Consider the following 57,671-nt stretch of genomic DNA (forward strand, 5'->3'; position numbering starts at 1 on the left):
CATTCACCATCATATTTATCGAACCTCCACTTGATATGATTTAACTTCTTGCTGCTCGGTCACTGCAATACGTTCAGTGAGATTTGCAATAAGAGTGCTCGGGGAAATCATACCTTGTAGGCGATGATGATTATCAACAATGACTACAGGCGAATGACTGTCTGTAAATAGAGGAATCATTTCTTGTAAAGACATATCAGGATTGACGCAATGCGGCTGTGTCAATGCTTTTCCTTTTAAATCATGCTTATGAGCTTCAATAAGCTCCATCACTGTATAGATGCTCATCATACCTAATAAGCGGTCAGAACTATCAAGAACAAAAATCGTAGATAAATGATTGGTTCTCATTCTTCTTAATATAACTTGTGGTGATTCATACTCATAGGCAGCCGTTTCTACCGGAATAACAGCGTCTTTAGCAAGGCGGATTTTGCCGTAATTAACGTCTTGAACAAGCAGTTTTACATAATCGGTTGCGGGTTGACTTAAAATATCTTCAGCCGTTCCAAGCTGTACAATCTCTCCGTCTTTCATTACGGCAGCCCGGTGCCCTAAAGTTAATGCTTCATCTAGATCATGCGTTACAAAGATAACTGTTTTTTGTACTTCTCCTTGAATATCAAGAAATAGCTTTTGCATATCTCTTCGAATAAGAGGATCTAACGCCGAAAAAGGCTCATCCATCAGCAAAATCTCTTGTTCAGAAGCAAGGGCTCTCGCTAATCCAACCCGCTGCTGCATACCTCCTGATAATTCATAAATTCTTTTATAAGCTTGTCCATTTAACCCCACCATTTCAAGCGCCTCTTTCCCTCGCTTTTCCCTTTCGCTTGCTGATACGCCTTGAATTTCTAGACCGAACGTAATATTGTCAATTACGGTGCGGTTTGGAAGAAGGCCTACATTTTGGAATACCATTCCAATTTTATTTCTTCGTACTTGCTGAAGCTGTCTTTTTGGCATATGAGAAATATCTGTATTTTCTAGATATACCGTCCCTTCTGTTGGTTCTATAAGTCCGTTCAAACATCGAAGTAAAGTAGATTTACCGCTTCCTGATAATCCAATTAACACAAAGGTTTCTCCCTTTTTCACTTCGAAATGAGCATTGTAAATAGCAACGGTTGTCTTAGTAGCTTGTTCGACTTCATATTTACTTTGTCCAGACTCTCTCAGCTTAAGAGCCTGTTCTTTTTGACGGCCAAACACTTTTGAAACATCGGTAACGCGGATAATGGGTTCTGTTAGTTTAGAGCTTGTACTCAATTTATTTCCCCCTTATTTTTAAAGTAGATTGTTAGAGATGGTCTGGCACACCGAGATAATGTGCCAGACCGCTTCTATTTACTATTCGACCTTCATACCGATTGCTTCTAATACATAATTGTAAAAATGCGAAACGTGCTGTTCGATAGGTACTAAAATCCCTCCTTCTTTATAAGATTTTGAGCTCATATTTTCTTGACACCACTCACACGCTTCAAAATCTTGTAAATTAACGCGGTGAAATAATTCCACGGCATCTTTTGGGTCAAAATCAGGCTTAGCCATTTCTTCCGGGTCGAATAACCATTCGCAAATTACTTTGGACTTTTCTGCACTGATTGGAATAATACGATGAATAATAACGTGATCCGGTGTTAAGTTGATAAATACAAGCGGCAGAACGGTAATGCCAAAATACGTGCGGTCATCTTCAGGAAGCAACCCTTTTAACATAGGACGGCTTCCTTTCCCGCTAATTGAAAAACCTTCTAACTCATTGCCAAACTTAGCTCCACCGCCTACTGAATTTTGAGTGCCGACTCCCGAACGAAATTCAGGGAGCGTTGCCGTAAGCTCAGGGTGAATAGAGGAACAGTGATAACATTCTTGAAAGTTTTCTACAATAAGCTTCCAGTTTGCCTCGACTTCGTACTCTTCACGATGAGCGGATTTTAAATTTTGAATTTCATACCTAGCAAACGTATAAAGCTCTCCAAAACGATCAAAAATTTGTGCGTCTAGCTGATATTCAACAGATATCGGATTGTCTGATAAATTAACCCAAACCATGCCGTGCCACACTTCAATGTGAACGGATGTTAGTCCGTAACTTTCGTTATGCACGAGTTCTTCTCGACAGTGGCTTGTGTTAGGAACACCTACTAAATCACCATCTAAGCTATAGCTCCACGAATGATACGGACAGCGAATGACCCCTGCTTTACCGGATGCTTGGCTGCACAGCTTAGCTCCTCGATGCCGACATACGTTTAAAAATCCTCGCAGTATATGGTCTTTTCCTCTAGTAATTAAAATATTTTCGCCTTCAACTCTCGTTGTAATATATTGTCCTGGTTCTGCTATTTCGTATTCAAATGCAACTAAACTCCATGATTTAGAAAATATATGATCTTTTTCTAACTTAAAAATGTCCGAAGATGTATACAGCTCTCCTTTCAACGTGGGCTCAAGTCTCCCATTATCATTTACTAAACCATGTTCCATAACCATCTGCTATTCCTCCTTCGCTTCTTTAGAAACATTTAAATAGAACCATTCGCAAGAGCTGACGACGATTTATACTATTTTGTTCGCCGCAAATCGCTGCGGAGCAAACAAATCAATTGGGTGATTGGTTTTTCCCTCTGTCACTAAATCTGCTAAAATCTCTCCTACTACGCTTGCAAACTTAAAACCATGTCCGGAAAATCCCGCTGCAATTGCTACTTGAGGATATTCAGGATGCAGCGAAATGACAAAATGTTCATCTGGTGTATTGGTATACATGCACGTTTTCCCTTGTAAAAACCGACCGTTGAGCTGCGGAAGACCTTGAGCTAGATAGTGCCGCATCATGTTCACTTCATCTTCATATATATTTCGATCAATCGTTTCCGGCGTACACGCCGTTCCTTTTCGGAAAAACGCCACTTTTGCTCCTTCAGCCTTTAATCCAAAAGAAGGGAAACCATACAACTGTACATAATCATCTGCTTCCCAAATATAAATCGGCTGTTTTCCCACTGAAAAAACGTCTATTCCTTGTGTTGGTTCAAAAAACATTTGCACATGACGCTCTACTTGTAAGCTAACACCTAATTCCCGTAATAAATCGGGTGCCCAGGCGCCTGCAGAAATAATGATTTTTCCAGCTTCATATATTCCATTAGCTGTTACAACACGCACGCCTTCACCAGAAGGATGGGCTTCCCACGACACCACTTCTTCAAAAAAATGAAGCTCAGCTCCGTATTTTTCTGCTTGAAGAAGGTGAGTATATACGCTTGCTTCCGGCCTAACGAATCCAGCTTTTTCTTCATATAGAGCAACCGTAGCAGGTGAAGGTGTAAATACCGGAAACCGTTTGTAAATATCCTTTGCTTCTAGAATCTCATACGCAAGATTCCACTGTTTAGAGCTTTCGATGCTTCCAGAAACCGTCAAGCTATCAGGAGGTCCCATCATAAGTCCACCGGTAACCGTAAGAATTTCTTGACCGCTTTCTCTTTCAATTTCATTCCACAATTCGTAGGCGCGAAGCAACAATGGAACATAAGCAGGGTCTTCAAAATACGACTGCCGAATAATTCTAGAACCGCCGTGACTCGATCCTAGATCATGAGCAGGACCGTATTGTTCTAACCCCAATACCCGCTGCCCTTTTTTGGCGAGCTGATAAGCAGCCGTACTCCCCATAGCTCCTAATCCGATAATAATGACATCATAATGTGTTGACATCTGCATTTCTCCTGCCTTTCGATTGATCAATTAAACTACCGCTGGGGAGTGTGTCATCATTGCTGCTTTATAACGCTGACCAAAGTATTCAACTTCTAAAACCATTTCTTCATGTACAGCTTGAGATAATAAGGTGTGTACAATTCCTTTGCCTAAGCTGTATGAATAGCCAGCACTTGTCACAAATCCGAGGGCCGTTTCTCCATAAAAGACCGGTTCATATCCCATTACTATCGCTGAAGGATCATCTAATACGAGCGTCGCTAATACTGTTTCAGAATCTTTTCGCTGACGATCAAGCAATGCCTCTTTTCCAATAAAAACTGGTTTTGTTAAATCAACCATTTCATGAAGGTCGACTTCATATGGATGATGTTCGCTCCAAAAGTCTTTCCCGCTTTTTAACGAAAAAGATTCAATTCGAAGGTTTTCAAGAGCTCGGTCTCCCCCAGCAATCAGCTGATAAGGCTGTCCTTCTTCCATTAATAAATCCCATAAATTCAGACCTTGATCGGAAGTCGTAATTAATTCCCAGCTCTCCATTCCCCCGCAGGAATCACGCAGAGCAAGGACTGAAACATTTTCGATAAACAGCGTTTTCGCTTGCCCTTCAATCCAAGTGTTGCCAAGGTCTGAGCGTTGAACCATGGACTTCATTACTCCTGTAGCTTTAGGGCCAATTAATGCTAAACTGCATGTCCCTGACGTTACATCTTGAAAAACAACTTGATCGCTGTGTGGCACGTGTTTTTGAATCCAGCTTGCTTCTACAGCTCCCGTACAAACAATCAAGAAAGTGGATATATTTTTGCGAATAACCGTTATTTGATCTTTTATGCCGCCTCGCTCATGCAACATACACGTGCGTATGCTTTGACCTACTGCAATGTCTATATTTCCTGTCGTTAGCTTCTGTAAAAACTGGAGAGCTCCTTCTCCTTTAATTTCTAACCTTTTCTTTGCTGCCGTTGTATCGTAAAGAGCTGCGTGCTGACGAGTATGCAAATGTTCAGCTTCAATAATTGGTGACCAATGTTCAGCAGCCCATCCATTTCTTATTACCATCATCTTTTCATAAGTAGATATAAGCGGATAGTTAGCTTCATACCACTGGGGCTGCTCCCATCCTGCTTTTTCATTAAAATAAGCTTTCAGTTCTTGTTGACGCATATAAAATGGACTCACGCGCATGTTTCGCGATACTTTTCGCTGCATAAATGGATGGTGAATACTATAAACCTCTTCATACTCTTCAATAGACCGCTGTTTGTAATAAGCAGGGCTGCATGCATACGTATCGAAACGATTAATGTCGCATAGCTCTAAATCCACAGTCGGCGCACCATTCATCATCCATTCAGCCATTTGTTTTGCGACACCTGCAGAGTGCGTTACCCATATAGCTTCTGCTACCCAAAATCCCTGTACCGTTTGTGATTCACCAAGCAGCGGCATACCATCGGGCGTGAATGAAAAAATGCCGTTCATTCCTTTTTTTATTCCCGTTTGTTTTAATGCCGGAATTAACTCTATTGAATCTTCCCACGGTTTTTCAAAATCTTTTGGTGTAAAAGGTTTAACAGAAGGCATTTCTTTTGTTTCTCCGTATTTTGTAATATCACTGAGTTCGACTGGAAACGGCTCATGCTGATATGATCCAATCCCAAGCCCTTTTTCTACTTGACGAAAATAAATTGAATTATCTTGATCTCGAATAAGAGGAGTGGCGGCTTCTTCCGTTTCTCCGTTCAACTCAAGTAAATCATTTGTAAACACATATTGATGAGCCATTGGCTGAAGAGGGATCGTTACACCGACCATTTCTCCGATGCGAGGTCCCCAAAATCCAGCACAGCATACGATTACATCTGCTTCGAATTTCCCGACACTTGTGTACACTGCTTTTACTTGACCCTTTGTCACTTCAATATCCGTCACTTCTGTATGACCGTAAAACTCTACTCCGCACTCTTTAGAAAAACGAATCATTTTATCAACGGCATGCAAAGGTTTAGCAATACCGTCTGACGGAACATAGAGACCTCCGCAAATACGATCAGGACAAATCAACGAATTTTTTTCCGCGCATTCCTGCGGTGAAAGAAGAAAAGCTTCGATTCCCCATGAGCTGGCAACACCAGCCTTTCTCTTTAGATCTTCTAATCGCTCTGGTGTACGGGCAACTTCTAAACTGCCGACAGGATAAAACGAGCGCTGTTCATCTGTACTCAACTCTTTAAAGGTCTCGACTGTTTGAGAAGCTAGTGTTGTCAGGATTTTTGAAAAGCTAAGCTGAAATACAAGCCCCGGAGCGTGAGAGGTAGATCCTCCTGTTTCTAGCAAAGGGCCTTGCTCAATCACTGTTATGTTTCGTTGCCCCATTTTACTTAAATAGTAGGCAATGCTGCACCCGACAATTCCAGCTCCTATCACTACTATTTTCTTATGTTTCATCACTTCATATCTCCCTCCTTTTTTGGTTTGAAGGTGTTAAATATTGTCGATAGTTAATTATATTTTTAATTTTCTTAATTTTCAAAGTATTTTGTTAAAAAGTGTGACATAGATTTTTTTTGCACTTTCTTCCGCTAATGTTCGGATAACGCTTTCTTAACTTTAAAATCCCAGAAAAATCGCTGTTTTTTTCTCTCGAATAACGAATTTTAAAGAAACTATCTATCTGTCAAAATGACACTTATCAATGAATGGTTATACCAAAAATGACGGAAAGAAGATAGCTAAAATAACTTAGCTATCTTCTTTTTAAACCATTTACCGATTAATTAATTTTGAAGGCTTAAATACTTTTGCTTATTTTTAGACCAAAGTTGCTTGTTTGACTACTTTTTTCATTTCTTCTGCAACGTTTCTTTTGTCTTTTTCACTTGTAATCCCCCCGCCTACAATCACAAGATCCGGCTGTGACTGCACGACTTCAGGAAGTGTATTCAGTTTAATACCTCCTGCCACCGCTGTTTTTGCATTTTTCACAACTCGTTTAATCGTTTGAAGCTGCTCAAACGGAGTCTCTCCTTCAGCTTGAAGATCATACCCTGTGTGTACACAAATATAGTCAACACCGAGTGCATCGACTTCTTTTGCACGTTGTTCAAGGTTTTTTACATTAATCATATCGACAAGAATTTGTGTTCCTTGTTTTTTGGCCTCTTCTACAGCGCCTTTTATAGTCGAATCGTTAGTAGCGCCAAGTATGGTAATAATACTAGCACCCGCTTCAGAAGCTTTCATGACTTCATAAGCACCTGCATCCATAATTTTTAAATCAGCTAATACCTTTAAAGACGGAAATGCTTCCTTGATTTCTTTGACTGCTTTTAGCCCTTCGTTAATCACAACCGGAGTACCAATTTCTACAATATCGATATACTCTTGAACCTCCTGCACTACTTCTTTTGCCTCTGAAATATTTACAAGATCCAATGCTAATTGAAGTTCCATACCTGCTTCACTCCTTCATTAAATGGGGTTGCCTAGCATGAATTCATTGTAAAACCGTTACTTTCAAAAAAAAAGTAGGCACTTTTAAAACATATAGTCACTAAAAATATACTATGGATGCTTCGGTGTATCTTATCACTTGTATTTATTTTAGAAAATTCTGAATAATAAAGGCGTTTTTGTAACCTTCTCAAGAAAAGATTTTATCCCATATGTGTGGAGTTATTCATTTCAGGTTCTATAAAGGTTTCCATATAATTTTTTCCCCACTCGTCCATGCTTTCAAGAATGGGCATCAAGCTTCTCCCGTGCTCAGTCAAGGAATATTCAACTTTTGGAGGTACAACCGGATAGACTTTTCGGTGAACGATTTGATCTTCTTCTAATTCTCGCAGCTGACTTACTAACATTCGCTGAGTAATTCCCGGCATCATAGATTTTAACTCACCAAATCGCTTTGTTCCTTCTTTTCCTAGATGCCACATAATCAACATTTTCCACTTGCCTCCAATAATCGTCAACGTTAATTCCTTTTCACAGTTAAACGTTTTGCTAAAAAGTCTGCTCAATCCTTTTTCCTCCCTTTTTATGCGTAATAGTATAGTTTTAGACACTATATGAAAATAAAGTGTCTACTTATAAAGGAAAATTGTACCTGCTATACTGTAATCTGTAAAGATGGTAAAAGACTATATTCACTGCAATAGACCGTTAAAATAAAGGAGGAGATCAATTGGACAGCGTAGCTCGTTCACGTGATAATTGTCTCAAGTCTCATTTACCACAAGCGTTAGAAGTGGATTCCATGACCTTTATCTTATTTGGAGCAACAGGAGATTTAGCTAAAAGAAAAATTTTTCCTGCGTTATATAATTTATTTTTAGATAAAAAGCTGCCTTCTTCCTTTTCTATTGTTGGTACGGGTAGAAGCAACTGGTCTAATGATGCCTTTCAAATATATGTAGGAGAATCCGTAAAGACTTTTTCAAGGCGCTTTAGCCAAGGTGAATCCAAGATAAAAGAATTTCTTAAGACAGTTCGCTATCATAAAATGGATGTTACCAACAGTGATGGATATGACCAGTTGCTGCATGCTATTCAAGAAGGTGAAGCAGAATTAAATATTCCTGAAAATCGTCTTTTCTATTTATCAGTGGCTCCTGAATTTGTAGACGTTATTGCTTCAAATATAAATAGCGGCGGATTAGGATCTACAAAAGGCTGGAAACGTCTTATTATCGAAAAGCCTTTCGGACACGATTTACAATCTGCTCAAGTGTTAAATCAAAAGCTTACTGAAACGTTCAATGAAGAAGAGATTTATCGTATCGACCACTATCTGGGAAAACCAATGATTCAAAATTTGGAGGCTCTAGCAGCTGCAAACCCTATTTTACAAGCACTATGGAATCATCACTACGTTGCAAATGTCCAAATTACAGCTAGTGAAACAGTTGGTGTAGAAGAAAGAGCGCCTTACTATGATCAGTCCGGTGCAATTAGGGATATGTTCCAAAACCATATGCTTCAAATGCTTATGATGACTGCCATGCAGCTGCCAAAGACACTTAACATCGCAAAGACTCGCCAACAAAAGATAAAAATTATGAAAAGCCTTCGCCCTCTACAAAAAGAGGTTATCCATTCGAACGTCATAAGAGGTCAATACGAAGCGGGAAAAATCCAAAATCGTTCCGTTATAGGATATAAAGAAGAGCCCGGCATCAATGCTGCTTCCGTCAATGACACATTTATAGCAGTCCGGGTATGGATTGATCATGAGCTTTGGAAAGGAGTGCCTTTCTATCTTCGCACGGGAAAAAGAATGAGTAAAAAATGCACGCGTATCGTCATTGAATTTAAACATCCTTTAAAGGAGGTTTATACAGCCGATGAAATCATTCCTAACCTTTTAGTTGTCGAAATCAGCCCAAATGAAGGTATTTCGCTGCAATTAAACAGCAAAAATCCTTTGAATGGCAATAAAATCGAACCTATTTTTATCAATTTCTCCACAAATCAAAAAGAAGTACCAGAAGCTTATGAACTGCTGTTATTTGATGCTCTACAGGGAGACTCCACATTTTTTGCTCATTGGGAAGAAGTTGAATTATCTTGGAAATGGGTGCAGCCTATTTTAGAAGCTTTTAACAATGAGGGCTTTCCTCTTCATTTTTACTCTGCTGGTACAATGGGACCAACAGCTTCAAAGCATTTGTTAGAAGAAGATGGGTTTAAGTGGTGGTAGTTTTATAATTACCCTAGATTATTTCTAATCTATAAAAAGAGATTGAGACATAACTAAAACAATGGAAAGATCCGAATGATACATTGTTCGGACCTTCCTTTAACTAAAACATTCGTGTTCCATCCTCTTTTTGTACATGTTTCAAATAACTTCACCTGGCTAAATCTATGTCACTTAAAAAATTAAATCTTCGTATCTTCTTTATTTAATATCAGCCATTTGATTTTTCGATCTCGCTCTTTTCTTTCTTGTTCATCAACCAAATCATATTTCTTCAGCAAATGAAACATCTCGTTTAATGTTGTTTGCGAAGGGTTTCGCACGAGAAACTCATGAAATAATGAACGAATATCTTCTGGCAGCCACTGTGACTGCGCGTTAAACTTCTGCTGTACATCTTCTACCGAGTGGTCTAAATTACATTTACCCATACCTTTTCCTCCCCTTTTATGTAACTGTTTTGCATTTTTTAGTCTTCTTTTCGTTTAAACGTATTTGGCATCACCACTGCCACAACTTCTCCAGTCGCAACAACGATATCATTCGCGTATACTTCTGTTTTAACTTTCCATTTCTTCGGGTGAATTTCTTCAACCGTTCCTATCGCTTTTAGTACTTCACCCTGTGGCGTTGGTTTTTTAAAATCTACGTGGAGAGAACCGGTAACAAACCGCGGCGGCTCTGCTGAATCTCCTATTTCGCAGCCATTTTTACGGTATAGAGCAAGAGATGCAGAGCCTGTTCCATGACAATCAATCAGTGATGCAAGAAGTCCGCCATATACAAATCCTGGTATAGCTGTATGTTCAGGCTTAGGTGTATAAAGGGTAATTGTTTTTTCTCCTAGCCATCCTGTCCGAAAATGATAGCCGTCTTGATTTAATCGGCCGCAGCCGTAACACCATGCAAAATCATCCGGATATTCGTCTTGAATCGCTTTTACTACTTTTTCCATGGTTCACCACTCCTTTTTTCGGAATATTTTAACACATTTTCTCTTACAATCGTTAGAACTAAACGGACTATTTTCAAGCTTACATAACTAAAAATCTTAGAAGAAAAGCCTCACTTAAAAAATAAGTGAGGCCTTATCGTTAAAATTCTTCATAGACAGCGGGGTCTTGATTATTAAGTCTTCCATCTTCGCGGTTCAATTTTGAAAGAATATTCATCTCCGTTTCATCTAAAGAAAATGAAAAAATCGATATGTTTTCAAGCTGCCGCTTGCGAGATGACGATTTTGGGATTGAAATGGCGCCTAGCTGATAATGCCATCGCAAAATCACTTGTGAAACTGTCTTATTATGACGGTCTGCAATTTGTTTAATTGTTTCATTTTCTAAAACAGCACTCGCTCGTCCTAGTGGACTCCAAGATTCAATTTGAATATTTTTCTCTTGATACCAATTTCGATATTGATGTTGATTAAAAAAAGGATGCAGTTCTATTTGATTGATGCTTGGTAAAATGCCGGTCTCTTTTTCCAAGCGCTCAATATGCTCGGGAAGAAAATTACAAACACCAATTGAACGAATCAAGCCCCAGCGCTTCGCATCAATCAGTGCTTGCCAAGCTTCTACATAATGATCTTGTTTAGGATTAGGCCAATGAATAAGATACAAATCGTAATAGTCTAAATTCGCCCGATATAAAGATTCTTGAATGGTAGGAATTGCTTTGTCATACGTATGGTATCGCCCTGGGAGTTTAGAGGTAACAAATAGTTCTTGTCTAGAAACCGGTGTTTTTCGGAGAGCTTGCCCCACAGTGCCTTCATTTTCGTAATTATAAGCAGTATCGATTAAACGATACCCTACATCAATCGCACTCGTTATAGCGTTGACTCCTTCATTTCCGTTAAGCTTGTATGTACCAAAACCTATAGCAGGCAAGGTTACCCCGTCATTAAGGGTTATTTCAGGAATTACTTTACTCATTATTATCCACTCCTTTCGATCATGCCCTAAGGTTAGCATATATTATCCAATACTTGAATAAATTTGCATCACTCCTTTTCACAAAGGAGTGATGCTTTTAAAACAATCCAAAAAGCGATTACGGAGAAACCTCCGTTTTAAACTCGTTAACTTCGCACTTTTCTGCTTCTTTCTTGTTTTTAGTTAACGTAAAGAAAGCTACAAAACCTAAAAGCGCCGTACTAAATAAGATAGCAGCCATCGGAATCGCTGTTGTTTCGTTAATCCCTACTAAAGGAGAAACAATTGATCCTAAAGTTAATGGAAGCATACCTAACACGGCACTCGCACTCCCTGCTCTATGTCCTTGATTTTTCATTGCCAATGTCACCGAGCCTGTGATCGTCATTCCTATAGAGATCATGTAAATAAAAATGGGAATAACAATCGTAGCAAGCGGTCCTTTAAGCATAGTCATGATAAGAAGTACGCTAGTAGCACTTACAGCCGTAATCACGGCAATGCGAAGCAGGCTTCTTTCATGGATAATTCCGCTAAAGCGCCCAATAATAAAGCTTCCAGTCACAATAGCCAAGCCGTTAATACCAAACAAAATGCTAAAAACTTGCGGAGAAACATGGTATATCCCTTGATAGACAAATGGAGTGCCTGATACATAAGCAAAGCTTCCTCCATGGACCAGTCCGATAATTAGGGCATACCCAATAAAAGAACGGTCTTGTAATAAACTGCCCATTGTGCGAACAGAATGACCAATTGAACTTGGTGTTCTATTTTCAATGGGCAAAGTTTCTTTTAAACGCATTGAGATTGTTAAAACAATTAAAAGACCTATTAAACTTAAAAACAAGAAAATAGTATGCCAGCTTGCAAAAGGAAGAAGTAAAATAGCACCTCCGGCCATTGGTGCTATCATTGGTGCAAAGGCATTGATAACCATTAACAGAGCAAAAAACTTCGTAAGTTCTCTTCCGCTAAAGACGTCTCTGACAATGGCGCGAGAAAGAACAACTCCTGCCGAAGCCGTAAACCCCTGCAAAAAGCGTGCGATAACTAAAGCCGTGATAGTAGGAGCCAGTGCACAGAGCAATGACGATAACATAAATAAAGAGATGGAGATGAGTAAAGGTCCTTTTCGTCCCTTTGCATCACTGATTGGACCAATCACGATTTGACCAACGGCAAGTCCTAGTAAACACGATGTTAAGCTAAGCTGTACAAGTGAAGCTCGCGCATCTAAATGATCAGCAATAGCAGGAAAACTTGGCAAATACATATCGATATTAAGCGGACCTAATATCGCAAGCGTGCTGAGAAGAAACGCTAATCCTAGACGTTTTTTTCCAGTTGGATTATGAAGCATAATAGCAGAGCACCTTCCTTACTTAAATATTGTATTTTCACAGATAACCTCTAGTCTATTGAAAGGCACCCCTTCTGTCTAGGACATTTGTCTAGAGATGCAGATAAAGTTCCACTGGCAAAGAAGGAGGTATGAGTAACTACAACTACATACGGTTAACATAAAAAACAGCGCTTGAAATTCCTCCAAGCGCTGTTTTTTTATATACTATCTAATGCCTGCTGTAAATCTCTCATAATATCTTCCCAAGCTTCCAGCCCAACTGATAAACGAAGAAGTTCATTTGAGATGCCCATTTCTTTTCGAGCTTCTTCCGGCACAACTGCATGCGTCATCGAGGCAGGATGCTGAATAAGTGTTTCAGCATCGCCAAGACTCACCGCGATGGAAATGAGCTTAAGCTGATTCACCACTTTTACGGTTTCTTTATAACCGCCTTCCACTTCAAAAGAGAGAAGCCCCCCTCCTTTTTTCATTTGCTTTTTCATGAGAGAATAAGCAGTGCTGTTTTTATCCCCTGGATAATAAACGGCTTTTACCTTGGGATGGAGACTTAATTGTTTTGCGATATGTTCAGCATTCTCACAGTGGCGATCCATTCGAACGGCCAGTGTTTTTAAGCCTCGGAGTAACAGCCACGCATCAAATGGTGAAAGAATACCTCCAATATCTTTTTGCGTCGTTTTGCGCAGTACGGAAATAACCTCTTTGTCCCCTACTACAATTCCTGCCACAACATCTCCGTGTCCACCAATAAATTTAGTTGCGCTATGAATAACTAAGTCGCATCCAAGCTTCAGCGGCTGCTGCAAATAAGGAGTTGAAAAGGTATTGTCTACTACCACGGGAATTCCTTTTTGTTTGGCGATACAAGTCACTAACTCTAAATCTACTAAAGTCATAGTCGGGTTAATCGGTGTTTCAATATAAATACATGCTGTATCTTCTTTGATAGCAGCAAGAATTTCTTCCTCAGTTTCCAAGTTGGAAAAAGAATGATGGATTTGATATTTTTCCTCAAGCATTTCCAGTAAACCAAACGTGCATCCATACACTCCTTTAGAACATAAAATATGATCGCCTGCTTTTGTAAGTCCAATTAATACAGCCGATACTGCAGCCATTCCTGATCCAAATGCCAAAGCGGCTTCGCCTTCTTCAAGCTGTGCCATACGCTCTTCTAAAATGGTGACCGTCGGATTAGATAACCGAGAATATACATAACCATTTTCTTCTCCGCTAAATCGGTTTGCACCTTGTTCTAGAGATGAAAATGTAAATGTAGACGTTTGATAAATAGGTGGAGCTAAACTATCAAAATGATGTTTTGATTCGTACCCTGCGTGAATGGCTTTTGTTTCAAACTGATATTTCTTTTTTTCGTTCATACGGCTTCCCCCTTATGCAAACAAGCGCTGTGTCATTTTTAAAAATGTAAGCGTTTTCTTTTATTATATTTCTCTTTTCTTTTTTCGTTCCCTGCCTATCTATGTAGATAATTCCACCGTAGAGAAGGAAGCGACATGCACACTGCACCTCGCTTTACTTCATCATTTGTTTAATTAGTATTGAATTACGCTTTTTAAATACTTCATTATGAGAAGAAACCATAGCTGTCTTAGCAGCAGAGGGGTGAACGAATTGTTTTGCTTTGTTTACGGCATTAGCAGCATCTTGAAAAGCGCCGGTAATCAGATGGACTTTTCCTTCGTGCATGAGAATATCTCCAGCTGCATATACACCTTCTACAGACGTTTCGCTTGCTGCATTACCTGCAACGTAATAGTCATCAATGGTTTTGATATGTAGTTCGCTGTTTTTTAACAGCTCTGTATCTCTTTTATAACCGTGATTAATGATAACTTCGTCAATCGATAAATAAGAAACCTCACCGGTTTGATGATTAGTCAGCTCAACTTTTTCAATAAATTCATGCGTCGCATCAGCCACTAATTTTGTAATAGATGTGTTAAGCAGACACCGAGCCGAACTGTTTATTAATTGTCTTACTTGTGCTTCATGACCGTTTAGTTCACTGTTTCGGTACGTAATATATACCTTTTTAGCAACGGGCTCTAGCTCATTTGCCCAATCAATGGCTGAATTGCCTCCCCCGGAAACAATCACCGTTTTATTTTTAAAATGCTGCAGAGATTTAACCGTATAGTTTAAGTTTGATATTTCAAATCGTTCTGCTCCTTCAATTTTGAGCTTTTGCGGATTTAAAATACCTCCTCCAACAGCAAGGATAATGGTTTTAGAGTAATGATGTTCACCTGAAGAACCCGTCAGCTGGAAAATACCATCTTTCAAGCGAGAAATGGATTCAATCTTCTCATCTAAAACAACAGTCGGATCAAACGTCAGTCCTTGTTCCACAAGCTGTTCAATAAGCTTCGCACCGGAAATAGGCGTTTGGCCCCCTACATCCCAAATCATTTTTTCAGGATAAACGTGAAGTTTTCCGCCTAGTTTTGGCTGATATTCAATCAGCTTTGTTTTCATTTCCCTTAGCCCGCTATAAAAGGCAGAATAAAGGCCAGCCGGTCCCCCGCCTATAATTGTCACATCAAAAAGTTCATTGTGTATCATGCACGTTCACTCCTCGTAATCAATTGTCATTGATTATCATTCTCATTTAAATATACATCTTCTTCAACGTTTTGACAATAAAAATAACTATTGACATCCGGAAACGTTCGAATTATAGTATGTAAAGTAAACGATACTGATAATCATTATCAAGTATTTGTTGTATTAAATGTAAACGGAGGGTCAGATATGGTTCGCCTATATACAGAGAAATTACATATTAGTTATGGTGAACGTCTAATAGTAAAGAATTTAAGCGTTAACATTCCAGACAAAAAGATTACTACAATTATTGGTTCAAACGGATGCGGCAAATCAACGCTTTTGAAAGCCATTACCCGCATTATTTCTCATCAATCCGGTTCCGTTATTTTAGACGGCGAAAACATTTCAACAGAACATACAAAAGCACTCGCTAAAAAAATGGCTATTCTCCCTCAAACCCCTGAAAGTGCTAAAGGCTTAACGGTGGGAGAACTTGTATCTTATGGGCGATTTCCCTATCAAAAGGGGTTTGGGCGTCTATCAAAAGAAGATTATCAAACGATTGACTGGGCGCTTGAAGTAACCGGAACAAAAGATTACAAGTTTCGTCCTGTAGATTCTCTTTCAGGCGGTCAGCGCCAGCGAGTGTGGATTGCGATGGCTTTAGCTCAAGAAACCGATATTATATTTCTTGATGAGCCGACTACCTACTTGGATATGGCTCATCAGTTAGAAGTGCTTGAGCTGCTTCAAAAATTAAACAAAGAGCAGGGACGTACAGTTGTAATGGTGCTTCATGATCTAAATCAAGCCGCTCGCTTTGCGGATTATATTATCGCTTTAAAAAATGGTGAAATTGTCAAAGCCGGAAAATGTGAAGAAGTCATTACGCAGGACGTTCTAAAAAAAGTGTTTCATATCGACGCTGAAATTGGACGAGATCCGAGAACAAATAAACCAATGTGCATCACGTATAACTTATTAAGAGGAGATAACTAAATGAAAAAATTATTGCTTCCATTCATGCTTATATTCGTACTACTTATTAGTGCCTGCAGCAGCGGTTCAACTGAAAGCAAAAATGATTCTAGCAAAAACAGCGAATCCAAGACGATCACATATCAATCTGAAGACGGCCCTGTAAAAGTTCCGGCTAATCCGAAACGTGTTGTTGTGTTAGGTTCCTATGCAGGTAACGTACTTTCTTTAGGTGTTAACATTGTCGGAGTAGACTCATGGTCTAAAATGAATCCCCGCTTTGAAAAGAAATTAAAAGGCGTGGAAGAAGTATCAGACGAAAATTTAGAAAAGATCATTGAATTAAAGCCTGACTTAATTATTGGCTTATCTACTACAAAAAATATTGATAAATTGAAAAAAATTGCCCCTACTGTCACGTATACATACGATAAAGTAGATTACCTTACTCAGCATGTAGAAATTGGAAAGCTATTAAATAAAGAAAAAGAAGCACAATCATGGGTAGACGACTTTAAAAAGCGTGCGGCAAAAGCTGGTTCTGATATCAAAGCTAAAATTGGCGAAGATAGCACGGTTTCAGTTATTGAGAACTTTGACAAGCAGCTTTATGTGTTTGGGGATAACTGGGGACGCGGAACGGAGATTCTTTATCAAGAAATGAAATTAAAAATGCCAGAGAAAGTAAAGAAAATGGCTTTGAAAGATGGATACTATGCGATTTCGCCAGAAGTTCTTCCTGAATATGCCGGAGATTATTTAATCTTTAGCAAAAACCAAGATGGAGATACATCATTTGAGAAAACAGATACGCACAAAAATATTCCTGCTGTAAAGAATAATCACGTATTTGAAGCAAATGCAAAAGAATTTTATTTTAATGATCCAATCACATTAGATTATCAACTAGATTTCTTTACTCAAAAATTTCTTGGCAAGTAATTCATTCAAGAGGAATTCTTTTTAGAATTCCTCTTACTTTGTTTTACTAAATTTATTCTTACATGAAAAGATGGGTGTGTTATGAAAAAAGACAATCAGCGTTTCATTCCTTTTTTATACAAATTAATAGGTATGCTGCTCGTATTCATCATAATGTTTGTTTCTTCAATGGTTTTTGGCGCTGCTGACATATCGATAAAAGATGTATGGCTAGCACTTTCATCAAGCAGTGTAAACGAACAGATTTCGATCATCAGAGATATTCGTTTACCTCGTGAAATCGCCGCTGTTTTTGTGGGGGCTGCTTTATCAGTATCAGGGGCTATTATGCAAGGTATGACAAGAAACCCACTTGCAGATCCAGGACTTTTAGGGTTAACGTCTGGCGCAAATGCGGCTTTAGCTGTAACAATTGCCTTGACCCCTGCTATAAATTATTTGGGTATTACGATTGCTTGCTTTATAGGAGCCGGGGTTGGCGCAATCCTAGTGTTTGGGATTGCTGCTCTAAAAAGAGGAGGATTTTCTCCGCTTCGAATTGTACTAGCGGGAGCTGCCGTTTCAGCATTTCTTTATGCCATTGGAGAAGGCGTTGGTATTTATTTCAAAATTTCAAAAGATGTATCGATGTGGACTGCTGGGGGAATGGTAGGCACTTCTTGGGAACAGCTTCAAATCATTGTTCCTTTTATTCTCGGAGGTATATTCATTGCCCTTTTGCTTTCTCGGCAGCTTACTATTCTGAGTTTAAATGAAGAAGTGGCTGTAGGATTGGGTCAGCAAACGACAAAAGTCAAAACCATTTTATTTGTCGTCATGATTCTTCTTGCGGGTGCTTCTGTTGCGCTAGTGGGAAACATGGTGTTTATCGGCTTGATGATTCCTCATATTGTACGAGGAATTGTAGGAACTGACTATCGTTTTATTATCCCTATGTCCGCTATCACTGGCGCAGCGTTTATGCTGCTCGCTGATACATTGGCTCGAACGGTCAGTGCTCCTTATGAAACACCGATAGCAGCAGTTGTATCGATGATTGGTTTACCTTTCTTTTTAGTCATTGTTCGTAAAGGAGGAAAAGCATTCTCATGATTCACCCAGCGCTTATTAGAAAACAACGAATAATTATGATGCTGCTCACTGTTTTGATTCTTGGAACGGTTGTGATAGGAATGGGACTCGGTGATGCACCCCTTCCTTACAATAAAGTGTTTCCTACTCTTTTTGGCAAAGGGAATTTTACAGATGAGTTCGTCCTTTTTTCAATTCGACTTCCGCGGATTATCATTACGCTTCTAGCAGGAATGGCTCTAGCTTTATCAGGAGCTATCTTACAAGGTGTTACGCGCAATGATTTAGCGGAACCTGGGATTATAGGAATTAATTCAGGAGCAGGAGCCGCAATTGCTGTGTTCTTTTTATTTTCCCCAATTGAAGCAGGCTCTTTCGTTTATGCCCTTCCGCTGGTAGGCTTTATCGGCGCCTTGTTGACAGCTGGTCTTATCTATCTTTGTGCATATAGTAAAAGCCAAGGACTGCAGCCTGTAAAGTTGATTTTAACAGGCGTAGGTTTTTCAATGGCTCTTTCTGGAATGATGGTGGTGATTATGTCATCAGCTGATCGGGTTAAAGTTGATTTTATTGCTAAATGGATTGCAGGGAGCATCTGGGGGACAGACTGGCCTTTTATATGGGCTCTTCTACCTTGGCTTCTTGTCTTGATTCCTTTTATATTGTACAAAGCAAACTCATTAAACATTTTTAATTTAAATGAAGCTGCAGCTATTGGAGTCGGAATTTCTCTGGAGAAAGAACGTGTAACATTGCTTTTAGCCGCGGTGGCATTAGCGGCAGCCGCGGTTTCAGTGACGGGCGGCGTGGCTTTTATTGGACTTCTTGCTCCTCATATTGCTAAAGGCTTAGTAGGACCGAGAAGTCAGCTTTTTATTCCCGTTGCTATTCTACTTGGCGGTTGGCTTTTGCTGATTGCAGATACGATAGGACATAACATTGCCAATCCTAACGGTATACCGGCAGGAATTATTGCCGCCGTAATCGGTGCTCCTTATTTTGTTTATTTGCTTTTGAAAAAATAATAAGCAGACGCGCTTTTTCAGAAAGCGCGTCTAGTTATTATTTTTTTTGTCTTTCATCTGCAGCGTTCGCTCTAGCCTGTGCTTCTAAATCGTCTTGGTCTGCTAATTCACGCGAAAACTCTTCGTCCACTCCATCTGCTTTAGATGCAGGATAATCTGCTACCTTTTTTAATTGTTTCTTCAACTCTTTTTCATTCATAATGAACACTCCTTTATTCTAGACTGTTATTAGTATGCGTTTTTCGTTTCTGCACTATGTGGAGAAAGAAGGAATTTTACCAATAAGACCGAAAGCATACGTAATAAGAAAAAGAAAGGACGTTTTATATGATCATCATTATTACGCTCTCTATTATCATTGTATTTGTTATTTTACTGCTGTGCGTAGTTACCACCTCAAAAGCTTATGATTATAAACATACCGTAGATCCGCTTACAAAAAAACAACACGAAAAAAAGTAGGTGCGCTCGTTTCACACCTACTTTTTTTATTAGCCCTGCAGTGATTTTAAATCATGATCGTTCAATTGAAATGCTTGCTTAATTTTGTCTTCTAAGTTTTTTGTTACTCTTCTCTTCCCAACTTCAACCAGGGCGATTAAAGAAAAACTGCAGTTCACTGCTTGAGCGAAGTTTCGCTGATTCATATTGTAGTTTTTTCGAATGTTTTTTACCATCTCTTTATCCATTTACACTCACTCCGCATAACTCAATATACTTTTTTTATTCCTCTTCAAGTCACATGTTCATCTAGCTGCCGACAGAGCGTAAGAAATTGCTGCTGCTCTTCTTCTTTATAGCATGCAAACAGTTTTTCAACCCTTTGCTGCATGTCTTTCTCAGCCGCTTGAATCACTTGTTTTCCCTTGCTTGTAAGCTCAACCATAACTTTACGCCGATCTTCTTTTGAATGGTAGCGCTCCACAAGATTCAGTTCATACAAACGTGTAATTGATGCTGTGATAACGCTTGGGCTCGCCTTCATTTCGTCTGCCACTTTGGTCACAGGCATTGTACGTGCACGTTCAACAGTCAGTAAAATATGATATTGAAAAGGGGTAATTCTGTAATGCTGTAAAAGGCTTTTTACATTTGTCATTACTTTTTTGTTTAAAGATATTGAAATTCTTTGAATTTCTTCACCAAATATCAATGGATCCATCCACCTCACCGCCCCTTTCTCTCCAACATGTTTTATGATGAACTTTTGATTCTATAGCACTTTATGAATTTATACTTTTTGGAGCTGGAAGCATACGAATATCTTCCTCTTGAGCTTTTGATTTCTTTTCTTCGACTACTTTATCTTTACGTACGTCACGAAGGAAGAAACTTAAAATTAAACCGATAACAGAAATCGCTGTTGCCCAATAAAAAGCATCGTTAATACCTTGAATCGTACCTTGCTGCGTCATTTTTCCAGATAAAATCGTCAGCGCTTGCTGCTGAGCTTGATCTTGTGATAAATGCAAAGTAGCAGCTACTTTTTGTACAAATAAATGAAAGCTATTCATAAAGAATGGATCAGACGTATTCATGGAACTGCTGATTTCATTTACATGATACGTTGTACGGTTTGTAAAAATGGTCGTCATTAAACTAATACCAATTGAACCACTTACTTGACGAAGCGTATTAGACATTGACGTTCCGTGACTGCTTAGTCTCTGCGGAAGCTGATTCAAACCGGCTGTCATAATTGGCATCATTAAAAGTGACATACCAAACGAGCGGATAATATAAATCGCTAAAATATGATTAAACGGTGTATCCATCGTCAGCTTCGTAAATTCAAACGTTGAAATAGATGTAATAAACATACCAACGATTGCTAGCGGACGAGGTCCCACTTTATCAAACAATGTACCTGAAATCGGCGACATAACCAGCATAACAAGTGCGCCAGGAAGCAACAGCAGTCCTGAATCAAAAGCAGAATATCCGCGGATATTTTGCAAGTAAATTGGAAGCAAGAACATACCTGCGTACATACTGATTGTAATCGCAATACTAATAATATTTGATAGTGAAAAAATATTATATTTAAACACGCGCATATCCAATAGCGGCTTTTCAGATTTAATTTGTTGAAGAACAAATATAATTAAAAGAACTGCCCCACCAATGATTGTAGAAAGAACAACTGAATCCGTCCAGCCGTCATTTCCAGCTTCACTAAATCCGTAAAGCAATAATCCCATACCTGCAAGTGATGTCACAACTGAAGGCATGTGAACTTTTACATCCTTTGGAGGCTGAATGTCTTTTAGTTGAAAGAAAGCAATAATTAATACAATCGCACCTAATGGCACCATGCCGTTAAAAAGGATGTGCCAATCATAGTTTTGAATAACCCATCCAGATAATGTTGGACCAATAGCCGGTGCGAACATCATGGCTAATCCAAAAATACCCATACCTTTTCCTCGCATGTGAGGAGGGAAAATAAACACAATAATGGTCATAACAAGAGGCGATAAGACACCTCCGCCAATAGCTTGAATTAAACGGCCGGTAAGCATAATCGAAAATGTAGGTGCAATTCCGCAAATCAATGACCCTACTGTAAAACAAACCATTGCAAATAAGAACAAGCGACGCACACCAAATCGTTCAATTAAAAAAGCTGAAAGCGGAATTAACGCCCCGTTCACAAGCATATATCCAGTTAACAACCACTGAGCTGTATTTGCGGTTACGCCAAACTCAGTAATTAAATGCGGGATGGCTACGTTTAGTAACGTTTGATTTAATATTGCAAGAAACAAACCAAGCATTAAAACAATCAATAGCGGAATATGCTTTTTGATGGATCCATCACTTGTGTTTTCTATACTGGCTGTCATCATATTTCCTCCCTTCTTGAACTGTTGTAGTAAGAATTAGTCTTTTGAAATTTTTACTTCAGCGTTCATTCCTGGTAGCACATGCTCTGAATAATTAGAAATAGAGATTTTTACAGGAACCGTTTGAGATACTTTTGTGTAGTTTCCATCTGAGCTTGAGTTCGATGTTAAAGATGAAAGTGAATTAGTTGCATATCCCACTTCTTCAACTTTACCGTCAATTTTTGTACTACTGTCTCCATCTACTGTTACATCTACATCGTCGCCCTCTTTAATATCCTTAAGCTGATCCTCTTTGATATTCGCTACGATAAATAGATCTTTCATATCTACTTCGGTTGCAATTTGCTGTCCAGCTTGAACCATTTGATTTTCTTTTACATTTGTTTGAATAATTTTTCCATCTGCTGGTACTGTAGCAGCTACAGAGCCTTTTTCAGCTTGAATCTTAGCAATTTCAGCATCTTTTGATACATCATTTCCTTCTTCCACTGTCCAGCTTGCTACCTTACCTGCTGCAGGTGCAACTACGTTGTATACATCTCCAGATACTTTAGCGTTATCCGTTGTAATATAGTTGGATTTTTGAACGTAATAATATCCTCCTCCAATTAATAAAGCTAAAATAACGATGATTCCAATAAAATTTGTTACCATTAAGCGACTTCTAGACATTCATTACTCCTCCTTAATACTTCACTAATAAAATTACTTTTTGATATAGCTTTTTAATAAAGATATTATCTCCATCTATTAGGAGATATGTTTCTTTATAATCATCCATTTGGTTAACTACCTAAATAACTTTATCATAAAGATATTTTTTCGTAAAGATATTAATTTAAAAATAATAATGGGGGTTAAAGATAATCGTTTCCATCCTTTACAATTGTTTCATTTTATTTTAGAGTTAGTTTATATATGTCCGTAGTGTACAAGGAGATGGAAGCTAGCATGGATAACAATGTAGAATCAAAAATTGAACACCTTTATCAAATTAACACATCTTTTTTTCAATATATGCGACATTTAGTCGAAGAAACATTAAAAACGCAGCCTTATCACTTAACACCCACTAAATTTTATATCTTAAACTACATTGCCAGCGGTACAAAGTATATGGTGGCAGATATTTCAAATAAACTTCACTTAACCTCGGGCGCTACAACTAGCTTATTAAATCAATTGGAAGAAGAATCTCTCATTCAGCGCGTGCGAGACGAAAAAGACCGGAGAGTCGTGTGGGTTTCATTGACCGATGAATCCAAACAGCTTGTTTCAATGATTACAGAGAAGCGAAATGTATTTTTAAAAGATATGCTAGCAGCTCTAACTGTAGAAGAACAAGAAGAATATTTTCGCTTGTTAAATAAAATGGATGCCCTTTTGAGCGATAAATATGGATTTTCTTATTAGGATACCTAAAGGAGCTCCGTTTCGAATAGAAACGGAGCTCCTTTTTTATTTTAGAGAGCCGAATTCATTAATGTAGCTGCTTTGTCAGGAAAATCGATAAAAGGATTTCGGTTGCCTTGCAATTCAAAAATTGCTGCATTGCGATGTTTTTCATAAAGTGAAACGGTAAATTCTTCATGCCATTTTAGTAAAAGAGGAAGATCTACTCGTGAAGAGTCAATTTTATTATGATAGCGAATTAAAAAATAAAGCGTAGCTCGAGCGACAATTCCTTTTCCATATTCGGGTTCAAACTTACCTTTTTCTGATTTGCCGCACCCTTCTTTCACATCTGATTGCTTAACTTCCGGTGTATAATCCGGGAAGTCAATATAAGAGGAATTACCTCTTCGGCTGTTACAAGAAGGTTCACACGCAAACAAATGATGCAAATCGCCTCTCATAGGCTCTTGTTTTCCAAACCAAGATTGCGGGACAACGTGCTCACAGTTTAGCAGTATATCATTGCTTGAAACAGATGAGTGACTAAGCGACTGAAGTGCATCAATATCTTGCTGTATCGCTTCTAACGGATCCATACCTTTCCCTGAATACAGACTCTTCAGCTCTCCATTCTCCTGTAGATCCACCCATGGATATACATATTTATGCGGCGAATAACTCAGCAAATGCTGATGCGTTTCCGTTAACAAAGCTTGCATGGCTTCTCTTTCAAAGAGAGTACCTCGATAATAAAGATTTTTACTCTCTTCATCCGTCTTTTCATCATAATAGCTTCGTTTGTTTACGTATTCGTGATAAAGGGCTTTTGCCTGCTGTTTTTCCACCATTAATATATCTAAACTGCTTTTCATCCCATCACCTCTGAAGTCATTTGACGTTGAATTTCACGCAATAGCTTTTCAACAATGGTCAAGTGCACAAACCCGTTTCCTACTTCTCTTGGTGATTCATTTAATGGAAGTGTTCTTCTGATTAACTGTGCGTAAAGCTCTGGTTCTGTAAGTTCTCTTCTAAACGTTTCATTTGAAAGAACTTTTATCAATGCCAAAGCTCCCGCCACGTGAGGCGTGGCCATAGAAGTTCCGCTCAGTGCGGCATACTTTCCATTCAAGTAGGTTGATATGATCTTCTCCCCCGGAGCCACTACGTCCACTTCATTGTTTGAGTTGGAAAATATCGAAGAACGTTTCTTTAGATCAACCGCTCCTACGCTAATCACTTCATTATATGAGCCTGGGTATGCAAACTCATCTGTGGAGCTTTCTCCATCTCCTTCATTTCCCGCTGCGCAGACAACTAAAATATTCTGATCAACAGCATCCTGAATCGCTTCATGCAGTTCAGGTACATCGGCCGGACCTCCAAGTGACATTGAAATGATATCTACTTTTTGCTGGATGGCGTAGGTAATACCTTGAATAATCCATTCATATTGACCTGAACCATTCCCATCAAGTACTTTCAGAATAAGTAAATTCACCTCAGGAGCCACTCCTACAACGCCCGCTCCATTATGCGCTGCTGCAATTGTGCCTGCTACGTGAGTACCGTGACCATTATAGTCTTGATAAACATCAGGATTTTGCTGATCATCGTGCGTAAAATTTCTTCCTCCAATAATTCGCTCCTGCAAATCTGGGTGTGTAACCTCACAGCCAGTATCCAAAACCGCTACGGTTATTCCCTGTCCTTTTGTTTGCTTCCATACTTCCTCTGCTCCAATTAGAGCCACTCCTTGTGGGACTTCATTAAATTGACTTAATTGTTCAACTACTTGAAATGGGATAATGCGCACTTTGTTCTTCATTTAAATTCCCCCTGCAGGATTAAATGGAAGCTAGTTCATGGTGGGATCACTTTTAATCGCTTATTTTTGGAGTTCACTCATCGAGGTTTGTTGCTTCTAAGTCTATTATAACACAAAAACAGAACGCACGTTTGTATTTCGGATAAAGTTTTCACAAATAAACAAAAAGCAGAGCCGGAATTTTCCGCCTCTGCTTTCTTTTATTGTTGGTCTTTAGAAGGATCAGGCACAGCACATTGACCATCTGCACAAAAGGCATCATCTGCGCCTTCTGGAGACAAACTCTTCAAAGCGGGAGTCGGATTTTCTTCTTCCCATACTTGTTGGAGAGCTCCTACAAATGTTTCGACTGGCTGTGCACCTGAAATCGCATATTTTTGATTAATAACAAAATACGGAACGCCGCTAATGCCATATTGCTGAGCCGTTGCTTCATCACTGCGCACTTCATTTGCATATGCGTTTTTATCTGCAAGAATTTGACGTGCTTCTTCTCGATCAAGACCTGTATCTTCAGCAAGAGCAATCAGCGTCTCTTCTTCACCTAGATGTTTTGATTCAGTAAAATATGCATATAAGAGTTTTTCTGTAATAGCTGCTTCTTTTCCTTGAGCTTTTGCAAATTTTGCTAAACGATGAGCGTCAAATGTATTAGTTGGCTTCATGTCGTCAAAATTAAAGGATAATCCTACACCAGCTGCCTGCTGTCCGATCCCTTCATTTGCTTGCTTCGCTTGTTCAATGGTCATTCCATATTTAGCAGCAAGAGCTTCATTAATCGTTTTACCAGTATTAACTGAAGCATTTGGATCTAGCTCAAAGCTTTTAAATTCAACCTGCACGTCATCTTTGTGTGCAAACTGCTGAAGCGCTTGCTCTAATCGACGCTTTCCAATATAACAAAAAGGACAGACAAAATCTGACCAAACTTCTATTTTCATCGTGACACCTCTTCAATTCAAGATAATTCTTATCGTAGCATACCTTTGAATAATTTCCATCATAACTTGCTCAAACAAAGCAAAAAACACGGTGTTGATTTACATACTAAGTGTATTGAATCAGCACCGTGTTTTTACCTCACTTATTTTAAATTCATTGCTTTTAAAAGATCATCATGTAAATACGTATTTTCATATTAGCTAATCAATACTTGGTGGAACTTCAAGCCAGCCTTTTTTAATCATAATTTCCGTCGCTTCGCTTGCATATTGAAACGCATCTTCTCCTATCAGCATCATTTTAGCCACAATATCTCTTCGAAAACTAAATGCTGCTCCAAATGCCTGACTTCCAATACTAAAATTACTTAGTAAAATATCGCATGTCAGCATCAAACGATCAGAAAAAGCAGGCGTTTCAGAAGTCGTGATGCTTCCTGTTGAGGCAACAGAAGGTGAAATATCGTCTTGTATAATTATTTCTTCTAGACGCGTAATAATCTTTTTACTGAGCTCTTTTCCTTTCAAAAAATGCTTTTTGACTTCGGTATCTTTAGCCGTTTGAGAAAAAGCCTTCATTAACTTCATCCCCACAATGTTTGTTTCGACCCCATGATAAAGCTGAGCTAGCTCCATCGTATTTAATACTCTTTTATCCGCAAATACATTTAAGCCGCTCAAATATTTTCTGTCAGAAACAAACTCAACAGTGGTTGGCATCGGAATATAGGGTGGACGTGATAAAATCCCTTTTTTCAGTAAATACTGCGTACAGGAATCATAACAATGTTGCGTAATCTTTGTTAAATCTTGATAAAATTTCACCACATCTTCTCTGTAGGCCTTACCTAAACTTAATGTATACATCCCCATACTAATTTCTTTAATAACACGAAGAAACATAATATCAAATCCATTAGTAAATAGTTTTGGAGCCTGTATGTTTACGTCTTGAGATGAAAGCCCGGTTGGCACTACGGCTCCTTCTTTTTCAAATATTGTTTTTATCTTTCGTATGTATATAATAAGCTGCTCACGCAAATCTGTCATAATTGTTTTAGCATCTTCATCGTCTGCATGTTCAATCATATAATCCAACAAGCAAATGATTAACGTTTTCTGCTGATATGTCATCCACAGCGTTCCAATTTCACTTGAGGTAATACTAGGTTTGTCAGGCACTGTTACTTTCCTCCGCTTCTTGAGCTTTGTTGAGTGCTTTTATCGCTCAAAAGAGAACATACTCATTGTACGTTTACTTACCATTATGCTATCCAACATTCTTTTTTTTATTTAACCCGCTGATCTATAGTTTTTGAGCAACAAAAAAACAGCTCCGCACTTACAGAACTGTTTTTTATCTTAAGCACGAAACGAGTACTCAACACCTGTTAAGTCCTCAGATACGCTCCATAGTTTTTCCGCTACGTCCGGTTTAAATAAAACATCTCCCATCATATCTTTTACAGGATATCCTTTTTTAGCATCTTTTCCGTCTGGCCCAATATATGTACCGCCTTCTATTGATTCAGTGGCTGCATAAAGAGTAGGCAGCGCGCCCATTTCTGCAGATTGACTAAATAGCTTGACTAAAAATTTCAACAAGCCGTTTGGTTCTTTGCCTGAACCGCGTGATAATAGGTTTGTATTTGAAATACCCGGATGTACAGCGGCACTAATTGTCGTTGATCCGGCTGCTTCTAAGCGAGTTTGCAATTCTTTGGCAAACAATAGGTTGGCGAGTTTGCTTTGTCTATAGAACTTCATTGGACTATAGCCTTTTTCTCCGTCGAGATTATCAAAATAGATTTCTCCAGAATTAGCGGCTATACTGCTTACCGTTACGACACGTGAATGTGGAGTGGCCGTTAGTAAAGGAAGCAGCAAGCCCGTAAGTGCAAAATGTCCTAAATGATTACAGCCAAACTGCAGTTCAAATCCGTCTTTCGTTTTGCTGTGAGGCGGCACCATCACGCCTGCATTATTAATGAGAAGATCCAAAGACGAGTATTGTTGAAGAAATTGATTGGCAAAATGCCGAATAGAGCTCAAGTCACTAAGATCTAATGACATAATAGTCACTTTAGCATTTCCGTTATCTGCTTTAATTCTTTTCTTAGCTTCTTTCCCTTTTGCTTCATTACGCACAGCAAGAATGATTTCTGCTCCGCGAGCTGCTAGAGCCTTTGCAGCTTCAAATCCAATACCGCTGTTTCCTCCCGTTATAAGGGCAGTTTTCCCCGTTAGATCAGGCATTCGTTCAGCTGTCCATTTTGTTTTCATATAAAGTTCTCCCTTTCAGCTATAGCTGCTTTTCTAGAATTTACGCGTCTCGGTCACATACGTTTTTAGAAATTAAAGTATGTATAAATTATAATGTCTTCAAAACAAAAGGGACAAGCTTTTAAAAAGCTTGTCCTTTTTATATGTTTATGTGGTTCGCGGCGAATCGTAGCGCCCAAACCAGTCGTACCTGTTTGTGGATATCCATTTGTATAGCGGACTAAACGCTTTTTTCATTAATGGTAAATGCAGAAGCACGCCGATTGGACATGTAAGAGGCAAAACAGCTAAAAGCCGTCTGACCGTTTCAAATCCTGCTAATACTTCCCCTTTTTTGGTGACCATATGAATTTGATCATATAAGTCTCTTCCTTCTTCTTTTAAGTAGCTATACTCTGTTCGTTCAATGTATTGAACTGGAATCCACTGGATTTGGTTCGTCCAGTCCAGCGCCTTAATTATTTTTTTTACGTTGTAACATAAAGGACATTCCGCATCAAAAAATACTTTGTGCTTCATTGTTTCCACCTTTCTTCCCTTATTTCTTTTTCCTTAGTTTATAAATACCCTTTTCTCATTTTTAATAACCATCATTAAGAGGCACTTCTTGTGCAGCCTGGCTTTAAAGCGAACATTTTTTGTGGAGTTTCTTTTGTGAAGCCACGAAAGAAGATAGGATTTTTTTATAAAATATCACTTTTTTGGTTTAAAGCGCTAAAAACATGTTAGAATAGATTTCATATTGATTTGAAGCACTAGATGCACGCATTTAGTCGCATACTAAAAAGAACTGAATAAATCCAATGATAAAAGGTAAAGGTAATGTCTTCATAAACTCATCATGGAAGTAGGTTTATAAATAACGATGAAAAAAGGAGGGCTGGGTGATTACTTTTATCCATTTCATATAAGCTTTTTTACGTAAGGATGTGTAAACGATGAAAAATAAGTACATGCTGTCAGCTTCAGGTATGTATATTAACTATTTTCTACTTGGCATGGTCAATATCATGCTTGCATCAAATATGTCATTTTTGACAAAACAATTAAATACCGACGGTGCTGGAATCAGCTATATCATTTCTGCTATCGGAATTGGAAAATTGCTTTCATATTCTCTATCAGGCATCTTGTCTGATAAAGTCGGACGAAAACCTTTGATTATTGTTTCGTCTCTGACGATGGCTATTTTCTTAATTGGCATTCCATTATCGCCAAATTATCAAACAGCCTTTATCTTTGCCATTATTGCTGGTATTGCAAACTCTGCTATGGACGCTGGAACATACCCTGCTTTGATTGAAGTTTTTCCTAAATCTTCAGGTTCAGCCAGTGTTCTTGTAAAAGCATTTATATCAGCTGGAGCAGCGCTTCTGCCGTTTATGATTGCCTTTTTTGCGGATCGTGATTTGTTTTATGGGTATGCTTTTTTCCTTCCCGCTCTTATTTATTTACTAAATATGATCTTTATGTTCAAACTGCCTTTTCCCAATCATAAACGCGAACAGAATACAGTTCAACAGCAAAGTACAGAAGAGAATAAATTTATCTCTCCTCCTAACATGAAACAAGAAGGAATCGCTCTTATTGTGATTGGATTTACTTCTACAGCTCTGTTTACAGTGGCTCAAATTTGGCTTCCTACTTATGGTCAACAAGTATTAGGTATGGCTGAAAGCAGCTCGGTTCGCCTTTTAAGCTACTACAGCATCGGAGCTTTAATCTCTGTTTTAGTATTAGCCGTATTATTAAGCAAAGTGCTTCGTCCTGTAACGGTTATTCTCGTTTACCCGATGATTACCCTTATCGCTGTACTTACGCTTCTATTTGTTAAAGTACCTGCTATTGCAATTGCAGCTGCTTTTTTCATGGGATTTTCTACGGCTGGGGTCTTTCAATTAGCGATTACCGTTATGACCGAGCTTTTCTGGAACAAAAAAGGAACGGTTACAGGAATTGTAGCGACCGCTGCTGGATTAGCTGCAATTTTATTGCCTTTAGCAACAGGGCTCATGTCTAAAACGGGACATATTTCAATTATCTTTATCTTTGATGCGATGCTTTCAGTAGTAGGTATGGCGGCGGCGGCTTTTGTTAATTACCGCTACCGCAAAATTTTAAATAAAAAGCCCCGCGAACAAATTCAAGAAACAGCCTCATAAAAAAGAGGCTGGGGCAAAAGTATTTTAGAGAAAGTAAAAAAAACGAACCATTAATGAATGGTTCGTTTTTTGTTATGGTGAACGTATGTGTCATTTCTTTAGGTCCTTCTAGCAGTTGATTGGAGGGCAAGGCGAAGACTTGCACGGAAATCAACTGCGGTGTCACAAGCAGTGCAGCTCATGCATACTATTTGTTTGTCTTTAGATTAGATTAATTTGGTAATATCTCAACCTCTTCTTAACTTTTCAGCTCACTTCCTCAGCTGATTTTTGCTTCATCAATAGAAACATTACACCTGAAATAACCGCAAAAACAGCTAAAATGTAAAAAGTAGAAGGCAACGGAATCACACTAACTAGTGACCCCATAGCTAAGCTGCTGACAACTGCTGAAGTTTGTATAGCTGTCATATATGCCGTCGTGGCTAGTCCAATTTGACGCGGGGCCAGTGACTGAGCATACACCATGCCAACTCCCATTGTAGCGGATAGAATGAAAGCATAAAATACTTGAAGCGCAATCAATCCACTCAGCGGTAAATGAAGGCTTGTTAAAACAAAATAAAGCACTTGGCAAGCTATGCCGATAACAAAGAAGCGTTTGACTCCGATTTTATCAGAAAAATAGCCTCCTAACGGCATAAATATTAGTTCAAAAACAGACGTAACGGTAAAAAGAATTCCTACAATCGAAACGGATTGCTTTAACGTATCCGTTATATACAGCGGCAAATACATAGAACGTCCGGAATCACCCGCAAAAATGAAAAGAGCTGCTACGAATACAGCTATTAATACAGAAGGTATACCAGCTGGCGCTTTTGAAGATGCACGTGCTGAAGGTTGAGGCATACTGTCTTCTTTAAGCGCAAAAAGAACCCACACTAAAGTTGCCAGCGATAACAACCCTGATAGTAAAAATAAAAGAGTATACCCTCCGTGGTCAATGATTAAAGCTCCGAGCATCGGTCCAAAAATATAGCCTTGTGAAAATGCCATTCGCACAGTACCGGTAATCGTACCTGCCTGCAATTTACTTTCTTCCTTTTTAATAATAAAATCATTCAGCAGAGCAAAGAAAAAAGAAAACGCATTAAACCCTCCTATAGCAAGTAAAATGAGTGCTATTGTATAAGAATGCGTAAACGCTAAGGGAACTCTTGAAATGGTTCCAATCAGTAAGGCCCAAATAATAAATGGCTTTCGTTTTCCCCATTTGTCTGATAAAGAAGCCAAATAAAACGAGACGATTAAACCAAGAATGCTCATTGGGACAAATAAAAATCCTGCTTGAAACGAAGTGGCGTGCAATGTATTTGTTGCCCAAACCGTTAAATAAGGCATAAAGCCGCCAACAGACAACCCAATAATAAATAATGAAATAAAAATCGTTCGAAAATCCCGGTCTGTAAATACAATCTTTATGCCTGATACAAACGAATTTTCTGCTTTCGACATAAACTCATTTCAACCCTTTCTATCCAGTTCTATCCAGCTGTCAAACGTTCCATTTTCGCAAAAAAACGCACCTTTCTTCAAGAAACAGTAGAAGAAAGGTGTGTAAATGAAGATTATTTTCCAATGTGTACAGCAATTTTTTCTTTTTGTTCTTCCTTGTTGATCAGCTCTTTGAATTTAGTTAAAAGAGGTGCTTTTAATTCTTCATCTTTTAACGCAAAAGCAAGGGTCGTAAAAATAAAATCTAATTTTTCCCCTGCATCATAACGTTCGCCTTCGAATTCGTAAGCATAAATAGAACGGTCTATATTCATACGCTGAATAGCATCCGTTAGCTGAATCTCCCCACCTTTTCCAGCTTCCTGCGTTTCAAGATAATCAAAAATGTCAGGTGTAAATACATAGCGTCCAATAATTCCTAAATTAGACGGAGCTTCTTCGACTGATGGTTTTTCTACAAAACCATTCACTTCGTATAATCGGTTTTTATTTGCTTTTGGATCTATAATCCCGTAACGATGAACGGCTTCTTCCTCTACGCGCTGCACGCCGATAACCGACGATCCCGTTTGGGTATACTGGTCAATCAGCTGTTTTAAACAAGGCTGATCTGGGTCTGTTAAGTCATCTCCAAGTAAAACTGCAAACGGTTCGTTTCCAATAAATTGTCGAGCACAGCCAATCGCATGGCCAAGGCCCTTCATTTCTTTTTGACGAACGTAATGAATATTCGCTAGTTCAGAGATATGCTCCATTTCCTCTAATAGTTCGGTCTTTCCTTTTTGATGAAGCAAGTGTTCTAATTGAATATTATGGTCAAAATGATTTTCAATCGCTTGTTTTCCGTTTCCTGTAACAATTAAAATATCTTCGATGCCTGATTTTAAGGCTTCTTCCACAATAAATTGAATGACGGGCTTATTTACAATTGGAAGCATTTCTTTTGGGATAGATTTTGTAACGGGTAAAAAACGAGTACCTAACCCTGCTGCTGGTATAACTGCTTTTTTTATAGTCTGCATATGATTTACTCCTCTCTGTTAGTTATCTAGCTGTCTTACATCTATTACGCTTTAACAGGCACCATCTTGAAAATTTCTTTCACACCTTGCTTGTATCCTCCCGCTGAGCGAAGTGATTCTCCGATTTGTTGTGCATGCTGTTTATATGTGTGAGTAGTTAAAACGTCGTTAACTGTATTTTTGATTAGCTCAGCAGATACATTATTTTTATCTAATTTCACGCCTGCTCCTAACTCCTGCACGCGATCGCCCACCATAAATTGATCCACTGCCATTGGAATAACGACAAGCGGTGTATCGTAGTATAATCCTTCACTGCTGCTGTTCATTCCGCCGTGAGTAATAAATAAATCCGCACGTTTTAAAATTTCTAGCTGCGGTACGTATTGTTTTACAACGAAGTTTTCTGGAATGTGTGCTAATTCTTCAGGTTTTGTATTTTTACCAATAGATAAAATAACTTTACCCTCAAAATCTTTTAATGCTTCTATACATAAGTTATAGATTTCTAGCTGCTGATTAAAAATAGTTCCCATAGAAACAAAAATAATTTTTTCATTTTCATTTTGTAAGTAAGAAGGATCTTCAATATCTAATCGTTTAACAATTGAAGGACCAATAAACTTGTACTCACTCGTAAATTCAGATACGTGCGGCTGAAAGAATTCTGACGTAAATATTAACGTAATATCCCCTGGATTTGACATAATGTCCATGGAGTCTTTTAACTCCGTATTATATTGGCTGTTGAACTTATTTAATGATTTTTCGAATTGAGGATAAAAGGAAGATTGGTCAGGTTCTGTTTGACCACTTGGCATCATACAAGTTGCTAACTCCTTATTTAACGCAAACGTCGTACAAAGAGAAACCTTTGGAAGCTGAAGAAGGTCGGCCACAGCGGAACCTGCTAAAAGGTGATAATCATAAAGTACATAATCATATGTTTCATGTTTCGTTTCACTCATAATTTTAGTAATAATATTTTCAGATTCATTTAAAAACAAATTCATTATTTCATAGCGGTCATAAGACTCTTCTTTGGTCATACGGTTGCTCATATCAAGACTTGGACGAAAATCTTCGTATTCACGAAATTCCGCTCCTGCTTTTCGGATTTTTTCAGCATAGTCTTCAATGCCGTAATAGACGACCTTCTCCCCTTGAGCCATTAATTCTTTTACAATTCCTAAAGAAGGGTTCACATGTCCTTCACCTGGAAAGCCTATTACTAATACATTTCCCATAACATCCATTCCTTTCACTTAGTTAATAATTAAATCACTTAATTATTCATTTGGTAAATTTATTGTATAGAAACTGAATTTACTATAAATTATCTTTATCGTAAAGTCATTAAGCGTTTTCAACTAAAAAAAGGTTAAATAGGCTCATTTTGGAATATAGTTATAAATTAACTCAAGAAAAACAAATATTGTAAAATTTATCTTGTTTGTAAATAGATGTATGCGCTTCAATATGATGAAAATAAAAAACACACCTAGCTACATTAAGCATAAGGTGTGTTTTTTATTTAGAAGTTATATAACTCCCATATATCTGATGTTTCTGAACCAATATACCAAGCTGCCGCCCCGCCTAAATGATAGTCATTAATTAATTTAACCCGGCGCTGCATAGATGCTTTGTCTTCGAGCCATATTTGATGCTTCGTACCATTTTCGGTGTATTCTACATAGTACTGAGAGGCTTGGCTGTCCCATTTTTTAGTTAACTTTTTAGAAGAGATAATTGCTTCGGCTTCTTTCATCGTTAAGTCTTTTGTGACAACTTTTTTGGTAGATAGATCCGTTTTCCATTCTCGCGTATAAAAAGGAACTCCCAGCAGGATTTTGTGTGCAGGTACATCTTTCATAAGAAGTTCTGTTCCTTCTTTCACCCAAGGCAGCGAAGCCACAGACCCTGGAACCTGACTTCCTCCCCAGTGTTCTTCATAACCCATCATAATGACGTAATCTGCCACTTGACCAATCTGTTTTCGATCAAAGCTTCCTGACCAAAACGGATCATTATTCTCTCGTGTTACGTCTACTGAAACGGTCATACCATGAGGCTTTAACGCTGCTTTTAATTCTTTAATAAATAAAACAAAATCTTGTTTGTTTTTGATATTAATATTTTCAAAGTCAACGTTAATACCGTCACTGTTTGTTTTCACAAGCGAACTTTCGACTGACGATACAAGCTTTTGCCGCTTTGCTTTATTGCCTAGGACGTCACTTGTCAGCACATCATCGAAATTGTTACCGATGAGCGGCCAGACTTTTTTGCCGTTTTTGTGAGCCGTTTGAACATACGATGGATTTATAGAAGATGAAACAACTTTGTCACTCCGCGTTAGCGTAAACCAGCGTGGTGAAACAACGTCTAAGTTCTTTTGTTTCATCGATTCTGCATAGCCTGCTGTTTTTTCATTAAAGCTCCAGCCCATAACTACTGGCTGATGCTTCTTTTGTGCTAAATCAGATTTTTTGATCCAGCCCTTTTTCCCTTCCAAAAGCTGTACTTGTACATAGTAATCAGGAATAATAAGCATTTGTCCAGGCTTAATATTTGTTGATGATAGCTGATTTAACTTTGTTAATTCAGTCGCTTTTACACCGTACTTTACAGAGATTTTCCAAAGCGTATCTCCTGATACTACTTTATGTAACAAGCCTTTTGGTGGTATTTTCAGCGTTTGCCCCGGAGTTAGCTCCGTCGTTTTTAGCTGATTTTGTTTTATTAGCTCGCTGACTGTTACACCATATTGTTTAGCTAGTAGCCATAGTGTATTTCCTGGCACTACTTTATGGGTGATAACTTGAGCTGCATCTCCCGCTTCAGATGAAATAGCAGGAAACTCTTCTCCTTTTTTCACTGTCTGAACAATCGAAGAATGCAAAGATGGAGAACGATACACATTTACATTATCACCTTTGACAGTGCCTACTGAAGAAGCAGCGTCTCCTTTACTTATTGGGGCCAATCCTCCACTGAAAAGACAGAGAATAAGTAGGCTCATACATATTTTCTTCATTTGATAATCTCGCCTCCCCACTTTTTGACATCACCTGTCTAGTTTACTACTCCTATAAGATAGAATCCTAGAGGTACATTGTGGTAAAGAAACGTTTGGGTATACGTCAAACTCAAATAAAAAAGCTTACCGTCCGATGACGATAAGCTTTCGTTTCTTATGCATTTCCCACTACATTTTGATCGTTAATATCCATATCAATTGTATTGGCGGTACTGGCACTGCTTGTAATATTCATAAAGTTTCCTGTGTTCCCGCTACCAGAACCGACTGTTGTAAAAGCTGTACTCTTTGGCTTAATAGCCAGACAATCACCAAACTCCACTGAAGATGAAACCAATACATTCGAGATATTTACGGCTCCTACTACCGATGGCATCTGCCTCTCCTCCTGTTCACTATCTATCTGCTATATGATATGAGCAGAAGGCTAAAAAGTAGCTTTTTCATCTTTTAAATTTTATTAAGGATCAATTCGTTTATACCTTGATTCTGCAAACATATATACTCCGTATGCCATAAGCCCGATTGATACGATAGCCAGCAGTACAGACCCAAAAGGACGCTGCGCTACTTCAGCAAGGGCTCCATCTAACCCTTTCGTTTCGTCTGGATCCGCTTGAAGAGCCGTGCGAATAAGAAAGAAGCCAATAATCCCAAAGACGATACTTCGAGCAATAATACCCGCTTTTCCAATATGCCCGCTCCATCGCCACTCTTCTTTTGACATTTCGTTTTTCTTTAGTTTTTTTAGGAAGCGTCCTGAAAGAGCCCAATATACTTGTCCAATCCCAAAGATAATAACGCCGATACCTGTAAGCGCAATGATGGTTTGCCCAAAGGGATAAGATAACAGCTTGGCTGATACCGTTTGATAATGCTTACCTGAAGTATGAACGTGAGCATGAAGCAAAATTTTTACCGAACTCACACAAAGACTAATATAAAACGTGGCTACAACTAAATAGCCTAAACGAGTAAAAGCGCCTTTTACACCATGCCCAACGTGGTGAGGGTCAAAAATAGCAGAAATGATTTGCCAAAACGCATATCCACTTAAACCTACTGCCAAAACGATTAAAATTAAAAATCCAAACGGCTGCTTTGCAATTGTGTGTAGGGCCCCTTGAGAAGTAACTAAATCGCCTTTTAATCCGAAAGCTGTCTGAATCGCTAATATACCGATGACAAAATAGACCACACCTTGAGCTACATGACCAAACCGTGAAAAACGCACGACAAACGGCTTAGTGCGTTCTTTTAAGCGATGTAACTTTCGACCAAACGTATCTTTTTTAACAAATGGAGATTCACCCATACGTTTCCTCCTGCTTTTTGAAAACAAACTTTATTTTATAAAACACCTGAAAATAAGCGAGCAAATGACTCTTTCGAACGTTCTACTAAACTTCGCTTGTAAAATGCTACTGGTTTGATCAAATGACTGTCTTCCATATCTTCTTCGTAATTTTTAATGAGCGTTTGAATCGTCTCTCCCTCAATTAAAAATGCATTCACTTCAAAGTTCAGATGAAAACTTCTCATATCCATATTTGCGGTACCGACCGAAGCCATATCTCCGTCGATAATCACAATTTTTTGATGCAAAAATCCTTTTCTATACGAATATACTTCAATTCCACATCGAAGAAGTTCGGCAAAATATGATCTTGTTCCATATTGAGTCAGAAAGCCATCATTAATTTCCGGCACCATAATTCGTACTTCTACACCTTTTCTAGCCGCAATACGAAGAGCAGTTCTTATAGCTTCGTTTGGAACAAAATAGGGGGTAGAAATCCAAATTGACTTCGTCGCGCTTGTAATCATTGTATAATAATAGTCGCTCATATTTTCCTGCGTATCTGGCCCCGTCGCCACTACCTGAACGAACCCTTCTCCTTCAACACGATGAGGTTTTGTATACGCTTCATTATGAATTAAGCATTCTCCAGAAACGTATTCCCAGTCAAACATAAAAATTGAGTGCAGCGTTTGAACAGATTCACCTCTTAACATCAGGTGGGTATCTCGCCAAAAACCGATTTTTTTATTTTTCCCTAAGTACTCATCTCCTACATTTAGTCCTCCTACAAAACCTACTTCCCCGTCAATTACAACTATTTTACGGTGGTTTCGAAAGTTAAATTTTTGATTAAAAAATCCATACTTAATAGGTAAGAAAGGATGCACTTTAACATTCGCTTTCTTCATTCGCTTAATATCTGAACCCGATAATGTAAAGCTTCCCATTGTATCAAACGTAAAGCGCACTTCTACACCTTCGCTTGCTTTTTTAATTAAAATATCAATGATTTCTTTTCCTAACGAATCTGAGTGAAACATGTAGTATTCCATATGAATAAAATGTTTGGCTGACTGCAAATGCTTTTTGATTTCGTTAAACGTTTCTTGCCCGTTCTTAAGGACGTAGGTTTTTGTATGAACATTCATCTTTGTCAAAGATACACATTGAAGATACTGAGCAAAGTAACGCTGATGAGATTGAAGCGTTGATAGATCAGGCGTCGTTTCTTTATCTGCCATCTTTCTAAGCATCTCTCGGTTATGCATACGCTTTTTTTTGAACATATGCCCCTTTAAATAGAGCTGTCCTGAATACAAATAAAAGAAAAAGCCTGCAACAGGGAAGAAAAAGAGGACATACATCCAAACCAACGTACTTTCAGGCGTTCGATTTTCAAGCATAAGTGAATACATACAAATGAAAATGATGACACCATATAATCCAACTAAGGCATACTTCCAATGAATATCAATAGAGGTAAAAAAGAAAGCATAAATTGAAAGTAAAATAATAAATAAAAAAATAAAGTCCAACCGGCGTTTTTTCATAAAAGCTCTCCTAAAAACAAACTGTATTGTATCACTTGCCTACCTTTCATATGAGGTAGTATATGGAATACACAGAATTCTTATCATGCATGCTACATAAAATGTACATATATTTGCACAAAAAGCAGTTTAGCCGCTTAAGCAACTAAACTGAACTACCTCAGACAAGCATCATTCATATACCTATACCCTGGATGGTAAAACAAAAAACCTCCTTACAGGGAGGTTTTTTCACTGGCTTTTCAAGCATCGATGCCTTTTTATGAGTTAGTATAACCAGACTCTTTTTCTTTTTTAGGCCAAACGAAATTAGAAAGAGATAATAAGAAATCAATTCCTACAATAACTGTCCAAACTTCCACTACATTTTGCAGCACGTTAGTTTTTCCATTTGGTACTATATACATCATCGCCGCTAAAAGAGCTGCCCCAATAGCATAAGCAAGAAGATGCTGTATCCATGATTTAAAATAATGCTTTGCATATTCTTTTCCATAGCGCTTACGAGGTTTTTCTGCACTTTTCATCACATAATATTGAAAGCGTTCATCTGCCCATTGAATCATACTTTTTCCAAAAGCGATCGAAATTCCAATATACACGGCTGCAATAGCGTGAGCATAAGTCGCTGTAGCACCTCCGTAAAGGTCTACGCCCGTCACAATCAGAAGAAAAAAATCAACAACAGGTGTTAAAGCTAAAATAAAAAAACTGAGCTTTTGTTTTTTAAACATATACCTTGTTGCTAATCCTAAAATGATGACTATCCAAAAAGCGATTTCACATGCAATAATCATCCAGGCTATTAAATTCAAATAATCCCCTCTCTTCCTCTCGTTCAACGAATAGATAATAGGTTTTAAATAAAAAATTTTATGCATAAGTTTATTTTTATGTATATACATCCTGCTTCATAACCCTACGGCTTATTCCATCCTCAGCTGAGTTCTAAGATTCATTGAAACGTATTTGCTAGGCGGGTCTTTTAAATCGATATCTATAATACTCCCAGCTCATTCCTACCGCGACTCCAATCGAATAGGCTAGTATATCGCTCCATAAGAAGCCATACCCCAAAATGAGCCCTCCTAGCGCAGTCTTTCTTATGTCATCAATCCAAGGAGCGTGATACAGCTGTGTAAATTCAATGAAGTAACAAAACACTATAGCAAACATACCAATCATTTTTGTCTTCCATGTAGGAAACAAAAAACCCGCACTGACAAAAATCATTAAGGCCCATAACGAATCTCCCGCATATATATTTACGATGTGAGGAAGATACGCAGTAAGTTTTCTTGATAATAGGCCTGCTCCCATGACAACAATAGCTAGAAGCAGGTATACCCATCTATTTCTTTTATTCATTTCAAACTCCTTTTTCTTAAATGCTCCGTCACAATAAGCCTTCACTGTATAATTTTATCAGAACCGCAAACTGTTAAATACCGCTTTTTTTCATTTTTTACAGCTTCCCCCTACGTATATATGACAAGTGTCATAGTTTCTATATGACACGTATGTCTTAAATAGTCAGAAAAATCCCTTTATACTGAGGATAATATACGGTGATGAAAGGAATTTCATATGACTATACAAAAACAAAAGAATTTACGAAAACAAGTTGCACCCTTTGAAAAAGCAGTAATGAAAGACAGCATAAGACAATTGATTAATACTTTTTTACCTTTTTTCACACTATGGTTTCTCGCTTATGAGAGCCTTTCAATTTCTTATTTTTTAGCATTTCCGCTAACTGTCATCGCAGCAGGGTTTTTAGTAAGAATATTCATTATTTTTCATGACTGTTGTCACTACTCTTTCTTTAAGAGTAGACAACACAATAAAATTCTCGGAACAATTACCGGTGTGTTAACGATGTTTCCTTACAGTCAATGGGGACATAGCCATGCCATTCACCATGCAACAAGCAGCAACTTAGATAAAAGAGGTACGGGTGACATTTGGGTGTTAACCGTAACGGAATATAAAGAAGCTTCTATTTGGAAAAAAATCGCTTACCGTATCTATCGCAACCCGTTCGTTATGTTCGGCGTGGGACCTATATATGTATTTTTGATTACAAACCGATTCAATCGAAAAAATGCGAAGAAAAAAGAGAGAATGAACACGTATCTTACAAATGTATTGATTGTTGCATTAGCAGCAGCGACCTGCTGGTTGGTAGGTTGGCAGGCGTTTGTATTAATCCAAGGACCGATTTTCTTCATTTCAGGTTCAATTGGAATTTGGCTGTTTTATGTACAGCATCAGTTTGAAGATTCTTATTTTGAAGAAGATGAGCACTGGGATTATGTAAAAGCAGCCGTTGAAGGAAGTTCATTTTACAAGCTTCCAAAACTTTTGCAATGGCTAACAGGCAATATCGGGTTTCACCACGTACATCATTTAAGCCCAAGAGTGCCCAACTATAAGCTTGAAGCTGTTCATCAACACACACAGCCTCTTCAAAATGTACCAACCATTACACTCGCAACAAGCCTTCGCTCTCTTCGATTCCGTTTATGGGATGAAGAAAACAAAATGTTTGTGAGCTTTAAAGAAATAAAAAAACGCTCAGCTGCACCAAAAGCAAGCAGAATTTCTTCTCAAACAAAAGCAGAACTTTAATAAAACAGTCAAGCTTTCAAAAGCTTGACTGTTTTATCTATTCGCCTAAACTTATTTCATTCTACTTTGTGGTAAACTAATAGTGTATTTTAACAAACAAATGAGGTTCTTTATGAAAAAATATACGTTTTTCCAAAAAATCACTGGGCTATCTCCTTACATATGGACGGTATTTGCCATTTTACCATTTTATTTTATCTTACAGTCTTCATCCATGAATCACATTATTCTTGGCTCTTTACTCACCATCTTATTTTTTATTTTCTATCGTTTTGCATTTGTTTCAACAGACAAGTCTGTTTACGTATGGACGGCTTTATTGATCGTCATTTCCTTAGCACTCACAACGATTTTTAATTATATTTACTTTGCCTTTTACTTCGCTTTTTTTATCGCTTATTTTATTGGAAATATCCAAAAACGGCTCGCTTTCTTCACTTTGTATGCTGTTCATTTGATCAGCACCGTTATTTCGGTAAACTTTAACGTTGTTATGCAAGAAGAGATCTTTTTAAAACAGCTGCCTTTCATTTTTGTAATTTCCATTAGTGTAATTGTACTGCCATTTAGCATTTATAACCGGAAGAAGCGAGACCGGCTGGAAGAACAGCTGGAAGATGCAAATAAACGTATTTCTGAGCTTGTAAAACAGGAAGAGCGCCAGCGTATAGCTCGCGACCTGCACGATACGCTAGGACAAAAGCTGTCTCTTATCGGTCTAAAAAGTGATTTAGCAAGAAAACTTATTGCAAAAGATCCTGAAAAAGCAAAATCTGAATTAAAAGATGTCCAGCAAACAGCGCGCACGGCTCTTAATGAAGTGAGAAAAATGGTTTCTCAAATGCGTGGAATTCGCCTTAGCGAAGAACTAAAACGCGTTCAAGAGCTTTTAGAAGCTGCCGAAATTACGTTTGTAGGAGAAAAGGATATTTCATTAGAGAATGTGTCTTTGCTAATTGAAAATATTCTGAGCATGTGCTTAAAAGAAGCCGTAACCAATGTGGTCAAACATAGTCAAGCCACCGTTTGCACGATTACTTTACATCAGTCTGCAAAAGAAGTAGGCATAACGGTAGAAGACAATGGAGTGGGTATTAATACGAAAAAAACCTGCTGGGAAGGAAACGGACTTTTAGGAATGAAAGAGCGGTTGGAGTTTGTAAACGGCCATCTTGATATCTCCAGTCAAGGGGGGACGATTATTCATATTACAGTTCCAAACATCGTCAAACATATTAAGGAGGAAGAATTATGATTCGAATTGTCATTGCCGAAGATCAGCAAATGATGTTAGGAGCTTTAGGCTCTTTGTTAAATTTAGAAGATGACATGGAAGTTGTCGGAAAAGCTTCAAATGGGGAACAAGCGGTATCACTTGCTAAGCAGCACCAGCCAGACATATGCGTAATGGACATCGAGATGCCACTTAAAACTGGGCTTGAAGCTGCAGAGGAACTGAAAGATTTAAACTGCAAAGTCATCATTTTAACAACGTTCGCTCGCTCCGGCTATTTTCAAAGAGCTTTGAAAGCAGGCGTAAGTGGCTACTTGCTAAAAGATAGTCCAAGTGAAGAACTCGCAAATTCAATTCGAAGCGTGATGGCAGGCAGACGCCTCTATGCTCCAGAATTAGTGGATGACTTATATAGTGAATCTACCAGTCCTCTTACTGCTAGAGAGAAAGAAGTATTAGCTCTAGTAGCTGATGGAAAAAACACAAAGGAAATTGCTGACGAACTATCTATTAAGACCGGAACAGTGCGCAACTATATTTCTACCATTCTGGACAAACTCGAAGTAAAGAATCGCATTGAAGCCATTACTCGCTTTAAGGAAAAAGGATGGTTCAAATGAAAAAAGCATGCATCAAACCGAGATGCATGCTTTTTAATCATTTGGGAGTTTATCGTACCCTAATTTGTCGATGATCACGACATGCTCGGGGAATTCATCAAGCAGCTGCTGTTTTGTGAATAATTCAAAGTCACGGAAATCAAAGCCTGGTGCGACCATACACCCTACCAGGGAAAACGTATTCTCATTTGCGACAGAGGAACCGAAAATGGTATCTCTTGGAACTAAAAATTGAGGAACTTCTCCATTTTCTAAGTTTGTACCTAGTTTTACTTCTTGATAGGTTCCGTCGCGGTAGATAATATGAATGGTTAAAGAACTTCCCCCATGATAGTACCATAATTCATCTGATTGCAGCCGGTGGAAATGCGATACATCGTGAGACCTTAATAAAAAGTAAATACTCGTATATAGAAATCGTTTGTCATCAAACTGAGATGACACTTCTTTATCAGAAATTTCATCATTAGAACGATAGGTTTGTTTATAAAACCCTCCTTCTGGATGAGGCTGCAGCTCAAGCTTTGAAATCCAATATTCCCAATTATGTAAATCCATTACGTTCCTTCCCTTCCTTTTTTCTTTTATCATTAACTACATCATAGTAAATCATTCTTTCTAACACAACAAACGGCTTCATTATTCCATTAGGAAAATGAAGCCGCTTACCACCGGTATCTTATCATTACATCCTACCCTTTCTGTTAACACGGCTATATCTATACCTGCTAGAATGACAGCGATGAAATAAATACGTCATATACAAATCTAACTGAAATCGATCTCCCTCAATGAAACATTGAAACGGCTGTTCTTTATCTTGATAAATTTCCGCAGATGAACGCTGCTTAAACGGGACAATATTCATCTCTTTTCCCCCTCAGACAGATGTGCTTTTTAGTGTAAATGCTGATGACAAACGTAATATTTTTTGATAAAAGTGAGGGCTGCCTGTGCATCTTGAATGCCAAGCTTTTTACAAACGCCCGCTAACATGAGCAGTTTGTACATAACCAGCTTTTGATTATTGGTTGCCAGTACGTAATAAACAATCGTATTAGCAACTGCCCGCGGTAATCTTATTTTTTTCAACTCATATAACGCAGCAGACGAAGACATACCTGCTTCGTTTAAAATTTGCTCGGTTGTGTACGTCTCCAAATAGCGAGCAAGCTTTCTTTCTTTATTGTTAAATATACCTTTAGAATCGTTCATTTTCTCTCCCTCTGTTATTTTAATAATCCATTAAACGCTGCATTAATTAGCCATAATGCGATAGCTCCCCCTGATAAATAAGTGCTGAGATAGAATATTAGCTCCATATACCTCCCTCCCATTTCTATCTTACCCCTTCATTTCTTTAGCTGCAGTGATATTCATCACAGTAAAAAGTGTATTGTTGAGCTGCCGAATAGCTCCGCAAAAGAGCTCGTGAGAAAGGTCTCACGAGCTGCTTAGTTAGCATTTTTATTTTCGGATAATGCGTTTAAAAATCATAATAATTAATAATACAACCACAATAACAAGCAAAAATTTCAACATGAGTTGTCCATCCCTTCAAATCAGTAAATCGTCTTTCATTAGTAAGTAGTTACCCTGTTTCGTTTTTTATAAACTGCTGACTGCTTATTTCATGCCAAAAATTATATAATAGTAGAAAATGAGCTTAAATTAGCCCTACATATAAAACATAAACGGGAGTATAACCATGACTGACTATCTTCAAACATTTCTGCTTGAACATTTAGAAGCAGCAGAGCTTATTAGTGTTCTCTTGAACATCCTTATTAGCATTACGGGCGTATTTCCAAGCGCGCCCCTTACGTTCGTAAACGTAAAATTATTTGGTTTTTGGAATGGATTTTTACTTTCTTTTATTGGAGAAGTTTTAGGTGTAGCTCTCTCTTTTTGGCTGTACCGAAAAGGTTTCCGTACACTTGTTCATACCAAAACACCTTCTCACTCCAAGTGGCTAAAGCTGCTGCGCGTACAAGGGAAAGAGAGTTTTATATTCATTCTTTCTTTGCGATTACTTCCCTTTGTTCCATCAGGCCTCATTACATTCTTCAGTGCTGTAGGAAAAGGCTCCTTTGCGGTATTCATTTCTGCTAGCGCACTTGGAAAAATTCCAGCGCTTTTTATTGAAGTTTATTCGGTTTATCATATTTCACAAGGATCTATGCAAGGAAAAATCATCTTAGTGGTTTTATCCATTACTTTACTTTTTTATATAAGTAAAAAAGGGAAGAAAAAAGCTTAACAGACTATAAAAAGGGAAGACTATCTAAAAATAAGTAAAAACATTATCCTATGTAACTGTAATAAGATAACGTATTGGAGATGGTCCATTGATTTTCCTGTTGGTTTCTGCAAGTATTATTGTTCCTATTATCATGCTTTTTTTCTCACTAAAGTGGAAAGGAGCAGAACTAGTTTTTAATACGCTAGCCCTTCTTTCAGCGCTAGTATTTGGAAATATAGCCGCTGCTTCTATCTATCGTATCTTAAAAAATCATACTGTTTTTATGACGAGCATTCATGCAATCTTTTTAAATTCAGCTTTTTTATTAACCGGTGCATACCTTGGAATCTATGTATTGTATAAACTGTTAGCTCTGACCTTAAATGTAAAACAGCGTACTATGTGAAAATAGTACGCTGTTTTTTTAAGTGCAGTTTATTTTATGATTCCAGTTGGTATACATAGAGGTGAACCATCAACCGGATTTTGAATGATAGTTGATGATAAATTAAACACATCCCTTATCATTTCTTCTGTAAATACTTGAGCAGGAGAACCTTCTTTGTAAATCTGACCGTTTGAAATACTGATTAAATGATCTGCATAGCGAGCTGCTTGGTTTAAATCGTGCAAGACCATCACAATTGTACAATTTCTCTTTTGGTTTAAGAAACGAAGAAGTTCAAGCACTTCAATCTGATGAGCTAAATCTAAATATGTGGTAGGCTCGTCCAAAAGCAGAAGCTCCGTACCCTGTGCTAATGCCATTGCAATCCAGGCCCTTTGACGCTGTCCTCCAGAGAGCGCATCCAGTGTGCGATGACTTAAATTAGACAGTTTAGTTGCCTGTAAAGCCTCCTCTACAATTTGATGATCTTCAGCAGAATAGCGAGCAAATAAGCCTTTATGAGGGTGACGACCATAATAGCATAGCTCTTTTACTGTTAAATCTTCAGGAGCTTCAGGAGCTTGAGGCAAAATAGCCAGTTTTTTTGCTACTTCTTTTGATGAATGTTGATGAATATCTTTTCCGTTTAAATAAATATTTCCTTCTGTCGGCTTTAATAAACGCGCCAATGAACGAAGGATTGTTGATTTTCCGCAGCCATTTGATCCAATGATTATGCTTATCTTTCCTTCTGGAATGTGAAGGTCAATATCGCGAATAACTGAAGTTGAATCATATGATAGCGAAAGTTTTTCCGCAGTTAACTTTGTCATTACTCTTCCTCCTTTCTCCTATTTTTTCTGTTCACGCCGCAGTAAATATAGAAAATAAGGGGCACCAATAACGGATGTTACGATTCCAGCGGGAATCTCAATGGGCGGCACAACCCCTCTTCCGAGACTGTCAGCAATTATCAGGAATAAAGCACCTACTGCTGCTGAAACTGGTAACAAGAACTTCGACCGACTCCCTACTAACCTCCTACTAATATGAGGAGCAATTAAACCAATAAATCCAATTGACCCAACTACAGCTACAGATAAACCGGTTAATATCACAGCCATACTCAATAGTGTATAACGAACGTACTTTGTTCGCTCTCCTAGGCCAACTGCAATCTCATCTCCTAAGTTTAAAATATCGAGCTTAGATGCAAATATAATAATAAAAGGAACAAGTACGACGCAAGGAATTAACATCAAAAGCTCACTCCAGCCTCTTCCCCATAAACTTCCTGTAAGCCAAAGAAGAGTTGTATTCACGTCATCTGGAAACTTAATCATAAAATACTGAATTCCAGCCTGGCAAATAGCTCCTAAAGCTACACCCACTAAAGCCAGCGTATGAGTTTTAGCTCCTTGAGAATAAGAAAACACCATGAGTATAACGGCGATGACCGATGCTCCTAAAAAAGCTGAAAGCGGCAGCAGAAGCATAGAAGCAGCTGGAAATACAATTAAGATAAAAACGGCGAACAGCCCTGCTCCTTTTGTTACACCGATAACATCAGGAGAAGCAAGCGGGTTTTTTAATATCCCTTGCAAAATAGCTCCTGCTACCGCTAAAGCCGCACCGACCACAATAGCAATGAGGGTACGTGGAATGCGATAATTTGTTAAAATAAAGGAACTACCTTGGGAACTACCTACTATTTGCTGAAAGATTTCTGCAGGGGAAATATAAACGGCTCCTACTCCTAAGCTAATTACAACCGTGATGATTAAACATAGCAATAAGATACTTAATATTTGATAAGGGTGTTTTCTTTTCATTGCTTAATATTCCTCCCTTTTCTAGCAAGATATAAAAAGAAAGGAGCTCCGATAAGAGCTGTTACAATCCCTACTGGCGACTCAAAAGGATAGGCAATGAAACGAGAAAGTACATCGGCATAGACAAGCAAAATGGCTCCTAATAGAGCTGAAAATGGCAGGATTCGCTGGTAGTCTCCTCCTACTAATTTTCTAGCTATGTGAGGTACAATGAGACCTACGAACCCAATTGGCCCCGCAACGGCAACAGATGCACCTGCAAGCATAATGACTAGTATACCTGCAAAAAAGCGAATCCATTTTACCTTTTCGCCTAAACCTGTTGCCATATTCTCTCCTAACACTAGAATCGATATAGAACGAGATGATACAAAAGCTAGAAGAAGACCTAGAGATGACCAAGGTAACAAAATTTTTACATGAGTCCAGTCTTTCCCGTTAATAGAACCTACAAGCCAATACAAAACGTCCGTAGCTTGTTCATTTAACACAATCACTCCTTGAGTAAGCGACGATAAAAATAAATGCACGGCCATTCCGGCAAGTGCTAGTTTCACATGAGTTGTCTTTCCGCCCGATGCGAACAAATAAACCGTTATTCCTCCTAAAGCTGCTCCCAAAAAGGCAATATAAACAGTTGATTGAGAGGTAAAATCAGGAAATAGAATAAAAGCTATTACAATCGCTAATGAAGCACCTGCATTTACCCCAAACACTTGGGGTGAAGCAAGCGAATTTCGTGTAATAGCTTGCATCAATGCTCCAGCAGCTGCCAAGCTGGCTCCAATAAGAGCTGCCAGCACGGCTCTTGGCAACCTGAGCGTCTGTACGATCGTTGTCTGCTTAGAGTCATCAGGAGCAAAAATTGCTTTAATTACTTCTGTAAAACTAACTGCAGAGGATCCCACAGCGACATGTAAAATCATTCCGATGATTAACAAGCAAACACTAGCTACCAACACAATGTATTTATTTATTTTTTGCTTTTGGACAAGATTTGTCATTTCCAACACACTTTCTACAGTTTTCTTTTCTAAACAAATAGAAGCAAGAATAGAATAACTATTCTCGCCTCTTTGTCAGATTCCGTTATATTACTGCTGCTTATTGTTTAGTAACTTAACCGTATCTTTTCCAATTGCCTCAGCTGAAATTACCCCTCGGAATCTTGTCCATAAATCACGGTCTACTACAAACACTTTATCATTTTTAACAGCTTTTAAATTTTCCCAAAGAGGATTTGTTTTCCATTCATCCGTTACAAGTTTGCCTTCATTATTTGCTAGGATTAAAATATCTGGATTAATGTCTGACAACTGTTCTAAATTCATTTCAGCATATGCTTCTTTGTTCTGCACAGCGTTCTTCAACCCTAGCTTTTCAAGAAACTCTCCGTCATAAGAAGAAGACGTATGCGCTTGGAAAGAAGTATCTCTCACAACTGCTGGTAAGACTGTCTGACCACTTTCTTCTTTTAACTCATTTTTTAATTTTGAAATCGTTTCTTCATGCTCATTTAATCGCTGCTCTGCTTTTTTTTCTTTTCCTACTGCTTTTGCAATTGTTTTAAATGAGTCTATATTTTCTTCATATGTAGATTCACGACTTTTTAATTCGATTGTAGGTGCAATTTTGTTTAATTCTTTATAAATTGCTTTATGACGCTGCACATCGGCAATGATTAAGTCCGGCTGCAGGGAACTAATTACTTCTAAATTCGGCTGTTGACGTGTTCCTACTGAAGTATAGTCAATCTTTCCACCTACAAGTTTTTTAATCATATCTTTTTTGTTGTCGTCTGCAATCCCTATTGGCTTCATTCCTAAACCTTGCAGAGCATCCACAAAGGATAGTTCAAGAACAACTACTTTTTTAGGATTTTTAGGAACTTTCGTTTTTCCAAGCTCATGCTGAACAGACACCTTTTGGTTATTATCTGAATTTTCTTTTGAAGAATTTTGATTTGACCCGCATCCTGCTAGAACAAATAAAATAGCAACAATAGTAGCTATACTGAGAAGTCTAATCTTTTTAACTTGCTTCATTTTAATGCTTCCTCCTATGTATATACTCTTGATGACGCTGATAATCATTATCATCAATGTTATCTGTTAATTCAAGATGAGTCAATAGTTTTCTCATAATACGGGACATATTTTGAATAAATAACAAAAAAATCCTTTCACTTCTTTTTGAAAAAGCTTTATTCCCTTCCCTTTTTACGATACACTATGTATAAGTTGACCAAATACAACTTTATTGCACTAATACATTTTAGATAAACTTAATTTTGGAGTGAAAATAATGAATTCGTCTCTATTACAAATGAATACTATATTTATTAGTATTCTTATTGAAGCTCTTCCTTTTGTATTATTAGGCGTGATCATTTCAGGAATTATTCAAATTTTTGTAACGGATGAAATGATGGCTCGAGTTATTCCTCAAAATAAAATAGGTGCTGTCCTATTAGCTAGTGTGATTGGAGCTCTTTTTCCAGCCTGTGAATGTGGAATTGTTCCTATTACTAGGCGCTTAATGGCAAAAGGGGTTCCCCTTTATGCTGCCATTCCTTTTATGTTAACAGGCCCTATTATTAATCCTGTTGTTTTATTTTCTACCTTTGTAGCTTTCGGAAATGATTGGAAAATAGTATTTTATCGGGCAGGAGTAGCTTTTATTGTTTCCTTACTTGTAGGTCTTATTTTAAGTGTTCAATTCAAAGCACCTCAGACAAAACGTGAGGTTCATTTGCATACTTCCCCCAAGAAAATGAGTGAGAAAGTTTCACAATCGATTCGTCATACTATTGATGAGTTTTTTTCTGTTGGGAAATTTTTAATTATTGGTGGATTAATTGCCGCCGGCATGCAAACGTTCGTGAAGACCTCTACTTTACTTTCATTGGGACAAGGAAATGTTTCATCAAATGCGGTAATGATGGGACTTGCCTATGTATTATCGCTTTGTTCCTCTGCAGATGCGTTTATCGCTTCCTCGTTTCGCAGTACGTTTACAGATAGTGCTATTGTTTCATTCTTGGTATTCGGTCCAATGTTTGATATCAAGAATACGCTGATGATGCTAAGCCAGTTTAAGACTAAATTTGTCTTTACGCTTTTGGCGTATGTCTTCATTTTAGTACTTATTGTTTCGATTTTAATTGTTCATTAGTAAGGAGGGATTTGGCATGATTCGTATTTTAATTTTAATAGGGTTTACATTCATCTTCATGCACCTTCATGCAACTGGGGATATCTCAAAATATATCAATATGAAATATTCCTGGATTTCATTTTGCACCATCTTTGTCCTTTGGTTCTTGACCATTGCAGAATTAATCTTTTACATGATAGGCCCTAAAAAACATGATGATGATTGTAGCTGTGGATGCGTCCATAATCAGCAAGATGGCAAATGGAAACGAAGAGTATGGTACCCAATTTATATTTTACCAGTACTCACGGTCTTATTTTTACCTGTCGCAACCCTTGATTCTAATATTGTTGAAGCTAAAGGGTTTCATTTTCCTATTTATGACAAAAAGGACCCTTATTCTTCTCATCAATTTTTACAGCCTGACACAAGTTCTTTTTACGGAGAAGAAGCCTATGACAAAATGATTCATCGTGATCTTAAAAAGTTTTCTAAAGGAGAAAATATCAACTTAGAAGACGAGGAATTTTTAAATGCAATGGAGACTATTTACCGATATCCTGGTGAATTCACTGACAAAACCATTTCTTTTAAAGGATTTATGTATCAAACGAAAGAATTAAAAAAGAATCAATATTTTCTCTTTCGCTTTGGTATCATTCATTGTATTGCAGATTCAGGGGTGTTTGGAATGCTTATTGAGTTTCCAGATGATGTTACTTTTAAAAATGATGACTGGGCAACGGTTACAGGAAAAATTAGTACAATGTATTACCAGCCGTTCAAAAAAACCATCCCTGTTGTGAAAATAACAAAAGTAAAGCGTGAGCAGTCTCCAAAAGACCCTTATGTATATCGAAATAACCAATAATAAAAAGCCGTTCTTATTTAGAAGAACGGCTTTTTACATTAATGAACAAATTCCATTTTTTCTTCGATTTTATGAAATTTCTCATAAAATTCCTGCGCTGAAATCGGTTTGGAGAAATAGTATCCCTGCACTTCATCACATTTTTCTTTATGAAGAAGTTCTACTTGTTCAACTTCTTCTACACCTTCTGCTACGACGGATAGCTGCAAACTTTTGGCTAGTGTAATAATGGCTCTGACAATCGATACTTCCGTTGTATTAGGATCTAAATCTTTAATAAAAGACCGGTCAATTTTCAGCGTATGAATAGGCAGCTTCTGAATATAGCTGAATGAGGAATATCCTGAGCCAAAATCATCAATCGAAATAAATACTCCTGCATCTTTTAAAATTTGTAGCTTTTCGATTGTTTGCTCAACATGCTTCATCGTTACACTTTCCGTAATTTCAAGTTCTAAATATCGTGATTCTAACTCTACTTCACGCAAGACATCTAACACATAATCAACAAAATCAGTTGTACCAAAATCCACGCTTGATATGTTCACACTCATTTTTAAGGGAGGAAGTCCTTTCAGCTGCCAATACTTATTTTGATGGCACGCTTTTTTTAATACCCATTTCGTCAATGTAACAATAACGCCTGTTTCTTCAGCAATCGGAATAAATTCTGCGGGAGAAATAACGCCCATCTCGGCGTGAGTCCACCGGATCAAAGCCTCCACTCCAACAATATGGCCACTTTGAATATTGACTTTCGGCTGATAGTGAAGCTCCATTTCGCCCAGCTCAAAAGCCTTTCGTAAACCATCTTCAATTCTCATTCGTCGCGTAGTATGAACCTGCATTTCTTTTTGATAAAACAGATAATGATTACGCCCTTGTTTTTTGACTTCGTACATCGCTAAATCAGCATGGCGAACTAGCACCTCAAGCGTTTTTCCATCTTTAGGAAATAAACTAACTCCGATGCTTACCCCTAAATAAACATCTCTCGATAGCACTACAAAAGGAGTGGATAAGCAGTCATTTAATGATTGACAGATTTTTCTCACTTCTTCATCCGTCCTATCATGCAGTAAAACTAAAAACTCATCTCCTCCAAAACGCGAAAGCACATCTTGGTTTCTTAGGCAGCTCTTCATTCGATCGACCACCTGAAGCATAAGCTGATCTCCAGCATGATGACCAAGCGTGTCATTTACCTGTTTGAAACGATCGAGGTCTAAAAATAAGAAATGAAGCTTTTTTCCTGAAGCAGCTGCTGAATCAATGGATTTCTCTACAATGTTTGAAAACATACTTCGATTTGGTAAATCTGTTAGCATATCGTGAAAAGCCATATATTGAAGCGATTCTTGAGCTTTTTTCTGCTCCGTTACATCTCTAGTTACTGTCTGAAAAAGCGTCTCTCCATTAATTTGAATGAGCGTAGATTTTACTTCTAAAAAGAGTTCCTTACCTAACGCATTAAACATTTTCAACTGAGCTAATGGAGGTCTTGGCTCATCTTTTCTATCTCTTACTGCCTTCAATCCTTTTTTAATATCAGGAACTTGTTCAGATGAAAAGAAATCATATAACGATTTCCCAACGAGCTGGTCTTCCGTTACTCCTAAAAGCTGAATCATAGCATCATTCACGGACACGACCTCTTCTTCTCGATGGACCATAATTGCCAATGGAGAGGAGTAAAACAAGTTTTCATAACGATTTTTTGCTTCAATCAACGTTTTTTCCGCTTCACGCTCTTGCGTTATATTGCGTATATACAGCATATACTCAACCGTCTCTTCAATCGCTACCGCCATCACCGTTATCTCAACCGTAACTTCTCTATTACTTATCAAAAGGGAGTGCTCAGTCCGTCCGTCTTGTAGAGAAGAAAATTTATAGAAGGGCAGCAGCTTAACAACATCACTCCCGATTACATCTGATGCTTTAAGAGAGAAAAGCGTTTCTGCTGCATAATTGAGCGATAAAACATGTCTTTTTTCATCAATCACCAAAATAGCATCCAGGGCAGATTCAAAAAAAGCCCATTTTAAAACTTCTTGTTTTTGTACGCGTCGATCCATAAAAATGGTTAAAAACACAGCCGTAAATAGGCAGACAACAAAAAAAATAATAACGGCGGATAAATATAGTGGATTTAAAGCAAAACCGTTTGATTGTTCAGGCATTCGCATTCCTGAAAAAGAAGCTGCCTGCATGCCCGTATAGTGCATACCAGCAATAGCAATGCCCATAATAGTAGAACAAATAAGCTTAGCAAAAACGGTAAGCTTCCCTTCATTTAGCTTTGAGTAAAAACCAAGCCACAAAGCTGTATTAGAAGCAGCAACAGCAATGAGAATAGAGAGAAAAACGACAAATGGATCATATGAAATCATAATGGGCTCCATTGCCATCATGCCGGAATAATGCATAAAAACAATTCCAGCTCCCATAAAGCTCCCCGCAATGGTGAGTGCCTTCATGCTTTTCTTTTGTTTGTGAATGAGGTAAAGGCCTATATAACATCCTGTTATCGCTCCCAAGATTGAGAGAAGAACAAACCATAAATTGTATGAAACATCTACGGGCAAGTGAAAAGCAAGCATGGCAATAAAATGCATGGACCAAATGCCTACTCCCAATGTAAATGCCCCGCTGATTAACCAAAACTGAATAAATTTTGCCCGGGAAATTTTCACACGATTAGCTAACCCAAAAGAAGCGTACGCCGCAGTAATAGCGATAAGGAAAGAAAGTGTAACGAGTAACTCATTGTACGTCCCTTCTAGTAAATGTGTATGATGATTCATTCATGACCTTCCTTCAATTCGTTCTTTTCTTTGTTATCGGTTAAGGCCTAAAAATATTTACTATTTCAAAAGAACTTCTGTTGGATTTACTTCTTACTTTTTGAGCGTCCTGACAATATCGCGCTCACTTTTTCTTTATTGACGGTGTATAAACACGTACAATCATCTGACTTATACGCCTCTTTTAATTGAAACGAGAATTTTTTTAAAAGCGTAATTGAATCTTTATTATTAGGATCGACTTTTGCTTCAATCTCCCGTATATGAAACTCTTCAAAAGCTTTTTCTAGCAAAAGGCAGAGCGCTTCTGTCATGAGGCCTTTTTTCCAAAAAGGTCTGCCTAAATCATACCCAATCTCTGCTTGCTTTTTATCATAATCAATACGGTTTAGACCGCAGGTTCCAATAATCTCATCGGAAGTCTTTAATCGAATAGCATAGCGTGTTGCTTTCCCTTCTTTCGTCAAACTTTGAAGAAGTGCAATCATGCTTTCCGCTTGATAAAGCGTCGTAAAGGGCTCAATATTCATATATCTCGTAACCTCTTCATCCGACCAATATGCAAAAACTTTAGAAGCATCTTTTTCTTGAAGAGGAGATAAATATACCCTCATCTATGTTCTCCCTCCTTTTGATGAATGATGGAGCAAGACATTTTCATCTGCGCCTCTTTCACATCTTAAAAAATCTCACATGGTGCACGGAACATGTGAGATTTGACATTTAACTATTTTTTGATTGTGCATCGCGCAGCTGCGTATATAAACGATTAATTGCTACAGTCATTGACTGTTCATAGGAATGATGATCATAATAAACCGCTATATTTTTTAACATTTCATATGTTTGATGATCAAGCTGCACCTCAAGCGTAATTTTTTCGTCAATTGTTGCTGTTTGCAAATGATGAGGCAAGTCCTCTTTTGTAGACACTTGCTCTGCAATATGAATTGCTTCTTCTACTGTTTCAATTCGGCCGTACTGATGCACCCATCTTCTGCCCATTTCAATCGTATCTTTTACAAACTGACGATTGGTAATGGTATCTTTAATATTAAATTGATGATCCGCCACATATACAGATTGATACAAGATTACACTGATCACTTCGTCTTTTAAATTTAATTTTCTCAGCTCATCAATTAAATCCGCTATATATTTAGGTAAAGGACTAAATGTCCCTCGCACTTCCTTAATTAAATCCATGGCAATGGATTCAGTTGAATTGCGTTTAAATGCTTTTATAATATCTATCATTACATGTTCGTTTGCCATACATACACCACCATTTATGAATCGAATAATTTCATGCTCCTTGCTAATTGGCATAGACATTCACTATTCGTTTAAAATATATACTATTATTCTATTATATAAAAAATATGAATAAGTTGGTATAGGATGAATGATTTATCATTATTTTTTCATAAAATTTTATGAAAAAGAACATGTTTATCTATTACTAGCACAAATCCAGCACTGCAAACAACGGTCTCGCCAAAATCTGAGAAGACAAGCATTTATTATTAGTACACGTGAGTTTTTCTTTGATGGAAGACATTAAATAAAAAGAGACCAAACTACCCCCGCTTATTGAAATGGTCAAAAGATTTTTAGATGTTAGATGACAGAAGGTATCCAATATCAGTAATCAATCTCCTTCCCTGTTCATTGTGACTTAGTCCATCTATCAAAACAACGGCATAATACGTTTCGTTACCTCGCATGAGAATAGCACTATCATGTTCCGCTCCCTGTAGTTCTCCAGTCTTATTCGCAGCTTGAAACGCTGATCCTATACGTGCTGGAAGCTTATGCCGAAACTGCTGCATTTCTAGCATTCTCATTATTTTTTCGCAACTAGATTTTCGCAAAAAGTTTCCTTCACATATTTCCTTTAGGCACTTTACTACGTCAGAGGCACACGTATAATTATCAATCCCTTGTTTAACAGCTGTTTCGTCCATCATATAGCGGTTTAAAACGGTTTTCTTTAATCCTAGATTTTTAGCACATTCGTTAATTTTTTCAAATCCTACTAAAGAAATGAGCTCATTTGTAGCTGTGTTGTCAGAAACCATTATCATAAGGGTAAGCAGCTCTTCCACTTTAATATGTGTTAACCGCGGAAGAGCTCTAAGTACACCTGCTCCGCCAACCGTATTTTTTTCCATTCTTTGAATGACAGATGTTAAAGCCAAGATGCCCTCATCAATTTGACGAAACGCCTCTATTGCAAGCAGCAGCTTGATTGTACTTGCTGCTCGTTGTTGGATAAAAGAATTAATCTGTATGGATTCTTTCCCTTCAATATGAATCCGTATAAGTCCATTATTACTCCGTTTCCATTTCGTAACTGCATCTTCTATTTTCACTCTTGCTTTTTCCATCATTTTGTCGCAGCTGTTTCAATATAGTTGGTACTCATTATCTTTTGATTGTATAAGTGACAGGCCACAAAATGATTTTCTTCAACTTCCTGCCACTCTGGTTTTTGAGTCTTACAGGCTGCTACTGCAAGAGGACAGCGTGTATTAAATACGCAGCCAGAGGGAGGGTTAATGGGGCTTGGCAATTCTCCTTTAAGAACAATCCGCTTCCGATTATCCTCAACGTCAGGATCAGGAATAGGAATAGCTGACAGTAGAGCTTGAGTGTATGGGTGAAGCGGTTTTTGATACAGCTCCGAACTTGTTGTTAATTCTACTAAATGCCCTAAATACATAACTC

General features: G+C 38.0%; 60 protein-coding genes (2 of these 60 only partly in view). 15 read left to right on the forward strand and 45 right to left on the reverse strand.

Translation table 11 applies throughout. The features are described 5' to 3' along the window. The 7 genes from ACWATA_RS16575 to ACWATA_RS16605 form a co-directional block, all read right to left on the reverse strand. A protein-coding gene (locus ACWATA_RS16575) for an ABC transporter permease (protein ID WP_028413966.1) crosses the window boundary here: on the reverse strand, positions 1-13 show its 5' end (the start). It extends 851 nt beyond the left edge of the window; the window shows 13 of its 864 coding nt (coding positions 1-13); the start codon lies at positions 11-13; its stop codon lies off the left edge, out of view. A 2-nt stretch (positions 14-15) separates the two neighbouring features. Beyond that, complete coding sequence (locus ACWATA_RS16580; protein ID WP_028413967.1) at positions 16-1,269, reverse strand: quaternary amine ABC transporter ATP-binding protein; 1,254 nt, start codon at positions 1,267-1,269, stop codon at positions 16-18. Between the two features lie 81 nt (positions 1,270-1,350). Next, positions 1,351-2,499, reverse strand: coding sequence for an aromatic ring-hydroxylating oxygenase subunit alpha (locus ACWATA_RS16585; RefSeq protein ID WP_047751332.1), 1,149 nt, complete (start codon positions 2,497-2,499; stop codon positions 1,351-1,353). A 66-nt stretch (positions 2,500-2,565) separates the two neighbouring features. Further along, positions 2,566-3,726 (reverse strand): N-methyl-L-tryptophan oxidase, encoded by a 1,161-nt coding sequence (gene solA, locus ACWATA_RS16590; protein WP_028413969.1) that lies wholly within the window; start codon positions 3,724-3,726, stop codon positions 2,566-2,568. A gap of 30 nt (positions 3,727-3,756) precedes the next feature. After that, positions 3,757-6,180: a GcvT family protein gene (locus tag ACWATA_RS16595; RefSeq protein WP_034266638.1), complete on the reverse strand. Its 2,424-nt coding sequence runs from the start codon at positions 6,178-6,180 to the stop codon at positions 3,757-3,759. 363 nt (positions 6,181-6,543) lie between these two features. Continuing rightward, positions 6,544-7,185: a 3-hexulose-6-phosphate synthase gene (gene hxlA, locus ACWATA_RS16600; protein WP_034266616.1), complete on the reverse strand. Its 642-nt coding sequence runs from the start codon at positions 7,183-7,185 to the stop codon at positions 6,544-6,546. 203 nt (positions 7,186-7,388) lie between these two features. Then, positions 7,389-7,754 carry a winged helix-turn-helix transcriptional regulator gene (locus tag ACWATA_RS16605; protein ID WP_014460848.1) on the reverse strand — a complete coding sequence of 122 codons (366 nt, stop codon included), beginning with the start codon at positions 7,752-7,754 and terminating at the stop codon, positions 7,389-7,391. A 164-nt stretch (positions 7,755-7,918) separates the two neighbouring features. Here ACWATA_RS16605 and zwf point away from each other — a divergent pair, with 164 nt between their 5' ends. Then, a complete protein-coding gene (zwf, locus tag ACWATA_RS16610) occupies positions 7,919-9,433 on the forward strand; it encodes a glucose-6-phosphate dehydrogenase (RefSeq protein WP_080974242.1) in 1,515 nt (504 codons plus the stop codon). Positions 9,434-9,615: 182 nt separating this feature from the next. Here zwf and ACWATA_RS16615 read toward each other — a convergent pair whose 3' ends face one another. The 6 genes from ACWATA_RS16615 to ACWATA_RS16640 form a co-directional block, all read right to left on the reverse strand. Beyond that, complete coding sequence (locus ACWATA_RS16615) at positions 9,616-9,864, reverse strand: hypothetical protein (RefSeq protein WP_049163732.1); 249 nt, start codon at positions 9,862-9,864, stop codon at positions 9,616-9,618. 38 nt (positions 9,865-9,902) lie between these two features. Beyond that, positions 9,903-10,388, reverse strand: coding sequence for a PaaI family thioesterase (locus ACWATA_RS16620; protein ID WP_034266606.1), 486 nt, complete (start codon positions 10,386-10,388; stop codon positions 9,903-9,905). A gap of 139 nt (positions 10,389-10,527) precedes the next feature. After that, positions 10,528-11,370: an aldo/keto reductase gene (locus ACWATA_RS16625; protein ID WP_049163729.1), complete on the reverse strand. Its 843-nt coding sequence runs from the start codon at positions 11,368-11,370 to the stop codon at positions 10,528-10,530. Between the two features lie 118 nt (positions 11,371-11,488). Then, positions 11,489-12,733, reverse strand: coding sequence for a Bcr/CflA family efflux MFS transporter (locus tag ACWATA_RS16630; protein WP_028413975.1), 1,245 nt, complete (start codon positions 12,731-12,733; stop codon positions 11,489-11,491). A gap of 200 nt (positions 12,734-12,933) precedes the next feature. Continuing rightward, positions 12,934-14,121, reverse strand: a complete 1,188-nt coding sequence (gene megL, locus ACWATA_RS16635; RefSeq protein WP_033578482.1) for a methionine gamma-lyase — start codon at positions 14,119-14,121, stop codon at positions 12,934-12,936. A 154-nt stretch (positions 14,122-14,275) separates the two neighbouring features. Next, positions 14,276-15,325 (reverse strand): NAD(P)/FAD-dependent oxidoreductase, encoded by a 1,050-nt coding sequence (locus ACWATA_RS16640; protein WP_049163726.1) that lies wholly within the window; start codon positions 15,323-15,325, stop codon positions 14,276-14,278. Between the two features lie 189 nt (positions 15,326-15,514). On the opposite strand from ACWATA_RS16640, the gene ACWATA_RS16645 reads away from it, so the two are divergent. The 4 genes from ACWATA_RS16645 to ACWATA_RS16660 all read left to right on the forward strand — a co-directional run bounded on the left by ACWATA_RS16645 (position 15,515) and on the right by ACWATA_RS16660 (position 19,326). After that, complete coding sequence (locus tag ACWATA_RS16645) at positions 15,515-16,309, forward strand: ABC transporter ATP-binding protein (RefSeq protein WP_028413978.1); 795 nt, start codon at positions 15,515-15,517, stop codon at positions 16,307-16,309. Further along, positions 16,310-17,230 (forward strand): iron-hydroxamate ABC transporter substrate-binding protein, encoded by a 921-nt coding sequence (locus ACWATA_RS16650; protein ID WP_473049984.1) that lies wholly within the window; start codon positions 16,310-16,312, stop codon positions 17,228-17,230. 81 nt (positions 17,231-17,311) lie between these two features. Further along, positions 17,312-18,322 (forward strand): FecCD family ABC transporter permease, encoded by a 1,011-nt coding sequence (locus ACWATA_RS16655; protein WP_473049985.1) that lies wholly within the window; start codon positions 17,312-17,314, stop codon positions 18,320-18,322. Then, complete coding sequence (locus ACWATA_RS16660; RefSeq protein ID WP_028413981.1) at positions 18,319-19,326, forward strand: FecCD family ABC transporter permease; 1,008 nt, start codon at positions 18,319-18,321, stop codon at positions 19,324-19,326. The genes ACWATA_RS16655 and ACWATA_RS16660 overlap by 4 nt, the downstream gene beginning before the upstream one ends. Before the next feature lie 37 nt (positions 19,327-19,363). Here ACWATA_RS16660 and ACWATA_RS16665 read toward each other — a convergent pair whose 3' ends face one another. Further along, the gene (locus ACWATA_RS16665; protein ID WP_074894520.1) at positions 19,364-19,525 is read right to left on the reverse strand and encodes a YfhD family protein; all 162 of its coding nucleotides are present in this window, start codon (positions 19,523-19,525) and stop codon (positions 19,364-19,366) included. Positions 19,526-19,653: 128 nt separating this feature from the next. Between ACWATA_RS16665 and ytzI the strand changes: the two genes are divergently transcribed. Then, positions 19,654-19,788, forward strand: coding sequence for a YtzI protein (ytzI, locus tag ACWATA_RS16670; protein WP_080754395.1), 135 nt, complete (start codon positions 19,654-19,656; stop codon positions 19,786-19,788). A gap of 29 nt (positions 19,789-19,817) precedes the next feature. Here the strand turns inward: ytzI and ACWATA_RS16675 are convergent, their stop codons facing one another. From ACWATA_RS16675 to ACWATA_RS16690, 4 genes are all read right to left on the reverse strand, one after another. Continuing rightward, positions 19,818-20,015: a helix-turn-helix domain-containing protein gene (locus ACWATA_RS16675; protein ID WP_028413982.1), complete on the reverse strand. Its 198-nt coding sequence runs from the start codon at positions 20,013-20,015 to the stop codon at positions 19,818-19,820. 44 nt (positions 20,016-20,059) lie between these two features. Beyond that, a complete protein-coding gene (locus ACWATA_RS16680) occupies positions 20,060-20,488 on the reverse strand; it encodes a MarR family winged helix-turn-helix transcriptional regulator (protein ID WP_033578478.1) in 429 nt (142 codons plus the stop codon). A 61-nt stretch (positions 20,489-20,549) separates the two neighbouring features. After that, complete coding sequence (locus ACWATA_RS16685) at positions 20,550-22,175, reverse strand: DHA2 family efflux MFS transporter permease subunit (protein WP_033578477.1); 1,626 nt, start codon at positions 22,173-22,175, stop codon at positions 20,550-20,552. A gap of 33 nt (positions 22,176-22,208) precedes the next feature. Further along, positions 22,209-22,847: a biotin/lipoyl-containing protein gene (locus ACWATA_RS16690; RefSeq protein ID WP_028413985.1), complete on the reverse strand. Its 639-nt coding sequence runs from the start codon at positions 22,845-22,847 to the stop codon at positions 22,209-22,211. 279 nt (positions 22,848-23,126) lie between these two features. On the opposite strand from ACWATA_RS16690, the gene ACWATA_RS16695 reads away from it, so the two are divergent. Next, positions 23,127-23,588: a MarR family winged helix-turn-helix transcriptional regulator gene (locus ACWATA_RS16695; RefSeq protein ID WP_033578476.1), complete on the forward strand. Its 462-nt coding sequence runs from the start codon at positions 23,127-23,129 to the stop codon at positions 23,586-23,588. Between the two features lie 50 nt (positions 23,589-23,638). On the opposite strand, the gene ACWATA_RS16700 is transcribed toward ACWATA_RS16695, so the two are convergent. From ACWATA_RS16700 to ACWATA_RS16725, 6 genes are all read right to left on the reverse strand, one after another. Next, positions 23,639-24,442, reverse strand: a complete 804-nt coding sequence (locus ACWATA_RS16700; RefSeq protein ID WP_033578475.1) for an endonuclease I family protein — start codon at positions 24,440-24,442, stop codon at positions 23,639-23,641. Continuing rightward, a complete protein-coding gene (locus ACWATA_RS16705; protein WP_154991521.1) occupies positions 24,439-25,398 on the reverse strand; it encodes a S8 family peptidase in 960 nt (319 codons plus the stop codon). Before ACWATA_RS16705 ends, ACWATA_RS16700 begins: the two co-directional genes overlap by 4 nt. 200 nt (positions 25,399-25,598) lie before the next feature. Beyond that, positions 25,599-26,339, reverse strand: a complete 741-nt coding sequence (locus ACWATA_RS16710; RefSeq protein WP_154991522.1) for a DsbA family oxidoreductase — start codon at positions 26,337-26,339, stop codon at positions 25,599-25,601. A gap of 201 nt (positions 26,340-26,540) precedes the next feature. Further along, on the reverse strand, positions 26,541-27,521 hold the full coding sequence (locus ACWATA_RS16715) for a DUF3231 family protein (RefSeq protein ID WP_033578473.1): 981 nt from the start codon (positions 27,519-27,521) through the stop codon (positions 26,541-26,543). Positions 27,522-27,701: 180 nt separating this feature from the next. Further along, on the reverse strand, positions 27,702-28,622 hold the full coding sequence (locus tag ACWATA_RS16720) for an oxidoreductase (RefSeq protein ID WP_154991523.1): 921 nt from the start codon (positions 28,620-28,622) through the stop codon (positions 27,702-27,704). Positions 28,623-28,769: 147 nt separating this feature from the next. Then, a complete protein-coding gene (locus ACWATA_RS16725) occupies positions 28,770-29,141 on the reverse strand; it encodes a thiol-disulfide oxidoreductase DCC family protein (protein WP_028413991.1) in 372 nt (123 codons plus the stop codon). A 419-nt stretch (positions 29,142-29,560) separates the two neighbouring features. On the opposite strand from ACWATA_RS16725, the gene ACWATA_RS16730 reads away from it, so the two are divergent. Continuing rightward, the gene (locus ACWATA_RS16730) at positions 29,561-30,784 is read left to right on the forward strand and encodes an MFS transporter (protein WP_028413992.1); all 1,224 of its coding nucleotides are present in this window, start codon (positions 29,561-29,563) and stop codon (positions 30,782-30,784) included. A 246-nt stretch (positions 30,785-31,030) separates the two neighbouring features. Here the strand turns inward: ACWATA_RS16730 and ACWATA_RS16735 are convergent, their stop codons facing one another. The 9 genes from ACWATA_RS16735 to ACWATA_RS16775 form a co-directional block, all read right to left on the reverse strand. Continuing rightward, positions 31,031-32,242, reverse strand: coding sequence for an MFS transporter (locus ACWATA_RS16735; protein WP_154991524.1), 1,212 nt, complete (start codon positions 32,240-32,242; stop codon positions 31,031-31,033). Between the two features lie 113 nt (positions 32,243-32,355). Next, entirely contained in the window at positions 32,356-33,264 is a 909-nt protein-coding gene (gene galU, locus ACWATA_RS16740; protein WP_154991525.1) for a UTP--glucose-1-phosphate uridylyltransferase GalU, read from the reverse strand. 44 nt (positions 33,265-33,308) lie between these two features. Next, positions 33,309-34,511 (reverse strand): macrolide family glycosyltransferase, encoded by a 1,203-nt coding sequence (locus tag ACWATA_RS16745; RefSeq protein WP_033578469.1) that lies wholly within the window; start codon positions 34,509-34,511, stop codon positions 33,309-33,311. A gap of 287 nt (positions 34,512-34,798) precedes the next feature. After that, positions 34,799-36,304 carry a LysM peptidoglycan-binding domain-containing protein gene (locus ACWATA_RS16750; RefSeq protein WP_230624615.1) on the reverse strand — a complete coding sequence of 502 codons (1,506 nt, stop codon included), beginning with the start codon at positions 36,302-36,304 and terminating at the stop codon, positions 34,799-34,801. 157 nt (positions 36,305-36,461) lie between these two features. Beyond that, positions 36,462-36,683, reverse strand: a complete 222-nt coding sequence (locus tag ACWATA_RS16755; RefSeq protein ID WP_028413997.1) for a spore germination protein — start codon at positions 36,681-36,683, stop codon at positions 36,462-36,464. Between the two features lie 84 nt (positions 36,684-36,767). Beyond that, a complete protein-coding gene (locus tag ACWATA_RS16760) occupies positions 36,768-37,622 on the reverse strand; it encodes a DUF1206 domain-containing protein (protein WP_048018518.1) in 855 nt (284 codons plus the stop codon). Between the two features lie 35 nt (positions 37,623-37,657). Then, positions 37,658-39,160 carry a cardiolipin synthase gene (cls, locus tag ACWATA_RS16765; RefSeq protein WP_033578467.1) on the reverse strand — a complete coding sequence of 501 codons (1,503 nt, stop codon included), beginning with the start codon at positions 39,158-39,160 and terminating at the stop codon, positions 37,658-37,660. Between the two features lie 260 nt (positions 39,161-39,420). Beyond that, a complete protein-coding gene (locus tag ACWATA_RS16770; protein ID WP_048018517.1) occupies positions 39,421-39,975 on the reverse strand; it encodes a hypothetical protein in 555 nt (184 codons plus the stop codon). Positions 39,976-40,132: 157 nt separating this feature from the next. After that, positions 40,133-40,528 carry a ribosomal maturation YjgA family protein gene (locus ACWATA_RS16775; protein WP_028414001.1) on the reverse strand — a complete coding sequence of 132 codons (396 nt, stop codon included), beginning with the start codon at positions 40,526-40,528 and terminating at the stop codon, positions 40,133-40,135. Positions 40,529-40,747: 219 nt separating this feature from the next. Here ACWATA_RS16775 and desA point away from each other — a divergent pair, with 219 nt between their 5' ends. The 3 genes from desA to ACWATA_RS16790 all read left to right on the forward strand — a co-directional run bounded on the left by desA (position 40,748) and on the right by ACWATA_RS16790 (position 43,645). Then, the gene (gene desA, locus ACWATA_RS16780; RefSeq protein WP_028414002.1) at positions 40,748-41,791 is read left to right on the forward strand and encodes a Delta(5) desaturase DesA; all 1,044 of its coding nucleotides are present in this window, start codon (positions 40,748-40,750) and stop codon (positions 41,789-41,791) included. Between the two features lie 112 nt (positions 41,792-41,903). Beyond that, a complete protein-coding gene (locus ACWATA_RS16785; protein ID WP_473049986.1) occupies positions 41,904-43,046 on the forward strand; it encodes a sensor histidine kinase in 1,143 nt (380 codons plus the stop codon). Continuing rightward, complete coding sequence (locus tag ACWATA_RS16790) at positions 43,043-43,645, forward strand: response regulator transcription factor (protein ID WP_013056197.1); 603 nt, start codon at positions 43,043-43,045, stop codon at positions 43,643-43,645. Before ACWATA_RS16785 ends, ACWATA_RS16790 begins: the two co-directional genes overlap by 4 nt. A 33-nt stretch (positions 43,646-43,678) precedes the next feature. On the opposite strand, the gene ACWATA_RS16795 is transcribed toward ACWATA_RS16790, so the two are convergent. The 3 genes from ACWATA_RS16795 to ACWATA_RS16805 all read right to left on the reverse strand — a co-directional run bounded on the left by ACWATA_RS16795 (position 43,679) and on the right by ACWATA_RS16805 (position 44,860). Further along, positions 43,679-44,203 (reverse strand): cupin domain-containing protein, encoded by a 525-nt coding sequence (locus ACWATA_RS16795; RefSeq protein ID WP_028414004.1) that lies wholly within the window; start codon positions 44,201-44,203, stop codon positions 43,679-43,681. Between the two features lie 127 nt (positions 44,204-44,330). Continuing rightward, positions 44,331-44,513 (reverse strand): hypothetical protein, encoded by a 183-nt coding sequence (locus ACWATA_RS16800; protein ID WP_028414005.1) that lies wholly within the window; start codon positions 44,511-44,513, stop codon positions 44,331-44,333. Between the two features lie 29 nt (positions 44,514-44,542). Continuing rightward, entirely contained in the window at positions 44,543-44,860 is a 318-nt protein-coding gene (locus ACWATA_RS16805; protein WP_028414006.1) for a hypothetical protein, read from the reverse strand. Between the two features lie 493 nt (positions 44,861-45,353). Between ACWATA_RS16805 and ACWATA_RS16810 the strand changes: the two genes are divergently transcribed. After that, positions 45,354-45,905, forward strand: a complete 552-nt coding sequence (locus tag ACWATA_RS16810) for a TVP38/TMEM64 family protein (protein ID WP_473049987.1) — start codon at positions 45,354-45,356, stop codon at positions 45,903-45,905. Between the two features lie 88 nt (positions 45,906-45,993). Continuing rightward, a complete protein-coding gene (locus ACWATA_RS16815) occupies positions 45,994-46,293 on the forward strand; it encodes a hypothetical protein (RefSeq protein WP_028414008.1) in 300 nt (99 codons plus the stop codon). Between the two features lie 29 nt (positions 46,294-46,322). Here the strand turns inward: ACWATA_RS16815 and ACWATA_RS16820 are convergent, their stop codons facing one another. From ACWATA_RS16820 to ACWATA_RS16835, 4 genes are all read right to left on the reverse strand, one after another. Then, positions 46,323-47,108 (reverse strand): ABC transporter ATP-binding protein, encoded by a 786-nt coding sequence (locus ACWATA_RS16820; RefSeq protein ID WP_028414009.1) that lies wholly within the window; start codon positions 47,106-47,108, stop codon positions 46,323-46,325. An 18-nt stretch (positions 47,109-47,126) separates the two neighbouring features. Then, positions 47,127-48,107: a FecCD family ABC transporter permease gene (locus tag ACWATA_RS16825; protein ID WP_028414010.1), complete on the reverse strand. Its 981-nt coding sequence runs from the start codon at positions 48,105-48,107 to the stop codon at positions 47,127-47,129. Beyond that, a complete protein-coding gene (locus ACWATA_RS16830; protein WP_047751347.1) occupies positions 48,104-49,111 on the reverse strand; it encodes a FecCD family ABC transporter permease in 1,008 nt (335 codons plus the stop codon). The genes ACWATA_RS16825 and ACWATA_RS16830 overlap by 4 nt, the downstream gene beginning before the upstream one ends. A gap of 90 nt (positions 49,112-49,201) precedes the next feature. Next, positions 49,202-50,152, reverse strand: a complete 951-nt coding sequence (locus ACWATA_RS16835; protein ID WP_028414012.1) for an ABC transporter substrate-binding protein — start codon at positions 50,150-50,152, stop codon at positions 49,202-49,204. Between the two features lie 259 nt (positions 50,153-50,411). Between ACWATA_RS16835 and ACWATA_RS16840 the strand changes: the two genes are divergently transcribed. Next, positions 50,412-51,281, forward strand: a complete 870-nt coding sequence (locus tag ACWATA_RS16840; RefSeq protein WP_028414013.1) for a permease — start codon at positions 50,412-50,414, stop codon at positions 51,279-51,281. Positions 51,282-51,297: 16 nt separating this feature from the next. After that, the gene (locus tag ACWATA_RS16845; RefSeq protein WP_432236233.1) at positions 51,298-52,134 is read left to right on the forward strand and encodes a TIGR03943 family putative permease subunit; all 837 of its coding nucleotides are present in this window, start codon (positions 51,298-51,300) and stop codon (positions 52,132-52,134) included. A gap of 38 nt (positions 52,135-52,172) precedes the next feature. Here ACWATA_RS16845 and ACWATA_RS16850 read toward each other — a convergent pair whose 3' ends face one another. The 5 genes from ACWATA_RS16850 to ACWATA_RS16870 form a co-directional block, all read right to left on the reverse strand. Beyond that, the gene (locus tag ACWATA_RS16850) at positions 52,173-54,941 is read right to left on the reverse strand and encodes a bifunctional diguanylate cyclase/phosphodiesterase (RefSeq protein WP_473049988.1); all 2,769 of its coding nucleotides are present in this window, start codon (positions 54,939-54,941) and stop codon (positions 52,173-52,175) included. An 86-nt stretch (positions 54,942-55,027) separates the two neighbouring features. After that, positions 55,028-55,555 carry a GNAT family N-acetyltransferase gene (locus ACWATA_RS16855; RefSeq protein WP_034266572.1) on the reverse strand — a complete coding sequence of 176 codons (528 nt, stop codon included), beginning with the start codon at positions 55,553-55,555 and terminating at the stop codon, positions 55,028-55,030. 109 nt (positions 55,556-55,664) lie between these two features. Then, positions 55,665-56,216: a hypothetical protein gene (locus tag ACWATA_RS16860; RefSeq protein ID WP_013056190.1), complete on the reverse strand. Its 552-nt coding sequence runs from the start codon at positions 56,214-56,216 to the stop codon at positions 55,665-55,667. Between the two features lie 338 nt (positions 56,217-56,554). Beyond that, a complete protein-coding gene (locus ACWATA_RS16865; RefSeq protein ID WP_473049989.1) occupies positions 56,555-57,331 on the reverse strand; it encodes a serine hydrolase in 777 nt (258 codons plus the stop codon). Continuing rightward, positions 57,331-57,671, reverse strand: partial view of an ABC transporter ATP-binding protein gene (locus tag ACWATA_RS16870; RefSeq protein WP_028414018.1) — the 3' end only. Its footprint extends 667 nt past the window's final position; the window shows 341 of its 1,008 coding nt (coding positions 668-1,008); its start codon lies off the right edge, out of view; it ends in the stop codon at positions 57,331-57,333. Before ACWATA_RS16870 ends, ACWATA_RS16865 begins: the two co-directional genes overlap by 1 nt.

The organism is Priestia sp. USM5, assembly GCF_058323215.1.

Bases quoted from the DNA above. Each gene is read 5' to 3' on its own strand.
- ACWATA_RS16645 (WP_028413978.1), top strand. From the start codon at position 15,515: ATGGTTCGCCTATATACAGAGAAATTACATATTAGTTATGGTGAACGT.
- ACWATA_RS16630 (WP_028413975.1), bottom strand. From the start codon at position 12,733: ATGCTTCATAATCCAACTGGAAAAAAACGTCTAGGATTAGCGTTTCTT.
- ytzI (WP_080754395.1), top strand. From the start codon at position 19,654: ATGATCATCATTATTACGCTCTCTATTATCATTGTATTTGTTATTTTA.
- ACWATA_RS16775 (WP_028414001.1), bottom strand. From the start codon at position 40,528: ATGAATAAAAGAAATAGATGGGTATACCTGCTTCTAGCTATTGTTGTC.
- ACWATA_RS16835 (WP_028414012.1), bottom strand. From the start codon at position 50,152: ATGAAGCAAGTTAAAAAGATTAGACTTCTCAGTATAGCTACTATTGTT.
- ACWATA_RS16660 (WP_028413981.1), top strand. From the start codon at position 18,319: ATGATTCACCCAGCGCTTATTAGAAAACAACGAATAATTATGATGCTG.
- ACWATA_RS16810 (WP_473049987.1), top strand. From the start codon at position 45,354: ATGACTGACTATCTTCAAACATTTCTGCTTGAACATTTAGAAGCAGCA.
- ACWATA_RS16795 (WP_028414004.1), bottom strand. From the start codon at position 44,203: ATGGATTTACATAATTGGGAATATTGGATTTCAAAGCTTGAGCTGCAG.
- ACWATA_RS16745 (WP_033578469.1), bottom strand. From the start codon at position 34,511: ATGGGAAATGTATTAGTAATAGGCTTTCCAGGTGAAGGACATGTGAAC.
- ACWATA_RS16735 (WP_154991524.1), bottom strand. From the start codon at position 32,242: ATGTCGAAAGCAGAAAATTCGTTTGTATCAGGCATAAAGATTGTATTT.
- ACWATA_RS16595 (WP_034266638.1), bottom strand. From the start codon at position 6,180: ATGAAACATAAGAAAATAGTAGTGATAGGAGCTGGAATTGTCGGGTGC.
- ACWATA_RS16830 (WP_047751347.1), bottom strand. From the start codon at position 49,111: ATGACAAATCTTGTCCAAAAGCAAAAAATAAATAAATACATTGTGTTG.
- ACWATA_RS16825 (WP_028414010.1), bottom strand. From the start codon at position 48,107: ATGAAAAGAAAACACCCTTATCAAATATTAAGTATCTTATTGCTATGT.
- ACWATA_RS16615 (WP_049163732.1), bottom strand. From the start codon at position 9,864: ATGGGTAAATGTAATTTAGACCACTCGGTAGAAGATGTACAGCAGAAG.
- ACWATA_RS16755 (WP_028413997.1), bottom strand. From the start codon at position 36,683: ATGCCATCGGTAGTAGGAGCCGTAAATATCTCGAATGTATTGGTTTCA.
- megL (WP_033578482.1), bottom strand. From the start codon at position 14,121: ATGAACGAAAAAAAGAAATATCAGTTTGAAACAAAAGCCATTCACGCA.
- ACWATA_RS16680 (WP_033578478.1), bottom strand. From the start codon at position 20,488: ATGGATCCATTGATATTTGGTGAAGAAATTCAAAGAATTTCAATATCT.
- ACWATA_RS16665 (WP_074894520.1), bottom strand. From the start codon at position 19,525: ATGAATGAAAAAGAGTTGAAGAAACAATTAAAAAAGGTAGCAGATTAT.
- ACWATA_RS16845 (WP_432236233.1), top strand. From the start codon at position 51,298: ATGATTCGTATTTTAATTTTAATAGGGTTTACATTCATCTTCATGCAC.
- ACWATA_RS16625 (WP_049163729.1), bottom strand. From the start codon at position 11,370: ATGAGTAAAGTAATTCCTGAAATAACCCTTAATGACGGGGTAACCTTG.
- ACWATA_RS16750 (WP_230624615.1), bottom strand. From the start codon at position 36,304: ATGAAGAAAATATGTATGAGCCTACTTATTCTCTGTCTTTTCAGTGGA.
- ACWATA_RS16650 (WP_473049984.1), top strand. From the start codon at position 16,310: ATGAAAAAATTATTGCTTCCATTCATGCTTATATTCGTACTACTTATT.
- ACWATA_RS16695 (WP_033578476.1), top strand. From the start codon at position 23,127: ATGGATAACAATGTAGAATCAAAAATTGAACACCTTTATCAAATTAAC.
- ACWATA_RS16785 (WP_473049986.1), top strand. From the start codon at position 41,904: ATGAAAAAATATACGTTTTTCCAAAAAATCACTGGGCTATCTCCTTAC.
- ACWATA_RS16655 (WP_473049985.1), top strand. From the start codon at position 17,312: ATGAAAAAAGACAATCAGCGTTTCATTCCTTTTTTATACAAATTAATA.
- solA (WP_028413969.1), bottom strand. From the start codon at position 3,726: ATGTCAACACATTATGATGTCATTATTATCGGATTAGGAGCTATGGGG.
- ACWATA_RS16760 (WP_048018518.1), bottom strand. From the start codon at position 37,622: ATGGGTGAATCTCCATTTGTTAAAAAAGATACGTTTGGTCGAAAGTTA.
- desA (WP_028414002.1), top strand. From the start codon at position 40,748: ATGACTATACAAAAACAAAAGAATTTACGAAAACAAGTTGCACCCTTT.
- ACWATA_RS16705 (WP_154991521.1), bottom strand. From the start codon at position 25,398: ATGAAGAACAAAGTGCGCATTATCCCATTTCAAGTAGTTGAACAATTA.
- ACWATA_RS16685 (WP_033578477.1), bottom strand. From the start codon at position 22,175: ATGATGACAGCCAGTATAGAAAACACAAGTGATGGATCCATCAAAAAG.
- ACWATA_RS16700 (WP_033578475.1), bottom strand. From the start codon at position 24,442: ATGAAAAGCAGTTTAGATATATTAATGGTGGAAAAACAGCAGGCAAAA.
- ACWATA_RS16725 (WP_028413991.1), bottom strand. From the start codon at position 29,141: ATGAAGCACAAAGTATTTTTTGATGCGGAATGTCCTTTATGTTACAAC.
- ACWATA_RS16805 (WP_028414006.1), bottom strand. From the start codon at position 44,860: ATGAACGATTCTAAAGGTATATTTAACAATAAAGAAAGAAAGCTTGCT.
- ACWATA_RS16690 (WP_028413985.1), bottom strand. From the start codon at position 22,847: ATGTCTAGAAGTCGCTTAATGGTAACAAATTTTATTGGAATCATCGTT.
- ACWATA_RS16675 (WP_028413982.1), bottom strand. From the start codon at position 20,015: ATGGATAAAGAGATGGTAAAAAACATTCGAAAAAACTACAATATGAAT.
- ACWATA_RS16730 (WP_028413992.1), top strand. From the start codon at position 29,561: ATGAAAAATAAGTACATGCTGTCAGCTTCAGGTATGTATATTAACTAT.
- galU (WP_154991525.1), bottom strand. From the start codon at position 33,264: ATGCAGACTATAAAAAAAGCAGTTATACCAGCAGCAGGGTTAGGTACT.
- ACWATA_RS16855 (WP_034266572.1), bottom strand. From the start codon at position 55,555: ATGAGGGTATATTTATCTCCTCTTCAAGAAAAAGATGCTTCTAAAGTT.
- ACWATA_RS16640 (WP_049163726.1), bottom strand. From the start codon at position 15,325: ATGATACACAATGAACTTTTTGATGTGACAATTATAGGCGGGGGACCG.
- ACWATA_RS16860 (WP_013056190.1), bottom strand. From the start codon at position 56,216: ATGGCAAACGAACATGTAATGATAGATATTATAAAAGCATTTAAACGC.
- ACWATA_RS16840 (WP_028414013.1), top strand. From the start codon at position 50,412: ATGAATTCGTCTCTATTACAAATGAATACTATATTTATTAGTATTCTT.
- ACWATA_RS16585 (WP_047751332.1), bottom strand. From the start codon at position 2,499: ATGGTTATGGAACATGGTTTAGTAAATGATAATGGGAGACTTGAGCCC.
- ACWATA_RS16790 (WP_013056197.1), top strand. From the start codon at position 43,043: ATGATTCGAATTGTCATTGCCGAAGATCAGCAAATGATGTTAGGAGCT.
- ACWATA_RS16850 (WP_473049988.1), bottom strand. From the start codon at position 54,941: ATGAATCATCATACACATTTACTAGAAGGGACGTACAATGAGTTACTC.
- ACWATA_RS16865 (WP_473049989.1), bottom strand. From the start codon at position 57,331: ATGGAAAAAGCAAGAGTGAAAATAGAAGATGCAGTTACGAAATGGAAA.
- ACWATA_RS16620 (WP_034266606.1), bottom strand. From the start codon at position 10,388: ATGGAAAAAGTAGTAAAAGCGATTCAAGACGAATATCCGGATGATTTT.
- hxlA (WP_034266616.1), bottom strand. From the start codon at position 7,185: ATGGAACTTCAATTAGCATTGGATCTTGTAAATATTTCAGAGGCAAAA.
- ACWATA_RS16800 (WP_028414005.1), bottom strand. From the start codon at position 44,513: ATGAATATTGTCCCGTTTAAGCAGCGTTCATCTGCGGAAATTTATCAA.
- ACWATA_RS16710 (WP_154991522.1), bottom strand. From the start codon at position 26,339: ATGAAAATAGAAGTTTGGTCAGATTTTGTCTGTCCTTTTTGTTATATT.
- cls (WP_033578467.1), bottom strand. From the start codon at position 39,160: ATGAAAAAACGCCGGTTGGACTTTATTTTTTTATTTATTATTTTACTT.
- ACWATA_RS16820 (WP_028414009.1), bottom strand. From the start codon at position 47,108: ATGACAAAGTTAACTGCGGAAAAACTTTCGCTATCATATGATTCAACT.
- ACWATA_RS16720 (WP_154991523.1), bottom strand. From the start codon at position 28,622: ATGAAAACAAAATGGACAGCTGAACGAATGCCTGATCTAACGGGGAAA.